Origin of the sequence: Affinirhizobium straminoryzae, assembly GCF_007004135.1 — a bacterium.
In the GTDB taxonomy this organism is placed as follows: Bacteria; Pseudomonadota; Alphaproteobacteria; order Rhizobiales; family Rhizobiaceae; genus Neorhizobium; species Neorhizobium straminoryzae.
Window position 1 is genome coordinate 1 of sequence record NZ_VJMG01000015.1, and the last position, 57,671, is coordinate 57,671.

The 57,671-nt window shown below is 62.8% G+C and carries 53 protein-coding genes (1 of these 53 running past the window's edge); 12 read left to right on the forward strand and 41 right to left on the reverse strand.

Translation table 11 applies throughout. The features are described from left to right. The 30 genes from FNA46_RS06550 to FNA46_RS06690 all read right to left on the reverse strand — a co-directional run. Positions 1–861 (reverse strand): ABC transporter ATP-binding protein (locus FNA46_RS06550; protein ID WP_143124317.1); only part of this gene is annotated, 861 nt, incomplete at its 3' end. A gap of 59 nt (positions 862–920) precedes the next feature. Beyond that, positions 921–2,147 carry an ABC transporter substrate-binding protein gene (locus FNA46_RS06555; protein ID WP_143124318.1) on the reverse strand — a complete coding sequence of 409 codons (1,227 nt, stop codon included), beginning with the start codon at positions 2,145–2,147 and terminating at the stop codon, positions 921–923. 34 nt (positions 2,148–2,181) lie between these two features. Next, complete coding sequence (locus tag FNA46_RS06560) at positions 2,182–3,999, reverse strand: ABC transporter permease (protein WP_246102906.1); 1,818 nt, start codon at positions 3,997–3,999, stop codon at positions 2,182–2,184. A 74-nt stretch (positions 4,000–4,073) separates the two neighbouring features. Beyond that, on the reverse strand, positions 4,074–4,913 hold the full coding sequence (locus FNA46_RS06565) for an inositol monophosphatase family protein (RefSeq protein WP_246102908.1): 840 nt from the start codon (positions 4,911–4,913) through the stop codon (positions 4,074–4,076). Positions 4,914–5,021: 108 nt separating this feature from the next. After that, positions 5,022–6,011: a LacI family DNA-binding transcriptional regulator gene (locus FNA46_RS06570; protein ID WP_143124319.1), complete on the reverse strand. Its 990-nt coding sequence runs from the start codon at positions 6,009–6,011 to the stop codon at positions 5,022–5,024. Positions 6,012–6,196: 185 nt separating this feature from the next. After that, positions 6,197–6,994, reverse strand: coding sequence for a metallophosphoesterase (locus FNA46_RS06575; protein ID WP_143124320.1), 798 nt, complete (start codon positions 6,992–6,994; stop codon positions 6,197–6,199). Between the two features lie 161 nt (positions 6,995–7,155). After that, on the reverse strand, positions 7,156–8,409 hold the full coding sequence (locus FNA46_RS06580) for a glycerate kinase type-2 family protein (protein ID WP_143124321.1): 1,254 nt from the start codon (positions 8,407–8,409) through the stop codon (positions 7,156–7,158). After that, entirely contained in the window at positions 8,406–9,422 is a 1,017-nt protein-coding gene (locus FNA46_RS06585) for a LacI family DNA-binding transcriptional regulator (RefSeq protein ID WP_143124322.1), read from the reverse strand. Before FNA46_RS06585 ends, FNA46_RS06580 begins: the two co-directional genes overlap by 4 nt. Positions 9,423–9,431: 9 nt before the next feature. Continuing rightward, on the reverse strand, positions 9,432–10,595 hold the full coding sequence (locus FNA46_RS06590) for a dihydrodipicolinate synthase family protein (RefSeq protein ID WP_143124323.1): 1,164 nt from the start codon (positions 10,593–10,595) through the stop codon (positions 9,432–9,434). 10 nt (positions 10,596–10,605) lie between these two features. Next, positions 10,606–10,923, reverse strand: a complete 318-nt coding sequence (locus FNA46_RS06595) for a Dabb family protein (protein ID WP_246102910.1) — start codon at positions 10,921–10,923, stop codon at positions 10,606–10,608. Between the two features lie 13 nt (positions 10,924–10,936). After that, the gene (locus FNA46_RS06600) at positions 10,937–12,523 is read right to left on the reverse strand and encodes a GMC family oxidoreductase (RefSeq protein ID WP_143124324.1); all 1,587 of its coding nucleotides are present in this window, start codon (positions 12,521–12,523) and stop codon (positions 10,937–10,939) included. Positions 12,524–12,596: 73 nt separating this feature from the next. Beyond that, positions 12,597–13,355, reverse strand: a complete 759-nt coding sequence (locus tag FNA46_RS06605) for a 3-ketoacyl-ACP reductase (RefSeq protein ID WP_143124325.1) — start codon at positions 13,353–13,355, stop codon at positions 12,597–12,599. Beyond that, positions 13,352–14,851, reverse strand: a complete 1,500-nt coding sequence (locus tag FNA46_RS06610; protein ID WP_143124326.1) for an FAD-dependent oxidoreductase — start codon at positions 14,849–14,851, stop codon at positions 13,352–13,354. The genes FNA46_RS06605 and FNA46_RS06610 overlap by 4 nt, the downstream gene beginning before the upstream one ends. Then, on the reverse strand, positions 14,848–15,960 hold the full coding sequence (locus FNA46_RS06615) for an ABC transporter ATP-binding protein (protein WP_143124327.1): 1,113 nt from the start codon (positions 15,958–15,960) through the stop codon (positions 14,848–14,850). Before FNA46_RS06615 ends, FNA46_RS06610 begins: the two co-directional genes overlap by 4 nt. A gap of 5 nt (positions 15,961–15,965) precedes the next feature. Further along, positions 15,966–16,844: a carbohydrate ABC transporter permease gene (locus FNA46_RS06620; protein ID WP_143124328.1), complete on the reverse strand. Its 879-nt coding sequence runs from the start codon at positions 16,842–16,844 to the stop codon at positions 15,966–15,968. Beyond that, entirely contained in the window at positions 16,844–17,737 is an 894-nt protein-coding gene (locus FNA46_RS06625; protein WP_143124329.1) for a carbohydrate ABC transporter permease, read from the reverse strand. Before FNA46_RS06625 ends, FNA46_RS06620 begins: the two co-directional genes overlap by 1 nt. A gap of 106 nt (positions 17,738–17,843) precedes the next feature. Next, a complete protein-coding gene (locus FNA46_RS06630) occupies positions 17,844–19,097 on the reverse strand; it encodes an ABC transporter substrate-binding protein (protein WP_143124330.1) in 1,254 nt (417 codons plus the stop codon). Positions 19,098–19,151: 54 nt separating this feature from the next. Next, positions 19,152–20,675 (reverse strand): aldehyde dehydrogenase family protein, encoded by a 1,524-nt coding sequence (locus tag FNA46_RS06635; protein WP_143124331.1) that lies wholly within the window; start codon positions 20,673–20,675, stop codon positions 19,152–19,154. A 2-nt stretch (positions 20,676–20,677) separates the two neighbouring features. Further along, positions 20,678–21,445 (reverse strand): enoyl-CoA hydratase/isomerase family protein, encoded by a 768-nt coding sequence (locus FNA46_RS06640; protein WP_143124332.1) that lies wholly within the window; start codon positions 21,443–21,445, stop codon positions 20,678–20,680. Then, entirely contained in the window at positions 21,442–23,013 is a 1,572-nt protein-coding gene (locus FNA46_RS06645) for an acyl CoA:acetate/3-ketoacid CoA transferase (protein WP_143124333.1), read from the reverse strand. Before FNA46_RS06645 ends, FNA46_RS06640 begins: the two co-directional genes overlap by 4 nt. Then, positions 23,010–24,014, reverse strand: coding sequence for a Gfo/Idh/MocA family protein (locus FNA46_RS06650; protein WP_143124334.1), 1,005 nt, complete (start codon positions 24,012–24,014; stop codon positions 23,010–23,012). The genes FNA46_RS06645 and FNA46_RS06650 overlap by 4 nt, the downstream gene beginning before the upstream one ends. 487 nt (positions 24,015–24,501) lie before the next feature. Further along, complete coding sequence (locus tag FNA46_RS26330; RefSeq protein ID WP_246102912.1) at positions 24,502–24,852, reverse strand: hypothetical protein; 351 nt, start codon at positions 24,850–24,852, stop codon at positions 24,502–24,504. Further along, complete coding sequence (locus tag FNA46_RS26335; protein ID WP_342782383.1) at positions 24,849–25,430, reverse strand: transposase; 582 nt, start codon at positions 25,428–25,430, stop codon at positions 24,849–24,851. Before FNA46_RS26335 ends, FNA46_RS26330 begins: the two co-directional genes overlap by 4 nt. 651 nt (positions 25,431–26,081) lie before the next feature. Continuing rightward, positions 26,082–27,593, reverse strand: coding sequence for a malonate--CoA ligase (locus FNA46_RS06660; RefSeq protein WP_143124335.1), 1,512 nt, complete (start codon positions 27,591–27,593; stop codon positions 26,082–26,084). Positions 27,594–27,879: 286 nt separating this feature from the next. Continuing rightward, complete coding sequence (locus tag FNA46_RS06665) at positions 27,880–28,506, reverse strand: GDSL-type esterase/lipase family protein (RefSeq protein WP_143124336.1); 627 nt, start codon at positions 28,504–28,506, stop codon at positions 27,880–27,882. Further along, positions 28,499–29,485: an ABC transporter ATP-binding protein gene (locus FNA46_RS06670; protein WP_143124337.1), complete on the reverse strand. Its 987-nt coding sequence runs from the start codon at positions 29,483–29,485 to the stop codon at positions 28,499–28,501. The genes FNA46_RS06665 and FNA46_RS06670 overlap by 8 nt, the downstream gene beginning before the upstream one ends. Beyond that, positions 29,482–30,501 carry an ABC transporter ATP-binding protein gene (locus tag FNA46_RS06675; protein WP_143124338.1) on the reverse strand — a complete coding sequence of 340 codons (1,020 nt, stop codon included), beginning with the start codon at positions 30,499–30,501 and terminating at the stop codon, positions 29,482–29,484. Before FNA46_RS06675 ends, FNA46_RS06670 begins: the two co-directional genes overlap by 4 nt. Further along, positions 30,498–31,355 (reverse strand): ABC transporter permease, encoded by an 858-nt coding sequence (locus tag FNA46_RS06680; RefSeq protein ID WP_143124339.1) that lies wholly within the window; start codon positions 31,353–31,355, stop codon positions 30,498–30,500. The genes FNA46_RS06675 and FNA46_RS06680 overlap by 4 nt, the downstream gene beginning before the upstream one ends. After that, positions 31,352–32,293, reverse strand: coding sequence for an ABC transporter permease (locus FNA46_RS06685; protein WP_143124340.1), 942 nt, complete (start codon positions 32,291–32,293; stop codon positions 31,352–31,354). The genes FNA46_RS06680 and FNA46_RS06685 overlap by 4 nt, the downstream gene beginning before the upstream one ends. A 56-nt stretch (positions 32,294–32,349) precedes the next feature. Then, positions 32,350–33,924, reverse strand: coding sequence for an ABC transporter substrate-binding protein (locus tag FNA46_RS06690; RefSeq protein ID WP_143124341.1), 1,575 nt, complete (start codon positions 33,922–33,924; stop codon positions 32,350–32,352). Positions 33,925–34,069: 145 nt separating this feature from the next. Between FNA46_RS06690 and FNA46_RS06695 the strand changes: the two genes are divergently transcribed. The 3 genes from FNA46_RS06695 (at position 34,070) to FNA46_RS06705 (ending at position 36,197) form a co-directional block, all read left to right on the forward strand. Then, positions 34,070–34,726 carry a GntR family transcriptional regulator gene (locus FNA46_RS06695; protein ID WP_143124342.1) on the forward strand — a complete coding sequence of 219 codons (657 nt, stop codon included), beginning with the start codon at positions 34,070–34,072 and terminating at the stop codon, positions 34,724–34,726. A 228-nt stretch (positions 34,727–34,954) separates the two neighbouring features. Then, a complete protein-coding gene (gene fdxA / locus FNA46_RS06700) occupies positions 34,955–35,296 on the forward strand; it encodes a ferredoxin (protein WP_143124343.1) in 342 nt (113 codons plus the stop codon). Between the two features lie 13 nt (positions 35,297–35,309). Next, the gene (locus FNA46_RS06705; RefSeq protein WP_143124344.1) at positions 35,310–36,197 is read left to right on the forward strand and encodes a dihydrodipicolinate synthase family protein; all 888 of its coding nucleotides are present in this window, start codon (positions 35,310–35,312) and stop codon (positions 36,195–36,197) included. Positions 36,198–36,322: 125 nt separating this feature from the next. On the opposite strand, the gene FNA46_RS06710 is transcribed toward FNA46_RS06705, so the two are convergent. From FNA46_RS06710 to FNA46_RS06750, 9 genes are all read right to left on the reverse strand, one after another. Beyond that, positions 36,323–37,246 carry a LysR family transcriptional regulator gene (locus FNA46_RS06710; RefSeq protein WP_143124345.1) on the reverse strand — a complete coding sequence of 308 codons (924 nt, stop codon included), beginning with the start codon at positions 37,244–37,246 and terminating at the stop codon, positions 36,323–36,325. A gap of 164 nt (positions 37,247–37,410) precedes the next feature. Further along, the gene (locus FNA46_RS06715; protein WP_143124346.1) at positions 37,411–38,184 is read right to left on the reverse strand and encodes an enoyl-CoA hydratase-related protein; all 774 of its coding nucleotides are present in this window, start codon (positions 38,182–38,184) and stop codon (positions 37,411–37,413) included. Continuing rightward, complete coding sequence (locus FNA46_RS06720) at positions 38,181–39,341, reverse strand: CaiB/BaiF CoA transferase family protein (RefSeq protein WP_143124347.1); 1,161 nt, start codon at positions 39,339–39,341, stop codon at positions 38,181–38,183. Before FNA46_RS06720 ends, FNA46_RS06715 begins: the two co-directional genes overlap by 4 nt. Then, positions 39,338–40,696: an FAD-dependent oxidoreductase gene (locus FNA46_RS06725; RefSeq protein ID WP_143124348.1), complete on the reverse strand. Its 1,359-nt coding sequence runs from the start codon at positions 40,694–40,696 to the stop codon at positions 39,338–39,340. The genes FNA46_RS06720 and FNA46_RS06725 overlap by 4 nt, the downstream gene beginning before the upstream one ends. A gap of 88 nt (positions 40,697–40,784) precedes the next feature. Further along, entirely contained in the window at positions 40,785–41,522 is a 738-nt protein-coding gene (locus FNA46_RS06730; RefSeq protein ID WP_425468682.1) for an ABC transporter permease, read from the reverse strand. A 107-nt stretch (positions 41,523–41,629) separates the two neighbouring features. Continuing rightward, positions 41,630–42,439: an ABC transporter ATP-binding protein gene (locus tag FNA46_RS06735; RefSeq protein WP_143124350.1), complete on the reverse strand. Its 810-nt coding sequence runs from the start codon at positions 42,437–42,439 to the stop codon at positions 41,630–41,632. A 5-nt stretch (positions 42,440–42,444) separates the two neighbouring features. Then, positions 42,445–43,479, reverse strand: coding sequence for an ABC transporter substrate-binding protein (locus tag FNA46_RS06740; RefSeq protein ID WP_143124351.1), 1,035 nt, complete (start codon positions 43,477–43,479; stop codon positions 42,445–42,447). A gap of 203 nt (positions 43,480–43,682) precedes the next feature. Next, positions 43,683–44,663, reverse strand: a complete 981-nt coding sequence (locus FNA46_RS06745; protein WP_143124352.1) for an alpha/beta hydrolase — start codon at positions 44,661–44,663, stop codon at positions 43,683–43,685. A gap of 57 nt (positions 44,664–44,720) precedes the next feature. After that, positions 44,721–45,239, reverse strand: a complete 519-nt coding sequence (locus FNA46_RS06750; protein ID WP_143124353.1) for a Dps family protein — start codon at positions 45,237–45,239, stop codon at positions 44,721–44,723. A gap of 494 nt (positions 45,240–45,733) precedes the next feature. On the opposite strand from FNA46_RS06750, the gene FNA46_RS06755 reads away from it, so the two are divergent. The 7 genes from FNA46_RS06755 (at position 45,734) to FNA46_RS06785 (ending at position 53,311) form a co-directional block, all read left to right on the forward strand. Beyond that, positions 45,734–47,314, forward strand: a complete 1,581-nt coding sequence (locus FNA46_RS06755; RefSeq protein ID WP_143124354.1) for a sensor histidine kinase — start codon at positions 45,734–45,736, stop codon at positions 47,312–47,314. After that, positions 47,307–47,966, forward strand: a complete 660-nt coding sequence (locus FNA46_RS06760; RefSeq protein ID WP_143124355.1) for a response regulator transcription factor — start codon at positions 47,307–47,309, stop codon at positions 47,964–47,966. Before FNA46_RS06755 ends, FNA46_RS06760 begins: the two co-directional genes overlap by 8 nt. Positions 47,967–48,032: 66 nt before the next feature. Then, the gene (locus tag FNA46_RS06765; protein WP_143124356.1) at positions 48,033–48,407 is read left to right on the forward strand and encodes a response regulator transcription factor; all 375 of its coding nucleotides are present in this window, start codon (positions 48,033–48,035) and stop codon (positions 48,405–48,407) included. Between the two features lie 151 nt (positions 48,408–48,558). Further along, entirely contained in the window at positions 48,559–50,283 is a 1,725-nt protein-coding gene (gene poxB / locus FNA46_RS06770; RefSeq protein ID WP_143124357.1) for a ubiquinone-dependent pyruvate dehydrogenase, read from the forward strand. A 14-nt stretch (positions 50,284–50,297) separates the two neighbouring features. Next, entirely contained in the window at positions 50,298–50,789 is a 492-nt protein-coding gene (locus FNA46_RS06775) for an FUSC family protein (protein WP_143124358.1), read from the forward strand. A 322-nt stretch (positions 50,790–51,111) separates the two neighbouring features. Beyond that, on the forward strand, positions 51,112–51,558 hold the full coding sequence (locus FNA46_RS06780; RefSeq protein WP_143124359.1) for a hypothetical protein: 447 nt from the start codon (positions 51,112–51,114) through the stop codon (positions 51,556–51,558). 79 nt (positions 51,559–51,637) lie between these two features. Continuing rightward, positions 51,638–53,311: an FAD-dependent oxidoreductase gene (locus FNA46_RS06785; protein ID WP_143124360.1), complete on the forward strand. Its 1,674-nt coding sequence runs from the start codon at positions 51,638–51,640 to the stop codon at positions 53,309–53,311. A 157-nt stretch (positions 53,312–53,468) separates the two neighbouring features. Here FNA46_RS06785 and FNA46_RS06790 read toward each other — a convergent pair whose 3' ends face one another. Both FNA46_RS06790 and FNA46_RS06795 read right to left on the reverse strand, forming a co-directional pair. Beyond that, the gene (locus FNA46_RS06790) at positions 53,469–54,584 is read right to left on the reverse strand and encodes an FAD binding domain-containing protein (protein WP_143124361.1); all 1,116 of its coding nucleotides are present in this window, start codon (positions 54,582–54,584) and stop codon (positions 53,469–53,471) included. Between the two features lie 335 nt (positions 54,585–54,919). Beyond that, entirely contained in the window at positions 54,920–55,696 is a 777-nt protein-coding gene (locus tag FNA46_RS06795) for a FadR/GntR family transcriptional regulator (RefSeq protein ID WP_143124362.1), read from the reverse strand. Positions 55,697–55,873: 177 nt separating this feature from the next. Between FNA46_RS06795 and FNA46_RS06800 the strand changes: the two genes are divergently transcribed. Both FNA46_RS06800 and FNA46_RS06805 read left to right on the forward strand, forming a co-directional pair. Then, positions 55,874–56,650 (forward strand): SDR family NAD(P)-dependent oxidoreductase, encoded by a 777-nt coding sequence (locus tag FNA46_RS06800; protein WP_143124363.1) that lies wholly within the window; start codon positions 55,874–55,876, stop codon positions 56,648–56,650. A gap of 578 nt (positions 56,651–57,228) precedes the next feature. Beyond that, positions 57,229–57,671, forward strand: the start of a protein-coding gene (locus FNA46_RS06805; RefSeq protein ID WP_185969753.1) for an autotransporter outer membrane beta-barrel domain-containing protein. It continues 1,333 nt past the right edge of the window; 443 of the gene's 1,776 nt are visible here — the first part of the coding sequence; the start codon lies at positions 57,229–57,231; its stop codon lies off the right edge, out of view.

Consider the following 57,671-nt stretch of genomic DNA (forward strand, 5'->3'; position numbering starts at 1 on the left):
GGTCGTGCTCGAACAGGTCATCGCCCGTGACGCCGGGCCTGTGACCTGTTCGAGCACGACCTCAATCCCGTGAAGCTTCAATATGCTTCTGCCGGCTCTTTGCTCGAGAATGCCTTCAAAGACGTTGATCCGGGGATCGCCGATGAATTCGGCCACAAACAGGTTGGCCGGTTCATGGTAGATTTCGTAGGGGCTGCCGATCTGCTGGATGACGCCGTCCTTCATCACCACGATGATATCGGACATGGTCAGCGCCTCGACCTGATCATGCGTCACGTAGACCGTGGTCGCGCCAAGATCCCGCGACAGGCGCTTCAGTTCCGTTCGCATTTCCGTTCTCAATACCGCATCGAGATTGGACAGCGGCTCGTCCATCAGCAGGATGGAGTTGCGGGCGGCAATCAATCTGGCAACGGCAACACGCTGCTGCTGGCCGCCGGAAAGTTCCGACGGGAAGCGGTCTTCATAGTGTTCGAGTTGCACCTTCTTCAGCGCCTCGGAAAGCCGTGCGGCAATCTCCTCTTTCGGCCGCTTTGCCTGCTGCAGCGCAAGCGTGATGTTCTTGTCGACCTTCATGTTCGGCCAGAGCGCATAGCTCTGGAAGATGAAGCCGAGACCCCGCTTTTCCGGCGGCACGAAGCTGCCGTCGCGTCCGGAGTAAACCGTTTTTCCCGCAAGCGTCAGCTCGCCGCCGGAGGGCTGTTCGAGCCCCGCAATGATGCGCAGCGTCGTGGTCTTGCCGCAGCCCGATGGCCCGAGCAGCGTCACGAACTTGCCCTTCGGGATTTCGAGATCGAGCGGCGGTATGGCCAGGTGAGAGCCGTAGTATTTTGTGATGCCTTTCAGGGACACTTCGTTCATCAGGTTTCCTCCCCAGGCTTTCCGGGTTGCATCACGGCAACCCGGCGCTCCGGTTTTCCTCAGTTGCTGGTTTCGACCACCCAGAAATCGTTGACTTGAGCGACATGGTCGCGCTGATATTCAGCCGATCCGAAAATCTTGCGAACTTTCGGCCAGTTCTCTCCACCCTTGGGCAGCGGCACATCCGTGCGCGGCGAGAACGTGCCCACCTTGAAATAGGCGGCCATGCCCTGCAGCTTCTTCAGGCTTTCGCCATCGCGATAGGGCTTTTCAAGTTTGGTGTCGGGGGTCAGGTCCCTTGATCCCATCTGGAAGGCGATGAACAGTTTAGCCGCATTCGGATGCGCCGACTGACCGGCAATCGCCACATAGGTCGAATAGGCAAAGACACCGGCCGGATCGATGTCATAGAGAACGGCATTGGCATAATCGTCGCTGCCGTTCTTGTTGATGTAATGCATGCTGGAGAAGGTGATCGGCGGCTTTGCCTGTCCCTTCAGCCCGGAGGCCGTCGCAAGCTTTGAGCCGGAATCGTAGATGACAAGGTCATTCTTCAGGAGGCGGTGCAGGAATTCATAGCCGGCATTTTCGATGCCGTCGGACAGGACGAGCGGCTTTCCGGCATATTTTTCGTAGGATTTGGCAAAATCGTCGGCGTGCTCGACGATCGAGGTCAAAAGCGCCAGCGATGTCAGAGAGCCAAGCGGGCTCTTCATCGCGAAACGCTTGTTCCAGGCCGGTTCCGTCAACTGCCACACATTGGTGACCGGCGGCGCATCCTTGTAGGTGTCGGCATTGTACATGAGCACCGTGGCTTCGATCACCTGCGTCAGCAGCGGCTCGCGCAGGTCGACCGGGATCTTGTCCTCCAGGTAACGCGGCACATAATTGACGATGCGATGGTTGGGCAGGAGGTCGTAGAACATCTGGGCGGTGCCGGCCGTGTTGACCACATCCACGGCAAAAATGCCCGCCTGCTGTTCGCGCACCACTTTCTCGATCGTCTTTTCCGAGCCGAGATCATAGGCGTTGACCTTGATCTCCGGATAAAGCTTCATGAAGTCCTCGGCCAGCGCATTGACGGTCGAGGAGGAGGAATAGATGGTGACCTCGCCTTCCGCCTTGGCCTTCCTGACGATCTCGTCCCAGTTCTCGTCCTTGGGCTGGTGGACGCCAAGCTCTGCCGTCTTCAGCCAGGTATCGAAGGCCGCATCTTGCGCGCAGGCCGCGGTACCAATAAGGCATGCGAATGTGGCGATCGCCACCCGTTTCCTAAGCATTTTCATGTGAACTCTTCCTCCCTGTTGCACGGTCGCCTCCTCAAGCGAACCCCATCTTCGTATTGCGGAAAACCAGCCTGAACAGGATGTTGCAGCCCACGACCAGAGCAACGAGCAGCAGCGTTGCCGCTCCGATCAGCTGGGGGACATCATCGGTCTGGTAGGTATAGATCACGCTTGCCAGCACTGCCGTCGACGGCGTGACAAGCAGGATGATCAGCGACAGCTCGCGCATCGTGCCGATGAAACTCAACAGCATGCCGGAGACCAGTCCCGAAGCGGCAAGAGGTGCCACGATGTGGCGAACACGGCTGATCCAGCCAATGCCCTGCACGCGTGCGGATTCTTCGAGAGACTTGTCGATCTGCAGCATCGCGGCGATGCCGGTGCGCGAGGTATAGGGCAGGTTTTTCACCGCCGCGATCAAAACCAGCAGCGCAAACGTCCCGTAAAGGGCCGGGATGGGTCCGACCGGTCGCGAGAACATGCCGATATAGATGGCGCCAAATGCCACCGCCGGAAAGATGTAAGGCAGGAAGGCTGCCATCTCCAGCGCCCGCGACGACAGGCTTCCACGTGTCTTCACCACCACGTAACCGATGAGGAAGCCGAGAATGCCGGTGGCAAGAGCCGTGAAGAATGCCAGGCTGAGGCTGTTCCAGGCCGCGTGCAGGATCTGCGGGTTCTGAAAGACGCCCGCATAGATCGCATTGACGCCGCCGCGTGCACCAATCCAGTAATGCAGGGTCAGATTGGACAGGTCATAATTGCCGGCGGTACGCGAAAGCGACTGGAGCACGAGCAATCCAAGCGGCAAGACCACGGTCAAGCACATGAGCCCCACGACAAAGGCGAAGACCAGCCACCGTGCACGGCCGAGATCGATTTCGCGCCGGCGAAACCCCTTGCCGGACATGGTGACGAAGCTCTTGCGCACGCCGATCATGCGCTGGTTGATCCAGATGAACAGAATGGCCATCACCACCAGCACGAGCGCCAGAAGATAGCCGTCTCCGACATTGCGCGACCCGATCGCGGCGTAGATCTGCGTCGGCAGTACGAAATACCGGATGGGCATGCCGAGAACCGCGGGCGTTCCGAAGGATCCGATAACCCGGATGAAGGTCATGACGACGGCCGAGCCGACGGCCGGAAGAACGAGCGGTGCCGTGATGGAGACGAACTGCCGCAGCCGGGACATGCCGGCAATGGCACCCGCCTCTTCGAGCTGGCTGTCCACCGTGGCAAGCGAGCCGGAAATGATCAGGAACCCGTAGACATAATAATGCAGGGACAGGCAGATGATGATGGGAATTCCGCCAAAGGCGATCCAGTCGGGGGGCTGCACGCCGAAGAGATAGGCAAAGACGCCGGACGCTCCGCCCACCCGGTCATTCTTGAAAAAGGTGACCCAGGCGAGCGCCATCACCCAGGACGGCAGCATATAGGGCAGGACGACCGCCGTGTTGACGAACTCGCGATAGGGCACGTTGGTGCGCACGACGATCCACGCAAGGAGGGCTCCCAGCGCCAGGCAGATGATCGTTGCCCCGAACGCCGTGACGAGCGAGTTCATGAACGGCTTGTAGAACAGGGCCCAGGAAAGCCGGCCGCCAAAGACGCGCTCATAATGAAAAAGCGTCAGTTCTCCCGGCTGTCGCCCGGGCAAATAGGCAGAATCATAAGGCTGTACGGTGATCGTCTCCCGCACCAGCTGGAACAGCGGTACGATAACAAGGAGCCCCAGCAGGATGGCAAGGCCGAGCGCGATCAACCGCTCCGGCGCAGAGACAAAATCCGCTGCACGCCGCATCCAGCGTCGGCTATCGCGACTGGCTGTTTCTGAAAATAGGGTCACTCTGTCTCTCCTCCCAGACGGCGCTCCAAGCCGTTTATGTCGCAGATCGCGATTGTGGCGCGATCCCCTCCTCTTCAGGCAGCGTGGTGCCTCTCGCGCCTGCCCAGCGGCTCAGCCAGCACGATGCCGACCGCGTCGCTGACGCCATCGGCGATGGCGGGCGCGCTTGCAAGAACAGCGCCGCCAGTCTGCAAAGACCCGATTTCGAAGAAGGGGCAGACGCGTCCGCCCGCTTCCGCCACCAGCAGCAGGCCCGGCACGCAATCCCACGAATTCATGTGCAGTTCGACATAGGCATCCGAGCGGCCATCCGCGACATAGGCCAGCGCCATGGCACCGGAGCCTGCCCGCCGGACATTCGCCCCCTTGTCCAGAAGCCGCGTCATTGCCTCAAGATACTGTGCGTTGGGGATACGGGTCGACCAGCCCAGCTCGACGGATGCCATGTCGAAGCGAGCCGTCCGGGCTGCCGAGATCGGCTGGCCGTTGCGGGTCGCTCCCTCGCCGGCCCGGCAAAAATACAGCTCGTCCAGCGCCGGATTGTAGATCGCCGCAAGCTTGGCGACATTTTCCTCCACATAGCCGATGGAAATGCAGAAATGCGGAATGCCGCGGGCAAAATTGGCAGTACCGTCAATCGGATCGACCACCCAGACCCGCTCGCGGATATCCCCGCCGCCCTCCTCGCCAAAGAAGCTGTCATCCGGAAAGGCTGAAGCAATGCGCTGCCGGATATGCGCTTCGGAGGCCGCGTCGGTTTCCGTGAGGTAATCCTGCGGTCCCTTCATCGAGAAGTCAGCCGCCCTGCCATTCTCAAAGCCCTCAAGGACCAGGGCTCCGGCAGAGAGAATGACATCACGGCACAACTGCGCGCGACCATCCAGATCGTTCGTATAGGACATTGCTGAAGGCATGCGCATTCCTCTCCCTTGAACACGTGTGCAAATTTGCACACGTGTTCATTCATTGCAAGCGCGTATCTCTTACGGGACGGAAAAAGTTCGGGCTGGACCGAAGGGGCGTCAGCGCCGGACGGTGCTGCGTTCGATAAGGGCCACGGGGACGTTGGTGATGACGGACTGACCAAGCTCATGATCGAGCGCCGCCAGAACGGCCTCCGTCAGGACTTCGAACGACTGCGAGATCGTCGTCAGTTCGTAGCTTCGCCAGGAGGCCTGCGGAATGTCGTCAAAGCCGATGACGGACAGATCTTCGGGCACGCGGCGCCCCATGTCGTTTCGGGCGCCATCGAGAAAGCCGATGGCCATGATGTCCGTCACGCAAAACGCTCCATCAATCTGTCGGTCAGACAGGAGCTCCCGGGCGGCCTTCAGTCCCGTCTCATAGGTTGTCGGGCCATCATGCCAGACGACGATATCCGTGCCGGCGGCGGTCATGACGTCGGAAAATGCCTTGCACCGGCGCAACTGGGTCGGCGTTCCCGATCCACTTGTCACGACGGCGACCTTTCGGCATCCCGCCGCCTTCAGGCGTTCTGCCGCAAGCGTTGCGCCGGCAATGTCGTCGCTGAGGATGATATCGGTGTCGGACCGGGCGAGCTGTCTGTTGATGACGATGAGCTTAACGCCATTGGCAAGACATTCATCCACGATTGACATCGGTGGCTCGCCCGAGAGGACGACAATCGCGCGCGCCCGAAACTCGAAAATCAGTTCGATGAGAGGTGCAATGTCACTGCGTGCATCCGCAGCATTCAGAAGCAGGCATTGCAGGCCGCGCCGCAGCAATCCGATGCTGAGCATATCCAGCTGCTTTGCCATGAAGGGCAAGGAAAGGTTCGCCCCAACCACGCCAACGAGATTGGACGAGGAATTATTGAGGCCTTGGGCAAGTCTGTTGACGCGATAACCCAGTTCCTGAGCGGCCTGAAGCACCTTGCGGCGCACCTCAGGCGAGACGCTGGCGCCCTCCGTGAATGTCCGGGAGACGGCAGAACGCGAAACGCCTGCTCTTTGAGCGACGTCGACGGACGTGACAAAGGCCTTGACCATGGCAATCCAACGGGAAAAGAGGGTGTACGGCGTTCATCGCACTACGATACTTTTCCCATCCTTACAATCTGCGCATGCCAATGGCCTGCCGCCCGTCTCCGCTTTGAAGGGATATGAACTGCCGGCGCGCCTTCGTAATCCAAGTGTCTTCTGATTTATTTCCGATCTTTGGTGCAACGCAATTTTTAGAAAGCCGGGAAAAATCGGTCTGCAGCTGCTTTCAGATCAGGCTGCCACTCACCGACCTCAATCCTACCGGTTTCGGTGAGTTCGGTACAGACGAAGTGGGAAAGCTCATCACGCCGAATGACCGCAGCACTCAGTCTGCCGGTCCGATAGGCGCCGGTATCCAATGCAATGCGATTTTCATAGACTTCGGGTCTGAGCGATTTGGTGATCGTGTGGCCGTGTAAAACGACATGGTCAAATAGGTCCATGTGGTCCAGAAAGCCGGCGCGGATCCATCGCAAATCGTGTTCGCTTTGACTGGCGAGCTGGACGCCGGGGCGGATTCCGGCATGAACGAAGCAGAAGCGTCCCATCTCCTTGAAGGTCAGTGCGTTTTCCAGCAAGTCCGCATGATGGGGGAAACCGCGGCGAATGTCAGCGGCGATGTTTTTGAAATCAGGAACCGGGTGATCAGAATAGGCGCATACGGTTGCGACACCGCCCCAGTCCATCCAGTTGATGGCGTCCTCATCGGTGAGAGTGCCTCTCAGGAGTTCACGCAGGTAGAAGTCGTGGTTGCCGAGAATGAGCCGAGAACCGGGATAACGGTCGAGCGTCGAGTAAACCTGATCAAGGACCTTCGGACTGTGAGGGCCGCGATCGATCAGATCTCCCAGGAAAAGCACGACGGGAGGGGATTGATCATCTTTCGAGACCGCCGCGATGTAACCCAGCATGGCTTCGAGAAGGTCGGCAAGTCCATGAATATCGGCAATGGCATAGATATCGGACGGAAAGCTTTCTGTCGGGGTCATGCTATTCCTGCAGGGCAAAATGGCGGGCAATATTATCCGGGCTGTTACGGCTTCATATCATTTCGAGCTGTGACATTTGACGGCCTCAATGGCTATCGCAATCGGAGCCAATTGCAACCGTCCGCCGTGCCCTGAGGCATCGGACACCGATCGGATACCGATCAGCGACCAATGGATATCGCACGGAAATCGTTGACATTGGTCAGCGTCGGGCCTGTCACGACCTGACTGCCGATCGCGGCGAAGAAGCTGTGGGCATCGTTGGCGGCAAGGGCCGCCTGCGGATCGAAACCGGCAGCGCTGGCCAATCCAAGCGTTTGCGGTCCGATGACCGCACCCGCCACCTCCGCCGCGCCATCGACGCCGTCAGTATCGCAGGCAATTGCGTGAATGCCGTCCTCCCCGTTCAGCGCGAGCGCCAGGGCGAGGCAGAATTCGGCGTTCGGTCCGCCGACACCATTGCCGCGCCGGGTCACGGTCAGTTCGCCGCCGGACAGCAGGAGAACGGGGCGATCCCCTGGGTGAAGCGAAGCGCGGATCTTGAGGGCAAGTTCCGCCTGCGCGCGTCCCACATCACGGGCTTCGCCTTCCAGCGCATCGCCGAGCAGGCGCACATCGTAGCCCGCGCTTTCAGCCAGTGCGGCAGCCGCCGTGAGCGACTGTTTCGGCGCGGCATAGATGACGTTTTCGACGCGGGAAACGCGCGGATCTTGCGGCGTCAGAACCCGTGGAGGCGCGGCAAGGGCGGCCCGGACGCTTGCCGGAACCTCAACCTTCCACTGTTTCAGGATCGCCAGCGCCTCGTCCGGCGCGGACACATCGCCAACGGTTGGGCCGGAGCCGATGAAGGCCGGATCGTCGCCCGGCACGTCGGAAATCAGAAGCGAGAGCATGCGCGCCGGATAGGCAGCGGCGGCCAGCTGTCCACCCTTCACGCGGCTCAGGTGCTTGCGCACGGTGTTCATCTTGTCGATTGGCGCGCCGGAGGCGAGCAGGGCTGCATTGACCGCCTGCTTCTCGGCGAGGCTGACCCCTTCGGCGGGGGCGACCAGCAGCGCAGAAGCACCACCGGAAATGAGCGCGAGGACGAAATCACCCTCCCCTGCCGTCTTCACAAGATCGAGCATGCGGGCCGTCGCCTTGAGCCCGCTCTCGTCCGGCACGGGATGCGCCGCCTCCACAATCTCGATGCCGCGGCAGGGCCGGCCATAGCCATAACGGGTGATGACCAGCCCCTCGCAAGGCCCCCACGCCGCCTCGACTGCCTCGGCCATGCGGGCGCTCGCCTTGCCGGCGCCGACGACGATCAACCGGCCTTGCGGCCGCCTGGGTAGGAAGCGGGCGAGCGAGCGCATGGGATCGGCCACCTCCACCGCCTTGTCGAAGAGTTGCCGGAGAAAAGCTTCCGTTGTCATGCGTTGACCCTACCGCCGCTGGAATCCCGCACGATCAGTTCCACGGGCGTACGATGGTCATTGATCGGAGCCTGGTTGTCTTCGAGCCAGTTGAGCACAGTCGAGGCGACGGCCTCGCCAAATCCGGCAATATCGCACCGCACCGTGGTGAGCGGCGGATAGACCTGTGCGCATTCCTCGATATCGTCGAAGCCGACGATGCGGAAATCCTCGCCCACCTTGCGGCCGATGCGCGCGCAGCCCGAGAGCAGGCCGAGCGCCACGAGGTCGGAGAAACAGATGGCCGCATCGATATCCGGATGATCCCGGGTCAGGATCGCCGCCGCCTCGTGGCCGAAGGCGCGGCTGGCGCGACCCGGCAGCACGAAGGGCTCGATGCCGGCCTCCGCCATCACCTCGAAATAGCCGGACATGCGCTCCTGCGCGACTGCCCGCCCCTCGAGCCCACCGACGAAAGCGACGCGTCGCGCGCCGCCCTTCACCAGATGCTCCGCGGCGAGACGGCTGCCGGAGAGATAGTCGGGCGCAGAGAAGGGGAAAAGCTCGATGCGCGGATCGATCTTGCGCAGCACCTGCATGGTCGGAATATTGGCCCGCGCGATCGCGTCAAAGGTCGCGGCCTCCTCGCCATAGGCCGGCGAGATGATCAGTGCCGAAACGCCATGCTCGATGATGGCGGAAACGACCTGTGCCTGGATGGCGGGGTCTTCATCCGTATTGGCAAGCACGGTCGCATAGCCACGCGCCGACAGCGCCATCTGCAGCGAGGTGGCAAATTCCGTGAAGAAGGGATTTCTGAGATCGTTGATGACGACCCCGATCAGACCGACATTGGCCGAGCGCAGATTGGCGGCCGAGCGATTGTAGACATAGCCGAGCCTGTCCATCGCCTCGCGGACCAGAACGCGCTTCTCCTCCCGCACCAGCGGGCTTTGCTGCAACACGAGGCTGACGGTCGATTTCGACACCCCCGCCTCGCGCGCCACATCGACGATGGTCGGTCTGCGCTCCATCAGCCGACCCTATTCGATTCCGTGGAGCGCAAGCAAGGTTAGCATCCTGTGGACGGCGAGATCGGGCTTTATGAGAAGCCCCGCCTGATCCGCCAGCCGGAAAACCTGCGCATAATGCGTGATGTCGCGGCTCGACTGGAATCCGGCCGGCATGATGAAATGCGTCTGGTATCCGTTGAGCCAGGCGAGAAACGCAATGCCCGCCTTGTAGAACCGTGTTGGCGCACGGAAGATCTCGCGGCTGAGCGGCACGGTCGGCGCGAAGAGCCTGTGATAGGTCTCGCTGTCGCCCTCAGCCAGCGCCTCAAGTGCCTGACTTGCCGCCGGCGCGATGGCAGCAAAAATGCCAAGAAGGGCATGGGAATAGTGCTGCTCGTCGCCTTCGATCAACGCCGCATAGTTGAAGTCATCGCCAGTATAGAGCCGCACACCAGCGGGCAGCCGCGCCCGGAAGGCTTCTTCATACGCCTGGTCCAGCAGCGAGATCTTGATGCCATCGACCTTGGCCGGATTTTCGCCGATCAGATCCAGTACAAAATCACTGGCGTCCGCGACATCATTCGTACCCCAATAGCCGGAAAGCGCCGGATCGAACATGTCGCCCAGCCAGTGCAGGATGACGGGCTCGGCCGCGCCATCGATCAGCCGGCGATAGACTTTGCGGTAGATGTCGCGACCTGCCCCGATGGCCGTGAAAGCACGCGAGGCCATGAGGATGAGCTGACCGCCCGCCGTTTCGATGGCAGAGGCCTGTGTTTCGTAAGCGGCGAGGATCGCGTCGGTGTCCCGGAGATCGGCGAGTGCCACATGATCCGTGCCCGCGCCGCAGGCGACGCGCGGCTGCAGCGCATGCGCCTTGGCGGCGGCCATGGTTCGCTCGATCAGTTCCTTCGCGGTGAGCCAGTCCACGCCCATACCACGCTGGGCGGTATCCATAGCTTCGGCAAGGCCAAGACCCTGGTCCCAGAGCCCCTGCCGGAAGGCGAGCGTCGCGTCCCAGTCGACGGCCGGCCGCGTGTCCCACGGGCTGCGCTCACGCAAGGGATCGGAGACGACATGGGCGGCGGCAAAGGCGGTGCGGGTGAAGGGCACGCGCGGCGCCCGTGGCGTCAGCGGCGTTCCGGTGAGCGCATAGGCTTCGAGCGTGTGATCGGCCTTCGGCAGTTTCAGCATGGGGGCGCTCCTATTCGTTGACCGGAAGATCGAAGACGAGAATGCCGTCGAGCCCGCCTTGCGCATGAGCGACCAGCTTCGCGCCGAGCGCCTTGTGGTCGGGATGGGTCTGATAGGCTTCGAGCGCCGCCCAGCTATCGAAATCGACGACGAAGCCGTGCAAGTAGCCGCGCTCGATCTTTTCCGGGCTCTCGCTGCGACCGGAGGTGATGGCGAGCACGCCGGAAATCTTGGTGCGGATCTCCTCAAGCTCGGCGAAAAGGGCGGCGATCTGGGGTTCGGTCACGTCCGTTCGAAAGCGAATGAGAACGATATGGCGGATCATCATTTCGGCGTTCCTCTCAGAGGCCATGGGCGGCGCGGATCATGTCGGCAGCCTTTTCCGCAATCATGATCGTCGGCGCATTCGTGTTGGAGGAGACCAGCGTCGGCATGATCGAGGCATCGACCACACGCAGGCGCTCGATGCCGTTGAAGCGCAGTTGCGGATCGACGACGGCGGCCGGATCGGGGCCCATGCGGCAGGTGCCGGCGGGATGATGGTCGGTCTTGGCGTGGCGGCAGGCGTAGTTGAAGTAATCTTCGTCCGTCCTTACCTCCGGCCCCGGAAGGCGCTCGGCCTTCACATAGGGCTTCAGCGCATCCTGCCGCATGATCTCCTGAGCGAGCTTGAGACCCCGAATGGACATCTCTCGGTCGTAAGGGTCGGCCCAGTAATTCGGGTCGATCAGCGGGGCGGCGAACGGATCGGAGGAAGCAAGGCGCACTGTGCCGCGCGAGCGGGGGCGCAGATAGGCGGAATTCAGCGTCACGCCGCCATTCTCCATCGCCGCAACGCCGGCCTCGATGCCCGAGCCGAGGCCGAGATGGAACTGGATGTCCGGCGAGCGGGCTTCCCGGTCGGCATACCAGAAGCCGCCCGTCTCGAAGAGGCTGGAGGCGACCGGCCCCTTTTTCTGCAGCAGATATTGCAGGCCGGCGAGCACCGACAGATGCGGCTTGGCATAGCGGTCATAGGTATGCGGACCTGTGCATTCGGCAATGACGAAGAGATCGACATGGTCCTGCAGGTTGGAGCCGACGCCCGGCTGGTCGTAGACGACGGGCAAGCCCAGCGAGCGCAGGTGATCCGCCGGGCCGATGCCGGATAGCATCAGCAGACGCGGGCTGCCGATCGCACCCGAGGACATGAGGACCTCGACATCGGCGCGCACAATCCCCTCGCCAGCCACCTCGACGCCCACGGCCTTGCCGTTCTCGACGAGCACGCGCAGGATCTGCGCGCCGGTCCTGATCGTCAGGTTCGGCCGGTTGCGGGCCGGATTGAGATAGGCAACCGAGGCGGAGGAGCGGCGGACGTTGCGCTGGGTCAGCTGGTAATAGCCGACGCCATCCTGCTTCTCGCCGGTCATGTCTTCGTTTGTCGGAATGCCGAGCTGGCCTGCGGCCCTGAAATAGGCCTCGCAGATCGGCAGCGGTGCCGCCGGCTTGCTGACGCCGAGCGGGCCGCCCTTGCCGTGATAGCGGTTGTCATAGGTGTCGTTGTCTTCCGCCTTGCGGAAATAAGGCAGTACGTCTTCGTAGGACCAGCCCTCGCAGCCTATCTGCCGCCAGTCGTCATAGTCAAGCGCATTGCCGCGCGTGTAGATCTGCGCATTGATGGTCGAGCCGCCGCCCAGCACCTTGGCCTGGGTGTAGCGGATGACCATGTTGTTCATGTGCTTCTGCGGCACGCTGTGCCAGCCCCAGCTGCCGATGCCCTTGGTCATTTTCGCAAAACCCGCCGGCATGTGGTAGAACGGGTGCCAGTCGCGCCCGCCAGCCTCCAGCAGCAGCACGCGCGCCTTGGGATTTTCGGAAAGCCGCGCCGCCAGAACCGACCCGGCCGACCCGCCGCCGCAGATGATGAAATCGTAAGAGGTCTGCATTTTTGTCTTTAACTCCTACAAGCAATTCCAGCGAAAGCGGGAACCGGTTTCACGTTTGGAATTGCGCAAAAATCTAGAGTCTCGGCAGCGAGAGGCCGCCGTCGACCGGGATCACGGCACCGGTTGCGAAACTGAATTGCCCGGTGGCGAGCGGCACGACCGCCGCGCCGATATCGCCCGGCTGTCCCCAGCGCGCCGCCGGCACCAGCCCGCCCTCGATCCGTGCGGTATATTTGTCCTTCACGCCCGCCGTCATGCCGGTCTCGATGATGCCGGGGCGAAGATCGAAGACGCCGATCTGATGCGGGGCCATCCGCACAGCGAAAAGCTGCGCCATCATCGAGGCCGCCGATTTCGACATGCAATATTCGGCGCGCTCGATGGAGATCATGTCGGCGCTAACAGAGGTGACGAAGAGCATGGAGCGATAGTGTTCGCTGACCGTTGTCAGCATGTGCCGCGCCGCCGCTTGCGCTAGGAAGAAAGCGCCGCGGAGGTTGATGTCGAAGACGAAATCGAAATTTTCGGGCAGCATCTCCAGCATGTCGCCGCGCACTTTCGCCGGCACGCCGGCATTGGACACGAACGTATCGATCGGCCCCATGGCGCGGATGACATCAGCGATGCAGGCTTCAGCATGCGCGACGTCGCGCAGATCATGCTGGAAATAGCGTGCCTCGGAACCCAATGCCGCCAATGCCTTGCCGACGACTTCTTCCTCCAGGGAGACTTCCGCCACCAGCGCGACGCGGAAGCCGGCCGCGACCAGCGCCTCAGCGATGCCGAAACCGATGCCCTGCTGGCCACCGGTGATGAGAGCAAGCGGGCTCATGCCGTGGCCTCCGTCTCCAGAATGTGCTTCGCCATGCGCAGCGAGAGTGCGGCAATCGTCAGTGCCGGGTTCACGGCCGCCGAGGTGGGCAGGACAGAGGCATCCGCGATGAAGAGATTGCGGTGGTCATGACTGCGGCCGAAGGAATTGACGACGCTTTTCGCGGGGTCGCTGCCCATCCGCGCCGTGCCGCATTGATGTGACGGGGTGCGGCGGTCGAAGGGACGCGACATCACGACCGGATAGCCAGCCTTGCGCAAGAGCACCTTCAGCGTCTCGACCAGCTGCAGATGCGCCTCCCAATTGGAGCGCTTCCAGTCGAGCATGATCTGGCCGTTGCGCAGCGTCACGCGGCTTTGCGGGTTCGGCAGGTCTTCCGACATGGCGTAGAGATCGACCGCGCGCGCCGCGATCCAGTCGGCGAGCGGTCCGGGCAGCGGCGAATTGGCTTTCAGGATCGTGCCGGTGATCTTGCCGAGAAGCTGGATATTGCCCAGCGGCTCGCCGTTCGGCCCGCCGGTCAGGTAGAAGTCGTTGACCATCAGGGTCTTCTGGTAGACCGAATTGTTCTTCCGGAACGGATGCAGCGCCAGCACGGCCGAGCAATTGTGGTTCATGAAATTGCGGCCGACCTGATCGGAGCTGTTGGCAAGCCCGGTCGGATAGCGCTCGCTGGCCGAGGCGAGCAGGATCGAGGCCGAGCGGACGGCGCCCGCCGCCAGCACGATGACCGGGGCTTTGAGCACCTGTCGCTGGCCTGCTTCCAGAACTTCCACGCCTGTGATTCGCCCATCGGCCCCGGCAATCAGCCGCGTGACCTCGCAGCCGGTCCAAAGGGCCACGTTCGGATGTTTCAGCGCCTCTTCCAACCCCACCGTTTCGGCATCCATCTTGCCGCCGCAGGTGTTGGGATAGGCGTCCCAGGTCGTCTGGCCAGCCTTCAGCCAGCGCTCGATATCGACGCCGAGCGGCAGCGAGGCCGGGTGCAGGCCGACGCGTTTGAGGCGCTGGCGCAGATCGGCAATCGGGGCCTCGTCACGGACTGGTGCATAGGGATAGGCGCCGGAATGGCGCGGCTCGGTCGGGTCATCGCCGAGCTCACCGCGCACTCGATAGAGCGTTTCGGCCTGCTGATAGAAGGGCTCGATCTCGTCATAGGAGAGCGGCCAGCCGGGCGTCGTGCCGCCCATGTGGCGGAGCGGACTGAAATCCTCCTTCCGGTAGCGGATGAGCACCGCGCCGTAGAACTTCGAATTGCCACCGACATTGTAATAGTTGCCGGGGTTGAACGGCTTTCCCTCGCCGTCCAGCCATTCTTCCTTGGGGCGGAAGTGGCCGCGGGCGAAAATCGCGGCCGCATCCCGGTCGGCGGGAGAGGGTTGCAGCCGCTCGCCCTTTTCAAGGATCAGGATGCGGCGCCGGGAGGTGGCAAGGGCTGCGGCGAGCGTCGCGCCCCCCATTCCGGAACCGATGATGATGATATCGGGCGCGCTCACGGCTTGATCCGCTCCTCGGTTGAGGGATCGAAGGCAACCGCCTTGTCCATGTTGACGGCGAAGTCGAAACGCTGGCCGGCGCGGACATCGGTGTCGGCCCGCATGCGCGCGATGACATCCTTGCCGGACAGCGACATGGTGACGAACGTGTCAGAGCCCGCCGGCTCAGTCACGATGACATCGTTGATGAGCGGCACGATATTGTTGGACTTGCGGTCCGCCCCTTCCGGGTCGGTGATCGCCTCGGGGCGGATGCCGAGCAGGATTTCGCGGCCATCCCAGGCGGTGAGGTTCTGCTGGCTGAAGCGCAGGTGCTGCGCCGCGCCCTTGGCATCCTTCACCTCGGCATAGGGCATGCCGTCCGTCACGACGACCTTGGCCGGGATCACGTTCATCGCCGGGCTGCCCATGAAGGTGGCGACGAAGACATTGGCGGGCGTGTCGTAGATTTCCTTCGGCGTGCCGAGCTGCTGGATATAACCCTTGTACATGACGGCGATGCGGGTCGAGAGCGTCATCGCCTCGATCTGGTCATGCGTCACATAGACGATCGTCGTCTTCAGCTTCTCGTGCAGCTTCTTGATCTCGGTGCGCATGTCGACGCGCAGCTTCGCATCGAGGTTCGACAGCGGCTCGTCGAAGAGGAAGACGTCCGGATCGCGCACAAGCGCCCTGCCCATGGCGACGCGCTGGCGCTGGCCGCCGGAGAGCTGGCCGGGCTTGCGGTCGAGCAGATGGTCGATCTGCAGGAGTTTGGCAACATCGCCGAGCGCCTTGTCGCGCTCGGGCTTCGGCACGCCGTGCATTTCAAGGCCGAAGGTGATGTTCTGCGCCACCGTCATGTTGGGATAGAGCGCGTAGCTCTGGAACACCATGGCGATGTTGCGTTTGGACGGATGCACGCCGTTGATGACGCGGCCCTTGATCGAGATATTGCCGGACGAGATCCCCTCAAGCCCCGCGATCATGCCGAGCAGAGTAGACTTGCCGCAGCCGGACGGACCGACGAGAACCAGAAACTCGCCCTCCTCGATGGAGATATCGACGCGATGCAGCACTTCCAGCTTGCCATAGGACTTGGTGACGTTTGCGATGTCGAGAAAGCCCATGGTTCTTATCCTTTGACAGAGCCCGCCATCAGGCCGCGCACGAAATAGCGGCCGGCGACGATGTAGACGAAGAGAGTGGGAAGGGCGGCGATGATCGCGCCCGCGAAATGAACGTTATATTCCTTCACGCCCGTGGAGGACTGGACGAGGTTGTTGAGCGCTGCCGTCATCGGCTGGCTGGTGCCGCCGAAGGAGACACCGAAGAGGAAGTCGTTCCAGATATTGGTGAACTGCCAGATGACGGAGACGACGGTAATCGGCCCGGAGATCGGCAGCAGAATGCGCCAGAAGATGCGGAAGAAGCCGGCCCCATCGATCTGCGCTGCCCGCACCAGCTCGGTCGGGAACGTGGCGTAATAGTTGCGATAATAGAGCGTCGTGAAGCCGATGCCGTAGACGACATGGACAAGCACCAGACCCGGCACGGTGCCGGCAAGCCCCAGCTTGCCGAGAACCATGGCCATGGGGATCAGCACGATCTGGAACGGGATGAAGCAGGAAAACAGCATCAGCCCGAAGACGATCGTGTCATAGCGGAAGCGCCACTTGGTCAGCACATAGCCGTTCAGCGCGCCGATCACGGTCGAGATCGCCACGGCCGGTACGACCATCAGGATCGAGTTGAGGAAATACGGCTCAAGACCCGTCGGCGAGACGCCAATCTGGGCGGTGGACCAGGCGGATTTCCATGCCTCCAGCGTCCATGTCTGCGGCAACGCCATCATGTTGCCGCCAGTGACTTCGGACAGCGGCTTCAGCGAGTTCACCACCATCACGTAAAGCGGCAGCAGGTAGAACAGCGCGAAAAGCAGGAGCAGGAGATAGATGAAGGTGCGGGCGATCCGGCCTGTATTGACGGCGGTATCCTGGCTGACGGCGGACATTATGACTTCTCCTTCAGCTCGGCATAGAGATAGGGAACCATGATGGCGGCGATCGTCATCAGCATGATAACGGCGGACGCCGCGCCGATGCCCATCTGGTTGCGGGTGAACGTGTAGGAATACATGAAGGTCGCCGGCATTTCGGTCGCGCGTCCCGGCCCGCCGCCCGTCAGCGCGATCACGAGGTCATAGGACTTGATGGCGAGGTGGCTGAGGATGACGAAGGACGAGAGGAAGGCCGGACGCAGCATGGGGATGACGATGCGGCGATACAGCTGGAAGCTCGAGGCGCCATCGATCTGCGCCGCCTTCAGGATCTCGTTGTCGATGCCGCGAAGACCCGCGAGAAACATGGCCATCACAAAGCCGCTGGTCTGCCAGACGGCGGCGATCACGATCGTATAGATCGCCATGTTGTTGTCCTTGATCCAGGTGAAGGAAAAGCTCTCCCAGCCCCAGAGTTGCATGACATGTTCGAGCCCGATGCCCGGATCGAGGAACCATTTCCACGCCGTCCCGGTCACGATGAAGGAGAGCGCCATCGGGTAGAGATAGATGGGCCTCAGCACGCCCTCGCCGCGGATCTTCTGGTCGAGAAAGATCGCCAGCATCAGTCCGAGCGCGGTGCAGATGACGATGTAGAGGCTCGCAAAAATGCCGATATTGACGATGGCGATGTGCCAGTTTTCGAGCGCCCAGAGCTTGCGGTAATTCTCCCAGCCGACGATCGTGTAGTTCGGCAGCATCTTGGAGCCGGTGAACGACAGGAAGACGGTGAAGAGAATGAAGCCGTAGACGAAGAGCAGCGTCACGGCGAAGGACGGCGCCAGCACGATCTTGGGCAGCCAGTCCTGTATGCGCGTGCGAAGATCGGCCTCTGCTGAGCTGGCCATGTCGGGTCTCCCATGGAATGTCGTTTGACCGGCGAGGCCGGAGTTCTCCGCGCAAAGGGCGGAGATGGAGGGCGGCAGTGTGCCGCCCTCTCCTTGCGTTCAAGGCCTACTTGGCCGCAGCCACCGCGTCGGCGAGTGCCTTGGCGGCATCCTTGCCGGTCTTGAAGCCACCGTTGAAAGCCTTGGTCACGACATCATAGACAGCGCTCTTCACCGCAGCCGGCGCCGCATGGCCATGGGCCATGGAGCCGAACAGCGTGCCCTTCGAATTGGCTTCGGCGAGATCCTTGATGCCCTTCTTGCCGCAATCGTCAAAGGCGGTATCCGGCACATCGGTGCGGGCCGGAACGGAACCCTTGACCACGTTGAAGGCCGACTGGAACTTCGGGCTCTCGATGGAGGAGGCCATTTCCACCTGTGCCTTGATCTTGTCGTCGCCCTTCACGTTGAACATCGCGAACTGGTCGGAATTGAAGGTGACGGCGCCCTGCGTGCCGGGGAAGCGGATGCAGACGAAGTCCGTGCCCGGCTTCTGGCCGGCCTTCAGGAACTCGCCCTTTGCCCAGTCACCCATGATCTGCATGCCCGCCTTGCCGTTGATGACCATGGCAGAGGCAAGGTTCCAGTCACGGCCGGAGAAGTTGTCGTCCACATAGGTGCGCAGCTTCAGGAGCCGGGTGAAGGCCTCCGCCATCTTGTCGCCGCCGAGCGTCGCCGGGTCGAGATCGACAAAAGCTTTCTTGTAGAAATCCGTGCCTTCGGAGAGCACGACGCCGTCGAAGATCGTGGCTTCCTGCCAGGGCTGGCCGCCATGGGCAAGCGGCGTGATGCCATTGGCCTTCATCTTGTCGAGAACGGCGATCAGCTGATCCCAGTTTTCCGGCGCCTTCAGGCCGGTCTTGTCGAGCGCTGCCTTGCTGATCCAGATCCAGTTGGTCGAATGCACGTTGACCGGCGCTGCAATCCAGTGGCCGTCATACTTGGAGAACTTCTGCAGTGCTGCCGGCACGACCTTGTCCCAGCCCTCCTTGGAGGCCACGGCGTCAAGATTGCCGAGCGCGCCCTGCTGCGCCCAGTCGAGAATGTCGAAACCGAGCATCTGCACGGCCGTCGGCGGATTGCCGGCCGTCACACGGGCGCGCAGCGCCGTCATGGCAGCCTCCCCGCCGCCGCCGGCGACCGGCATATCGACCCAGCCGATCCCCTTGGCCTTGAGGTCGTCCTTCAGCACGTTAAGCGCTGCCGCCTCGCCCCCCGAGGTCCACCAGTGCAGAACCTCGACATCGGTCGCATAAGACAGTGTGGTGGTTGCTGCGAGCACGGCCGCACTGGCCAGTGCCGTCTTGATAAAGCTACGCATGTACTCCTCCTCCTTGGTGATGCGTTGCGTGACTTGATGCGTTCCTTCGGCCAATCAGGCCCTCACCCAGTTCGGCCTCGTCCGGCCGATCCGCATGACGACGGTTTTGACTTCCAGGAATTCGTCGAGGCCGTAGGGGCCGATTTCGCGGCCCTGGCCGCTTTGCTTGAACCCGCCGAAGGTGAGTTCGGGGAAGCCGTCCATCCAGGTATTGGTCCAGACGGTTCCGGCCTGCACGCGGCGTGAAAATTCAAGGCAGGTATGGACATTCTCGCTCCAGACGCCGGCCGAGAGACCATAGGGTGCGTCGTTGACCAGATCGATCGCCTCGTCGAGCGTGCGGAAGGTCAGCACCGAGAGAACCGGGCCGAAGACCTCCTCGCGCGCGATCGGCATGTCGGACGTCACGCCGGTGACGACGGTCGGCTGGTAGAAACGGCCCGGCAGTTCGGCGATCGGCAGCGTCGCGCCGCCGAGCTGAACCTTCGCGCCCGCCGCGACGGCAGCGCGGACATAGCCGTCGATCTTTTCCTGATGCGCGGACGAGATGATCGCGCCAACCTGCGTATCCGGATTGAGCGGATCGCCAAAGGCGACCTTCTTCGACAGCGCCACGACGCGGGAAACGAAAGCCTCGGCGATATCCTCATGCACGATGATACGGCTGCCGGAATTGCAGCATTCGCCGGCATTGAAATAGACGCCGAAGGTGACGGCATCGGCGGCGGAGTCGAGATCGGCATCGGGGAAGATCACTTGCGGGTTCTTGCCGCCCAGTTCCAGCGCCACCTTCTTCAGCGTTCCCGATGCGGCCGCCATGATCGCCTTGCCGACCGCCGTCGAGCCGGTGAAGGTCACCATGTCGACCTGCGCGTGCTCCGCCATCACCTGCCCCACCGGCTGGCCGAAGCCGAGCACGATGTTGACGGTGCCGGCGGGAAGGCCGGCCTCCACGAGGAGATCTGCCAGCATGACCGTCGTGGACGGCGTCATTTCGGACGGCTTGATGACGCAGGTGCAACCGGCGGCGAGCGCGAAGGGGAGCTTCTGGCTGAGGATCCAGAAGGGGAAGTTCCACGGCGTGATGATCGAGACGACGCCGATCGGCTCCTTCAGCACGACGCCAAGCATCTGCTCACCCAGCGAATTATGGCTGTCGCCATGAAGCGTGCGGGCAAGCGACGCGGCATAGCGCCAGAGATCGGCGGCACCCGAAACTTCGCCGCGGGCCTGGGTGATCGGCTTGCCGCTTTCCAGCGTTTCGAGGATCGCCATGCGCTCGACATTGGCCTCGATCAGATCGGCGACCTTGAGCAGCACGGTCGCCCGCTCCTTGCCGGAAATGCGGCTCCAGATGCCGACATCGAAGGCCTTTCGGGCGGCGGCGATGGCGCGTTCCGCATCCTCGCGTCCGCCCTTGGCCGAACGGCTGACGACGACGCCATGCGAGGGCGAGATGCGCTCAAACGTTTCGCCATTGGCGCTGTCGCACCATGTGCCATCGATGAAATGGCGGCCTTCGAACGGGCTTGCCGGAAGCGCGATGCTGGCGGTGGTGATGATGGTCAGGTCATTCATGATCATTGTCCGGAAAATGTGGGTTTGCGCTTTTCCCTGAAGGCGGCAACGCCTTCATTGCGGTCGTCACTGGCGGAAATGGCGGCGCTGCCCAGCGCCTCGATCATCGCGCCGGCATCTTCATCCCGAGCGGCATGGATCATGGATTTGGCAATCTCAACGGCGCGCGGCGAAAGTTCCGTCACGCGCGCGGCAATCGTTTCGGCCAGCGCACGGACATCCTCGCCAACCTCGGCCGCGAAGCCGAATTGCAGCGCACGCTCCGCGCTGATGCGGCGGCCGAAGAGCGCCATTTCCTTCAGCACCGGCTCGGGCAGAAGCCGCGCGAGGCGCTGCGTGCCCGACCAGCCGGGCACGATGCCGACAGCCGCCTCGGGCAGCGCAATCGTCGCCCGTGGTGTCATCACGCGGATGTCGCAGGCGGCGGCCAGTTCCAGGCCGCCGCCGAAGGCGTGGCCGTTCAGCACGGCAATCGTCGGCTTGGAGAGCCGCGCCAGCCGGTCGAAGATGCGGTGGCCGCCGCGCACCCAGTGGCGGGCAAATTCGGCCGGCGTCAGATCGCCCCAGCCGTTGATATCGGCGCCCGAGCAGAAGGCCTTCTCGCCCTCGGCGGTGACGAGGACGCAGGCGATCTGCGCGTCTCGTTCGATCGTGTCGAGATGGGCGGCGAGCCGCGCCAGCATGTCGACCGTGAAGGCATTGAGCTTCAACGGATTATCGAGCCGGATTTCCGCGATGCGGCCGCGAATGTCGAGATGAACGTCGCTCATGGCGTCCACCCCATCGGCTGGGTGGCAAAGAGGCTCGCCGGCATGGTCGTGGCGTTTTCGGCGACGCGCACCCGGCCCTGCGATGCGCCGACGATATCGGCCTCAGCATCGATGCCCGGCATGATTTCGGTCGCGACCAGCCCGCCATCGCCAAGCCGCATGACGCATCGCTCGGTGATATAGAGCACGTCCTGCCCCTGCGCCCGGGCGCGGTTGCCGGAGAAGGTGACGTGTTCGACCCGCTCGACCATCTTGGTGAACTTGCCGGGTTTTGCGACGCGGATGCCGCTGTCGCTCAGTACGATCTCCGCGCCCGCCTCGAACCAGCCGGAGAAGACGATCTTCTTCGCATGCGCCGTGATATCGACAAACCCGCCGCAGCCGGCCGTCAGATAGGGCTTCTTGCCGAGCTTGGAGACATTCACATTGCCTTCGAGATCGACCTCCAGGAAGGAGAGGAAGGAGACATCGAAGCCCGCGCCTTGAAAGTAGATGAACTGCTGCGGCGAGGGCACATAGGCATCCGCATTGGAGGCGCAGCCGAAGGCGAAATCGGTGAGCGGCATGCCGCCCACGGCCCCCTGTTCAATCGCCCAGGTCACGGCGTCCGGATGGCCTTCCTCAAGCAGGATGCGCGGCACCTGCGCGCTGATGCCGAAGCCGAGATTGGCCGTCATGCCGCCCTTGAGTTCCATCGCCGCGCGCCGCGCAATGACCTTTTCGACGCCGTGGTCGGCGAGCTTGAAGCTCGACCAGGGTCGCATGATCTGCCCGGAAATCGCTGGATCATAGGGCGTTTCGCAGGTCTGTTTCTGGTGCGGATCGATGACGACAAAGTCAACCAGATGGCCGGGCACGCGCACGTCATGCGGGCGGAGACTCCCCGCCGCCGTCGTGCGACTGACCTGCGCAATCACGAGGCCGCCATGGTTGCGCACGGTGATCGCCTGTTCCAGACCGCCGAGATAGGCCCCCTCATGCTCATAGGTGAGGTTGCCGCGCTCATCCGCCGTGGTCGCGCGAAGAATGCAGACATTCGGAATGATGTTCGGGAAATGCAGCCAGGTCTCGCCGCCGAATTCGACGCGCGAGACGATGGGCGCGGCCGCGCCCTTCGCATTCATCGCGCAGCCTTCGCGGATCGGATCGACGAAGGTTTCGAGACCGACGCGGGTCAGCACGCCCGGACGGCGGGCGGCGGCTTCGCGATGCATGTCGAACATGACGCCCGACGGCACGTTATAGGCCGCGACGCGATCCTCGACGATCATCTTCCAGATGTCCGGCATCGGCAGGTTCGACGGGCCGGAGGGATAGGAGCCGGCAAGTACGCGGGAAAGAAGTCCGTCCTTGGCGATATGGTCCATGCCCTTGACGCCATACATGTCGCCGGCGGCAATCGGATGCAGCGTGGTGAGATTGCGCGGGTGGCCTTCCGCGTCGAAGCGCTCGCCCAGCGCCTTCAGCACCAGATCGGGACAGCCGAGAGCCGAGGAGGACGAGACGGTGACCACCGCGCCATCGGGAATACGCGCAACGGCTTCCGCCGCGCTGACGACCTTGCTCACTTCATGCCTCCATAATTGATTGTCACGCGGGCGCCCGTTTCGGCGGCCTCGCGCACCGCTGCGGCAACGGCCAGCGACTTGACGCCATCGATGCCAGTTGCAGCAGGCTGGCCCTCGCCCCGCACGGCGGCCTCGAATTCGGCGACGCCGGTGACGTAGAGATCGTGCGCATCGAAGGGGATCGCATGGCGGCCTGCCGCATCGACCAGTTCGATCTCGCCGACCGGCTTCTGGGTCATCACGCTGCGCGCGAAGATCGAGCCCTGCGTGCCGTGGACTTCGAGACCGCTCCCGGCAAATGGATGGGTGAAGCTCTCGTGGCTCATCACCATCGCGCCGGAGGGCATCGCCCAGACGGACATGGCGGAATCCTCGACCCCTTGCCCCATGCCGGAACTCGTCGCCTGCGCCACGACGGAGACCGGGTCCTCGTCCAGCAGGAAGCGGACGACATCGGCATCGTGGACGGTGATATCCGGAATGACCCCGCCTCCTTCCGCCGCCGAGTTGATGCGCCACCCTTGCAGGTTCTCCGGCAGATGCACCGCATGGAAGACGCGGACCGACAGAACCTTGCCGACGCGGCCCTCGCGGATCAGAGCGCGGACAGCTCGGTGGCTGCCGGAGCAGCGCAGGTGATGGTTGGTGGCGAAGGTCACGCCCGCCTCGTCCGCTGCACGCACCATGGCAGCAGCGTCCGGAACCGTCATGGCCAGCGGCTTTTCGCAGAGCACATGCTTGCCCGCAGCAATGGCGGCCAGAGACTGGGGCAAATGCTTCTCGTTTGTCGTTGAAATGTAGACGGCATCGATGGCCGTATCGGCCAGAGCCTCCTTGAGATCGGTGCCATAGCCCGGGATGCCATGCGCGCGGGCATAAGCCTCGGCGCGGTCACGGGAGCCGCTGACGACACGTGCAACCTCGCCGCCCGCTTGAGCGCGGATCGCCCGGATCATGTGTTGCGACGCGATCGTGCTCGCGCCCACCAAGGCCCAGCGCATAGTCTCCTCCCCGAAAGCATGCAGTTTTTTTGGATCGATCCAAACAGCATATGGAACGATCCAAATACGTCAAGTGAAAAAAGATGTTGGGCACGTCAGTGGTTGATAATTAAAGGGAGCACGAACCGTCTCCCCTCCAGATTACACGCGTGGTGGTACCCGGCTGCCCCTCTCGACTTTCGTGCTGTCAGACCGGGAAAGTCGCAATTCGGGTGATCAAATGCCTATCCGGCGTCGATGAAGCGGCCCATAACGCCGGCGATGTTTCCTCGCCCGTCCATCTGGTGTTTTACAAGCTTCGGCTTGCTGATCTGGCTCTGACGCACATTTGCTGACGTGCCCCTCCTACGTTGCGACGGTTAAGCGCGCTTGCAGCAGAGCGAGCTTTGCTCTTCCGTACATCTGGCGTTTAAAGAGCTTTAGACGTGTGATCTGTCCTTCCGTTTGCCCGTTTGCCCGTTCGACCACGGCGAGATGATCGTGTTTCTTACAGCGTCGAGGTCCTTTTCGACGCCGCCGGCGAAGGATCCGACAAGGCTGTTCCTAGCAGCTTCCAGCCATTCGTCGCGTTTGCCGCTGTCTTCGAGCGGATCATGGACTGGAAGTCGCCGATGGCCGTGCGGGCGGCGACAAGCTCCGGGACGTTCACTTCGATCGCCGCTACGAGTATCGCTTCGGACTTTGCAAAGTCAGCGTGCGCTGCGGTCATGAGCGGTGCGATGCCCCGTGCGGACGGCGTTCCGGCGAGCCCGCTCTGATTGGCCGTTTCCGCAGGACGTCGGCGTTGTGCCCATTGCGAGACGACGCCACTCTGCATCGCAAAACCCTTCGTCTTCATCTCACGCCAAAGTGCCAAAACGTTCCGTGCCCCTTCCTCCCAGCGGCTGTTGAGACAAGGCAGCCAGCTATCTTCAACAGCGCCCGGACCGCCTCGTTCGTTTTCTGACGGCGTGGATATCCCTCAGACTGCAGTTTCTCAGCGGATGTCAGAAGCCTGGGATCAACGACATTGCTGCCGACAGGGTGTCTGATCTGCCACATCGACTTGCCGACGGCATCGAGGAAAGCCCGGCTGGAATTCTCCATCAGGTGCCATCGATCGGCGACCTGCGCAGAATCGGGCAAAACCTTCGCCATGGCCTCACCACAGCCACCGCCCCGATCATGGGCGACAATCGATACCGACGGATGTTCGGCAAGCCATGTTCGAGACGCATCCAACGCACGATCCGGCAAAAGGGTGACGGGTCTGCGCCGTTCAAGGTCACATACAATCGTTCCATAGGTTTGCCCTCGCCTGAAGACAAAGTCGTGAATGCCTGTAACGTTGAGGTCTTCGTTCCGATCGCCAATACGGGGCGAACCACCCGCAGTAACATGTCGTTGCTGACCGGCAGCATCAGGCGTTCGGCAAATGTTGCGGCAGGTCTACCGCCAAGCGCCAGGCCAAGATGGCGACTAATCCTCTCCGGCCTTTGGGTGCGTCGACCATAGCGAGCCAGCACGTTGTCACCGAATTGTTCGCAGAAGATAAGCCGGCTGCACAATACGGCATCGCACCAGAACCGGCGCGTCACGACGGTGAGCTCTACCCGCCGGCCACTGAGAGCTAAGTCAGCAGGTCGCCGCTCATATCGGCTTTGAATTCACCGTCTTACTCGCCCGCAGGCTGGACAAGCCGCTGATAGATTGCGCGATCGAAGCCGACCTTGAACACATTCCCCAACGATCGTCACTGTCTCCACAACAAAGCCAAACGGCGCGAGACTGGCATGCGGTAATCGATGGCCCGCTGCTGATCCTCCGGTGAATCAGCGGAAACCTCCTTCACGACAGCAGCCAATGTGAGTCAGAGCCAATTCTCGGTGGCAATCAACAGCGGCCTCACACGACCAGCCGGGGCAAGATCGGGCAACGCCTCCAGCCGGATGCATTCCCCCGGATACCGCACAGCGGACTGGCCTGCCGAGGTGTGGCCCGCTCTTCGAGCATGAGAGGACTCGAAACACGCGGCCACCGACTGGCTCGATCGGCAAGATCGACGTCGTATCGGCAGATGTCCACCTTTCATTGTGTGTATCGGTTCTGGCAGGCCTCGCGCAGAGCTGCCTTCTGGACCTTGCCCATGGTATTGCGCGGCAGTTCCTCGATCACGATGAGCTCGCGGGGCTGCTTGAAGCGCGCGAGATTGTCTGCGGCCGTGCGTGTGATGGCGCTCAGATCCAGCGTCGCACCGGGCCGGGGCACGAGGAAGGCAAGGACGGCCTCGCCGAAATCCGGATGGGGGACGCCCACGACAGCGCTTTCCAGGACGCCCGGCTGCTCGTCGAGAAGCATCTCGATTTCGCGCGGATAAATGTTCAGACCACCTGAAATAATGAGATCCTTGGCGCGACCGACGATCTGCACGTAGCCGCCGGGATCGATGCGTCCGATATCACCGGTGATGAAGAACCCGTTGTCGCGCAGTTCCGCCTTGGTCTTTTCCGGCATTCCCCAGTATCCCTTGAAGACATTGGGGCCGCGGACTTCGATCATGCCGGTTTCGCCGACGGGAAGAACCGTCCCGGTCTCGGGATCGGTGATCAGCAGGTCCACGTCCGGCAGAGGAAAACCGACCGTTCCGGCACGACGCTCGCCCTCGTAGGGGTTCGAGACGGACATGTTGGTTTCCGTCATCCCGTAGCGCTCGAGAATACGATGGCCCGTGCGCGCTTCGAACTCGACATGCGTCTCGGCCAGAAGCGGTGCAGAGCCGGAGACAAAGAGGCGCATATGCGCGACAAGATCCCGGTTGAAGCGATCGTCACCGAGGAGACGGGTGTAGAAGGTCGGAACCCCCATCAGCACGCTTGCGTCCGGCAGAAGCCGCAGCATCGCCGGCAGGTCGAACTTCGGCAGAAAGATCATCGAGGCCTGCGCCATCAGGGTGACGTTGCAGGCCACGAACAGGCCATGCGTATGGAAGATCGGCAAGGCGTGCAGCAGGACATCACGGCTGCCAAACCGCCAGAGCTCGGCCAGAGTGCGCGCATTGGAGAGAAGGTTGAGATGCGTGAGCATCGCCCCCTTGGAGCGGCCCGTCGTTCCCGAAGTGTAGAGAAGCGCCGCAAGGTCACTTTCCTCGCGTTCGGCCACGGCAAAGATGCCGGATTGACCGTCTGCTGCATCCGACAGGGAGCCGCGTCCATCGCCATCCAGCGTCAGCACCATGACGTCGGCGCCGCACCGTTGCTTCAGGTCCACCTCGATGCCCGGGCTGCAGATGACTCCACGTGCGCCACTATCCCCGATGAAGTAGTCGAGTTCCGTCAGCGTATAAGCCGTATTCAGGGGCAAAAGCACGATGCCCGCCATGACGCAGGCGGCATAAAGCGCCAGCGCCTGCGGCGTCTTTTCCACCTGCACGGCAAGCCGGTCGCCCGCTCGAAGGCCGGCCGCGACGAGCACATTGGCCTGTCGGGCGGCAAGCGCGTGAAAGTCGCGATAGCGCAGCACCTCTCCCTTTGCGTCGATCAGAAAGGCACCGTCACTGTCACGGCCGGGGGCAAACAGGGTGTCGTAAAGTGGATTGGGCATGCGTAAAAACCTCGACTGACTGACGGGACGGTGCCGGGCGATGAACTGGATGGATGGGCGCAACCGCCAATCCGCTGCGGGTCTGGTTCGGGCTCCTGCTGCCCTTTCCTGGCGTGCGGATTTTGGAAAGAGGCAGACGCGTCGCAATCCGCAGCCATATGACAGACGGGAGCGGCAGGGCGGATAAGGAAAGACCTGAGCCGATCCGGATCGGCGGGGTGGCACCACGCGCTGGAACCGTGCCTGCTTCGTCTGCCGTTCCGATCCGCCGCACGACCGCACGGATTCAGGCGAGAAGTTCCGGAATGCGTTTCAGCACCTCGGCCCAGAGCGCGTATCCGCCCGCATTCAGGTGAATGAAATCGGGCTGATAATAGCGGCCCATCGGCCGGCCGTTTTCGCCGATCAGACCGCGGGATGCGTCAATGAAATGCGCCTGACCGCTCTCCCCGCACCAGGCTTCGGTCAGCGCGTTGTAGCGATCAACCTCATCGGCATAGATCCAGCGGGTCGGGCTTTGCTTGGTGCCGAGCACGAAGATCCTTGCAGCCGGAAGCTCTGCACGGATATCGGCCAGCAGCGCCTTCATGTGTTCGAAGGTCGTCTGACCTGTCAGGCCATCATTGGCGATGTCGTTTTCACCGAAGTAGAGCACGATGCGTTCCGGCTTCAGCGGGATGAGCAGCTTTTGCAGGTAATGACGACCGGAAAGGTTCGTGCCGCCGCCGAAGCCAAGATTGACGATGTCCAGCGATTGAAGATCCTGCTGCATTGTTCCCCAGAGGCGGAACGAGGAGGAGCCGTAGAAGGCAATCGGCCTTTGCGGCAGAGGACCTCGCTGCAACCTGGCCAGGATCGCGACGACATCGTCCTCGAAGCGATTGGTGGCAAGGGGTGTCGGAAATTCAAACATTGAGCAATTCCTTTTTCGTCATGTCGTCGGCGCGATGGCAGGCGCTGAAGCGGCCCGGTGCGGTTGGCCGCAAGGGCGGAACAACATTTGCGCAGACATCGACAGCCATCGGGCAGCGGGTGCGGAAGGCGCAGCCGGAGGGCAGGTTGATAGGGCTTGGCGGGTCGCCTTCCAGGGGCGCGCGCTGCCTGCGATCTGCCGGGCGCGGACGCGGCACCGATTCAAGCAGGCCCACGGTGTAAGGATGCTGCGGTGCATTGAGCACGGCTGCGGTTTCCCCCGCCTCAACGATACGACCGAGATACATGACAGCAATGCGGTTGCTGATATGCGAGACGACGCCGATGTCATGCGAAATGAACAACAACGACAGTTTCATCTCGTCGCGCAGGTCACAGAGAAGGTTGATCACCTGCGCCCGGATCGACACATCCAGCGCCGACACGGGTTCATCGGCGACGACGAGGCGCGGACGGGTGGCAAGCGCGCGGGCAATGCCCAGACGCTGCCTCTGTCCCCCCGAGAGTTCATGCGGATAGCGCTTTGCCTGATCCGGCCGAAGTCCGACCTTCGACAGCAATTGCAGCACATGGTCACGTCTTTCCGCAGATGTGCCGATCCGGAAATTGTCCAGCGGTTCGCGCACGATGGCTTCCGCCGTCCAGCGCGGATCGAGCGAGGCGGAGGGATCCTGGAAGATCATCTGGACGGAGCGGCGCGCCGTGTGCAGATCCCGATTGCCCATGCGGGCAAGATCGCGTCCAAGGAGGTGGACCGCGCCGCTGTCGGGCCGGTCAAGCCCCATGATCATGCGGCCAAGGGTCGACTTGCCGCAGCCGCTTTCGCCGACCAGCGCCAGCGTTTCACCCGGCGCGATCGACAGGGACACGTCATTGACCGCATGCACGGTCTGTCCCTTGCCGGTCTTGAAATGACGCACGAGCTTGTCGGCAACCAGGACATCGGTGTTGTCACTCATGCGGAGACCTCCACGGTGAGGTTTGCGGTCGGCCCGTAGGCAACCGGCTGGTCGCAACGGGAGGCATGGCCGAAGGTTACGTCACGCCAGTCCGGCGTGCGGCGGTGGCAGCTGTCCACGGCAAACCGGCAGCGTTCAACGAAACTGCACCCCTGCGGCAGCATGGAAAAGCTCGGCACATTGCCCGGGATTTCTTCCAGCCGCCCACGGCTCGGTTCCCCCGGCACGAACTCGGCCGTGGCCCGCAACAGGCCTGCGGTATAGCCATGCGCAGGATTTTCAAAGATGGCATGAACGGGACCGCGCTCCACCAGCGAACCGGCATACATGACCGCAACATCATCAGCGATTTCGGCGACTACGCCGAGATCGTGGGTGATGAAGATGATCGCGGTGCCGAATTCCCGTTGCAGTTCGGAGAGCAGCCACAGGATCTGTGCCTGAACCGTCACGTCAAGGGCGGTGGTCGGCTCGTCGGCAATCAGCAGCCGTGGCCGGCAGATGAGCGCCATCGCAATCATGATACGCTGGCGCATGCCGCCGGAGAGCTGGTGCGGATAGGCACTCATGCGGCGGGCAGCATCGGGAATGCGAACACGCTGCAAAACCTCCATGACACGGGCATTGGCGGCGCGCGTGCTCATCTTCTCGTGCAGAAGCAGCGCCTCGCGCAGCTGAAAGCCGATGGTGAGCGCTGGATTGAGCGACGACATCGGATCCTGGAAGATCATCGCCATCAGCGAGCCACGCAGACGCGACATTTCACGTTCGTCGCACTCCAGCAGGTTGATGCCATCCAGACGCATGGTCGCCGCCTCGACATGGGCGCTGCCCGGCTTGTGCAGCCCCATGATGGAAGTGGCGGTAACGCTCTTACCCGAGCCGGATTCGCCCACGAGACAGAGCGTCTTGCCGGCCTCGAGATCGAATGAGACATCGCGCACGGCCCGGATCGCACCACCCGCCCCGAAACCGACGGTGAGATTGCGAATACTGAGGAAAGGTTCGCCTGTCATGACGCCCTCCTTGCGGCGAGCCGCGGATCGAAACGGTCACGCAGTCTGTCGCCGAGAATGTTGATGGACAGCACCATGATGGACAGCAGCAGGCCCGGAAAGGCGATGATCCATGGTGCCAGACGGAAATACTCCTTGCCGCTGGCAATCACGTTGCCCCAACTCGGAACGTCCGGCGGCGTGCCGACGCCGAGGAAGCTCAAGGCTGCCTCGGAAAGGATTGCAGCCGCGCAAACATAGGTGGCCTGGACGCTCAGCATGCCGATCGCGTTCGGGACGATATGGCGCAGCAGGATCTTCGGCGTGGATGAGCCAACGGAAATCGCGGCGGTGATGAAGGGCAGTTCGCGGATGCTGAGCACCACGCTACGCATCAGGCGGGCAGTGCGCGGGATCTCCGGCACCGAGATGGCGATGATGACGGTCACCAGACCGCCCCCCAGGACGGATACGAGGGCAATGGCCAGCAGGATGCCGGGAATGGCCATCAATCCATCGGCAAGGCGCATGACGATGCGGTCAACCCAGTTGAAATAGCCGGCCACGACACCGAGCGTGCCGCCGATCGCCAGCACGACGATGGCCGTGCACAGGCCTACCGTGACGGAGTTGCGCGCTCCCGATACCGTGCGCACGAAGACATCACGACCGAGATTGTCGGTCCCGAACCAGGCAATGGCGCTTGGCGGTTTCAGACGCATCATCGGATTGAGATCATTGCCGAGACCGAAAACAAGCGGACCGAAGATGGCCATCAGGATCACGACCGCCAGAGCCAGCAGGCTCAGCGACACCGCAACGCCCGGACGCGCCGGTTTCGGCTTCGAGAGGGCGGGAGAAGAGACCGTCGTCATTGGCGCACCCGCGGATCAAAAAGAGCATAGGACAGGTCGACCAGCAGGTTGACCGCGATCAGGACAAAAGAAAACACGATGAGAACACCCTGAACGACCGGATAGTCACGCGTCAGGATCGCGTCGACGGTCAGTCGCCCCATGCCGGGAATGTTGAAGACCGACTCCGTGATCACCACTCCTCCGAGCAGTGCGGCAAAGCTGGTGCCGATAACGGTCACGACGGGAACGCCGATATTCTTGAGCGCATGCACGATCAGGATGCGCCGGTTGTTGGCGCCCTTGGCGCGGGCAGTGCGGATGTAATCCTCCGCCAGCACCTCCAGCATGGTTGCGCGGGTAATGCGCGCAACCAGCGCGGAAAACAGGAAGGACAGCGTGATCGACGGCAGTGTGATGCTGCGCAGACAGTTCCAGAAACCTGAGGACAGGGGCTTGTAGCCCTGAACCGGCAGCCAGCCGGCGCGCAGTGCAAAGAGATCCACCAGCACGTAACCGATCACGAAGACAGGCACCGAGAAACCGACGACGGACGCGACGATGAGGAAGGTGTCGATGGCTGAACCCGCGCGCCATGCGCCCCATACCCCCATCGGCACGGCGATGAGAACGGAGAGTATCAGCGTGGAAACTGCAAGTACGGCCGTCGGCTCGACACGCTGAAGAATGAGCTTCAGCACGGGGAAGCCGGAATAGACCGACTGACCAAGGTCGAGATGCGCGACATTCGACAGATAGAGGAACAGTTGCTCGAGGAGCGGCCTGTCGAGGAACAGACGTTCGCGAATAGCTTCGATCTGGTCGCGCGTGGCATTCTCGCCGGCAATCAGTGCGGCGGGATCGCCAGGACCGATATGCAGCAGAAGAAAAACCGTAATCAGGACGATGAACGCGATGGGGATGACCGACAGAAGCCGCCGGACGACGAAATTGGACATGCATGCCTCCCGAGGACGGCAGGCGCCACCCGTCGGGGTGACGCCGCCGCTTCATGTCACTGCTTTTTCTCGATGTTCCAGTAGAGCTGCAGCGGACTGTCGATGATGCCGGAGACGGACTTGCTCCATCCCGCCACGCCATAATGCTGGCCCATGGGGATAAAGGTGACGATCTCGTTCGACCGCTCCTGCAGTTTGATTGCTGCCGCCTTGCGCGCGGCCTGATCGCCGGCCAGAAGGAAGGCCTTCCAGCGGGCCTGCAGTTCCTCATCGCAGGGCCAGCCGACGAACGCCTTGTCGCAGGCGCCGGTGACGTATGGATTGGTCAGCGGATCCATCATGGCGTCGCCGCCAAAGGCGGTGAGGAACATGTTCCAGCCACCTTCTGCGGGCGTGCCCTTGTTGTTGCGCCGGGAGAACATCGTGGCGAGGTCGATCTGGCGGTCATCCACCGTAAAGCCCGCCTTGCGCAGGGCCTGCACGAGCACTGTCCCCATGTCACGCTGGAACTGCTGATCGGTGGGATGCAGGAAGGTGATCGGCGTCCCGTTGTAGCCTGCCTCCTTGAGAAGCGCCTTGGCCTTCTCGGGATCCGGCTTCATGTAGCGGTCGCTGTTGACATCGGTCTCGTAGGGCGCATCGCACATGAAGATCGCGGCGCAGACCTTGTAGAGATCCTTGCGATCGCCGAGCAGCGTCGTCATGAAGTCCTGCTGGTTCAGGGCCAGCTGAACTGCCTGACGCACCTTGATGTCGTTGAAGGGCGGCTGCGTATGGTTAAGAACCACCTGCAGGCTTCGACCAAGAAGCGGCTTGGGTGCGACGGCAAAATTCTTGTCGGCCTCGACGATCGGAAGCTGATCATAGGGAATTTCGGTGACGAAATCGATCTCGCCGGCGAGAAGCGCATTCACTGCACTCGTATCATCGGGGATGGTGATGCGCTCGATCCGGTCCACCTTGGCGATCTTGCCACCTGCCAGATTGCTCGGAGGCTCGCTGCGGGGCACATAGCCCTTGAACTTCTCGACAACGAACTTCACGCCCGGCTGCCACTCGACCAGCTTGAACGGGCCCGAACCGATCAGCGCAGGAAGCTTCTCACCGATCGGCGTCTTGGCAATGCGCTCCGGCATGATGAAAAGCGGATAGGCCGTCATGCGACCAAGCCCGTTGAGGAGCTGCGCAAAGGGTTCCTTCAGCGTGATCCGGAAAGAGGTCGCGCCCGTCGCCTCGATCTTGTCCAGACGCTTGGCAATTTCCTGACCCAGGCTGTCCTTGCCCATCCAGCGGTTGACGGACGCAATGACGTCTGCGGACGTGACAGGCGCTCCATCGTGGAAGATGAGACCGCTGCGCAGCGTGAAATCATAGACCTTGCCGTCCGCGCTGACAGAATAGGTATCCACCATCTGAGGCTTGACGTCGAAATTGGCGTCCATGGCAAACAGGGTGTCCCAAAGCAGGTAGGACATGTCGCGCATCGGGTAGTTGGTGCTGAGCAGCGGATCCATCTGCTGGATGTCGCCAACAGCGCGAATCCGCAGCACGCTCTCGGCATGCGCTGCCACTCCCACACCGAACGACAGGACGGTAGCGGCAGCTAGAGTCTTGATTAGTTTCGATAACATTCTTGGCTCCTCCCACGAACCCGGAAACGAACGAGGTCTGCTGTGATTGCATACCGTCGCTGAACAATGCTAAAACAGTTCATGACGCACGAGCATGCGGATGTCAATCTCGTGTATACAAAAATTAAAACTGGGTATGCTCAGCATGAATGTGAAATCCAAAAGTGCACCGTCCCTGCGCGATCGTATCGAGGACGCCATTGTCTCAGGCACGTTCAGGCCGGGTGATCGACTGGAAGAACAAAGCCTTGCCGAACAGTATGGCGTGTCCCGCACGCCTGTACGCGAGGCGTTGCGGCAGCTTCAGGAGGCGGGACTTGTGGAGATAAAGCCGCGGCGCGGCGCGACGGTGAGCAAGGTCTCGCCAGCCGACCTCATCCACATGTTCGAGGTGATGGGCGGGCTCGAAGGCATGGCCGGGCGACTGGCGGCAAGGCGGCTGGACGAGACCTCGCGGCAGGAGATCCTCGCCTGCCACGAAGCGTGCCGCACAGCCGTCAACCAGGGCTCGGACGCCTACTACTACGAGAACGAGCGCTTTCACATGGCCATCTATCGCGCCAGCGCCAATCCGTTTCTCGAAGAGCAGGCGCGTGCGCTGCATCGACGCCTCAAGCCGTATCGTCGCATCCAGTTGCGCTCGCTGAACCGCATCGAGCAATCGTTTGCGGAACATGACAGGGTCGTCAAGGCGATCCTGGCCGGCAACGGGGCCGATGCAGAACAGGCACTGTGGGATCACATCACGATCCAGGCCGATCGTTTCCATGACTTCCTGGCAGGTCTGGCACGCGACACCTGACACTCACGCCTCGATGCCTGCTTCCCGTGCGCGGACACGCGAACCGACGCGCTCGGGAAGGTCCGTTGTCTCGTTGCGATCGAACAGACGACATATTCGCCTTCCCTGTCCGTTGCCGAACCGGCAACGACGGCTGCGAAACTCTCAACTTCCCAGCAATGGGCTGCTCTGAAAACATGCCTCGACACGCCCGCCTGCCCGGCCGGCCGACAACGAGGTTCCGGACACATGGCCTATGTGATCACCACGCCCTGCATCGACGTCAAGGATGGCGCCTGCACCGCCGCGTGCCCGGTGGACTGCATCTATGAGGGCGGCCGGATGTTCTACATCCACCCGGACGAATGCATCAACTGCGGATTGTGCCTGTCGATCTGTCCCGTGGATGCAATTGCCTGGGATGAGGAGATCAGCCCGGATCGGCAGGCTTTCATCGGCATCAACCGCGACTTCTTCACGCCAGCGGTGAGCGGGCTCGGATCGCCCGGCGGCTGGGACAGAACGGCCACCACCGCGGATCACCCCCTGGTCGCAGCCTTCGACAGGCCCCTGCACGCGACGGCATCCTGAGGAGGAGAACATCATGCAGCCATCAAACATCACGGGCGTCATTCCGGCAGTGCCGACCCCGTTCTCATTGGACGGAAAACTGGACGCCGCCGCCTTCCTCGAACACGGGCAGTGGTGCCTCGATCACGGCGCATCTGCGCTCAACATCCTCGGCACGACCGGCGAAGCGAATTCCCTGTCCGTATCGCTCCGCCGGGAGATCATGACGGTTGCGGCGGAGAATCTCGATCGCTCCCGGCTGATGGTCGGGACTGCCACGCCTGATCTTGCAACCACGATCGACCTGACACAACGGGCCGAGAGCCTCGGTTATGCGGCAGCGCTTGTCCTGCCGCCCTTCTACTACAAGCCGGTATCCGAGGACGGGCTGTTTGCCTGGTTCGACCGGTTGATCGCGGCAACCGGCACCATCGACCTTTATCTCTACAATTTCCCGCAGTTGACGGGCATTGTGTTCGGCCCGGACTTCGCCACGCGGCTGAAGGCCGCCCATCCTGAGCGTATTCGCGGCGCAAAGGACAGTTCCGGCGACCTCGACTACGCACGCAACCTTGCAGCCATCCGGGATTTCGACGTCTTTCCCAGCAGCGAAACGGCTCTGGCCGAAGCCGCGACCTCAGGTTTCGCCGGCTGCATCTCCGCCTCCGTCAACGTGAATCCGGCACTTGCGGACAGGCTCTGGCGGGACCAGGGAAATGACGCACTCGCACGACAGGTCCGCGCGCTGCGCGCCGGCGTTGCCGCCTTTCCGCTGATCGGCGCCGTCAAACACCTCGTCAGGCGCCGGACGGGGAATGCCATCTGGACGCATGTCATGCCCCCCAACCTTCCCATCACCGACGAGACTGCCCGAGAGACGCTTGCATCCGTCGTCCTGCAGTCGGAACGGATGACGGCCTGACGACCCGGAATGCGCAAACGCGCGGAATGATGCAACTCCAGCGAAACGCGGCAACGGTTTCGCCGCCGGAATTGCGTAGGAATAAATGGAGCGCTTCGGGCGATCCCGGTGTCGCCGGAAACGTTCTAGCGCACGACGATCTCTTCGATCGTCCGGGCAAAGATTGCCAGACGATCCGCCAGAAAGCCCGCCATGACCTCCGAGGCATAAGGCAGCTTGCGGGTGCGCGGAACCATCACCCCCAGCCGCGCCATCTCGTTGCGAAGCCCTGAAATCGGCAGGGCCACCACCTCGCCGGTCTTCAACTCCTCGTAGAAGCCCATGGGCGTGTAGAAGGCAACGCCGTTACCCGAAAGGATCAGCGGTTTCAGCATCATCTGGTTGTTGCTGGAGACAAGGGCGCGCGCATGACGCTCCAACGCGCCGAGTTCGAGCGAAAACATCCAGCTGGTGACGTCATTGTCCAGTTGCAGCAGCAGCTTGAACTGGGCGCATTGTTCGACGGAGGCCGTCTTCATCCGGGCGAGCGGATGGTTGCGTGCAACGATCGCCATGATCGGCATCGGGACCGAGGACAGAAGCCGGACGTCGCCCGGCCGCGCGATGTCGAAGGTAATGCCGATATCCACGTCATCATCCGTCAGCAGGCCGAAGATCCGTGCATAGTTTTCCGTCCGGATCCGGAAATCCACGGCCGGATGGTTGCGGTTAAAGTCCATCAGGCACTGGGGCATGAAGGTAATCGCCAGGCTGTCGAGGCAGGCGATGGGAATGCGGCCGGTGATCTTGCCGGCGAGATCGCCGAGCTCGCCGCGCATCACCTCGTAGTCCTGCAGCGTTTCCCGCGCATGGCGAAGCACGATGCGGCCTGCCCCTGTCAGGCGAAGGCCATCGGGCAACCGCTCGAACAGCGGCATGCCCAACTCGTCTTCCAGCTTCTTGATCTGCCGGCTGAGCGCCGAGGTCGCGACATGCAGCTCTTCCGATGCCTTGCGGATGGAGCCCGAGCGGGCCACGGCCGCAAAATATTTCAGAATGCTGGCATGCATGGCGCCTCCATCGGGCCTTTGCGTTTGTCCGGGCAAACTGGAATCCGGTTTCCCTCAGCGACGCGCGAAAACCAGGAGATCCGCAATGCGTCGGGATCAACGGGAACCCGGCGCATTCCGTGTACAACGCCATATCCTGATAGGGTTTTGGCGTCGGCGCAAGCTCAACGGCCCTTCCAGACGGGCGCTCGCTTTTCGAGAAATGCCGTTACCCCTTCCTGTGCGTCCTCGCTCCGCAAGGCCCTGACCAGCGGCACGGTTCGCAGCGCCTGCGCCTCTGCCGGAGACAGATGTCCCGTTCGGTTCACGGTGTGCTTGATTGCCTTCAGGGAGAGCGGCGCACAGGCCACGATCTCTGTGACCCACCGCTCGACGGCATCATCCAGCGCGTCCGGTTCCACCACTTCGTTGACAAGCCCGAACGCGTGCATCTCTTCTGCGCTGAACTGTCTGCCGGTCATCAGAACGGCCATGGCACGGTTGAACGGAATCTTTCGCTGCAGAAGAACCATGCCGCCATCGAGCGGCATCCGACCCACCCGCGCTTCCGGCAGACCGAAGCGTGCCGTGGACGCAGCAATCACGATGTCGCACCCCAGCACCATCTCGAAACCGCCGCCCAGCGCAAAGCCGTTGACGCGGGCGATGACCGGGACATCCAGGCTGCGGCGAAAGGAAAGACCGCCAAAACCATGCGGACGATCCTCAGCCCAGTAATCGAGACCGGACGTGGTGACGCCCTTCATATCGGCGCCGGCACAGAAAGCCCTGGCACCGGCACCGGTCACCACCACGCAACTGACGTCGTCGCGTCGCTCGATGTCCTGCCAGACGGCTTCGAGCGCCTGTTCGCAGGCCGCATCCACCGCATTCATCCGCTCCGGACGGTCGATGGTGACGCGCGCCACGCGGTCGCTGACGGAAAAACGGATACTCATGCGGCATCCTCACGGCTCTTCTCCCCGAGCAAAGCGAGGATTTCCGCATTGTGCTCGCCAAGGCGCGGCGGCGGAATGCGCACCGTCACCTCGGCCGCCGACATGTCGATCGGCGACCCGATCAGACGGATCGGGCCTGCCGGTGTTTCGCCTGCATCGAGGATCATGCGGTTGATCAGGGTCTGCTCGTCCTGCAGGGCATCGGCAATGGTGCGCACCGGCGCGCAGAGAATGTCGACACCCTCCAGCCGGGCGATCCAGTGCGCGGTGCTGTTTTTGCGGAACTCCTCTCGGAACACCGTCTGCAGCTCCGGACGATGCTGCATCTGCAGGTCGAAATTGGCATAGCGGGGATTGGCCGAGAGGTCTTCGATCTCAAGCGCCGCGCAGATGTCCTGCAGCGGGTTCTGCTTGAAGGCCCCGACCATGACGATCGCCCCATCCGTCGTCTCGAATACGCCGGTCAGCGGGAAGGCACCCCAGTTCAGCTCCCTGTTGCGCATCATGTGCACCGTGCCTTCCTGCATCTGCATGGCCAGCATGGAGGAATAGAGGCTGACGGCCACCTGCTGGCCCTCTCCGGTCTTTTCCCGGTGCAGCAATGCCAGCAGAATGCCCTGGACGAGATGCATGCCGGCGGAAAAATCGGCAAGCGGAGTGGCATAGATGGACAGCGGGTGGCTCTGGTCCGACTTGCGACGCATGACGCCGGAAACGGCCTGCGCCAGCACGTCCTGGCCTCCCTTGTGCTCATAGGGGCCCGTCAGTCCATAACCCGTGCCGACTGCAAAGATAAGGCGCGGATTGCGCGCCCTCAGCGCCTCGTAGCCAAAGCCCATGCGCTCCATCACGCCGGGCCGGAAGTTGTTGACCACAACATCCGCCTGGTCGATCAGCGCCAGCACGGCGGCGCGGGCGTCGTCCCGCTTCAGATCCAGCGCCAGGCTGCGCTTGTTGCGATTGAGCGAGCAGAAGACCGGATTGTTCAGTCCGTCCGGATCGGAGCCCAACGACCAGCGCGAGAGATCGCCGATCTTCTCCTTCTCGATCTTGATCACGTCAGCTCCGTAATCCGCCAGCATCTGCGTGCAGCAGGGGCCAAGCATGACCTGGGTAAAATCCACGACACGGATGCCGGACAAGGGAAGGGTGGTCATTCTGCTGCCTCCAGGTAGCTTGCATTGGCGGACGGCCGGTCGCCGGGATCGGCACCCTGCGCCCGCATCTGTCTTTGGATTGCGGTGATGTCCGCTTGGCGAACGGTGGTCCCGGCATTGAGCGCCACCGTGGCGGCAACGCCGGCGGCCTCGCCCATGGCCATGCAGGGGGGAATTTCGCGGCTCGACTTCTGGGCCTGAGGCGTTGCGGAATAGTGGCGGCCGGCGACCAGAAGCTGGTCGATCTCCTTCGGCAGAAGCGCCCGATACGGGGTGTAATAGTCCCTGCCCCGGCAGACGCTGTCGGCAAAGTGACGCCGGCTCATCACATCCTCCTTGGTCACCACATATTCGCCCTGCAGCATGCGCGTCTGGCGGACGCCGGTCTGGGGCGCGAAATCCACCACATAAGCCCTTTCGAAGCCCGGCAGCGTCTGGCGTGCAAATTCGAGCAGCCGCCCCATGCGCGCCCTGCCCTCCACCTCGGCGGCAGCGAGATCCTCGACCTTGAGACCGGACAGTTTCGGCATGTGCGGGCAGTTGAGCCAGATGACGCCCGGCAGCGGCGTCTTCAGCCACCAGTAGGACCAGCATCCGCCGATCAACCGCTTGGCTTCGTGGTCGAGACGCTTGAACCGCTCCGGTTCCTCGAACTCGAAACGCTCGGCGGCCTCCGTATCCACGCCGCCCCAGCGCGAGACCGTGGTGAGGATGAAGCTGTCCTCGACATGGGAGGCGCCGGCATTGGCCGCGACGTCCAGGTCGCCGGTCGCATCGATCACCACGCCCGCCATGATGGCTTCGAGACCGGACTTGGTCTGGCAGATGACACCCTTGATCGTCGCATCCTCGACGATGGCAGAGGCAAACCAGCTGTGCGTGCGAAGCTTGATACCGCATTCGGCAAAGATGTCATAGGAAACCTGCTTGAATGCATCCGGATCGAAGGCGGCCGCATAACAGATCGGGTGCGGGGCGGTCGGCGTGTGAAAATCGAAGAGCCCCCAGCGTGCCCAGCGACGCCAGCTTTCCGGCAGGTCACGCCGGTCGATCTGGCGGTCATTCTCGTCGGGCACAACGCAGAGGTTTTTCGCGCGCATGCGTTCGATCATCTCGGTGCAGATCCCCTGCACGGTGATATCCAGTCCGTTGACCATATCATCGAGAACGAGAACCATGCCGCCGGCGGCAAGACCGCCGAGATAGGGATAGCGCTCGATGAGCGTTACCGACGCGCCGTTGCGGGCGGCCGAGATGGCGGCCGAAATGCCGGCGGGGCCGCCTCCGACCACGACCACATCCGAGCGGTCGACGATCTTGGCCTGTTTCTGAGGGACAGCGATCATGGCTTGCATGGATTTTCCTCCCGGACATGCCGGCATGACAAAGGGCACGGTCGATGCTTCGAACGCGGGCCAGGTTTTCAAAGGGATTTGGAACGGTTCAGCCGTGGTTGCCGGGTTTCCAGCGCACCACTTTCTTCTCGACGATCGCCACCACAAAGAACAGGATGACGGCGAGTGCGGCCGCAATCACCACCGTCGCGTAAAGTAGCGGCGAACGGAAATTGTAGGTCGCCTCGATGATCAGGGCACCGAGACCGTAGCTGGAGCCGATCCATTCGGCGACGATCGCCCCCATCACGCTGCTGGTGGCCGCAATCTTCAGGGCGGCGAACAGGAAAGGCAAGGAGGCCGGCAGCCGCACCTTCCAGAAGATCTCCGCATTGCTGGCCGACAGGACACGCATCAGGTCCAGCATGGCCGGGCTCGCGGATTTCAGCCCCTGCACCATATTCACCAGCGTCGGGAAGAATGAAATCAGCCCGGCGATGATGATCTTTGGTGCGATGCCATTCCCGACCAGCAGGACCAGGATCGGCGCCAGCGCAATGATCGGGATAGACTTGATGATCACGGCAATCGGATAGAAGGCCCGTTCCGCCAGCGGGCTGTAGACGAACCAGACCGCGAGCAGGATGGCGACGAGATTGCCGGACACGAAGCCCATCGCCGCTTCGAGCAGCGTCGGCAGAAGGTTGTTCCAGAGAATTACGCCGTTTTCCCGGAAAGCGGAGAGAACGGCAATCGGGCTTGGCGCCATGAAGGTGGGCACCGAAAAGGCCCAGACCACCAGCTGCCAGAGCATCACGCAGCCTGCAATGGCGAGGATTGCCGGCATATGATCGGCGACAGGTGCGAGCAGGCGGTTTGCTCGAAGCGCCCGACGAACGGCCGGCTCCATGCCGGCCCGCGCGGTGGGGGCCACGGAATGCAGCGTATCGGTCATCAGCATTCCTCCAGAAGCCGGCGCAGATGCGCGGTGATGCGGATGAATTCCACGGTATCGCGGATGGCAAGCGTTCGCTCGGTCGGCAGATCCACCTTGATGTAGGCCTTGACCCGACCGGGATGGGCGGCAAGCATCAGTACATGTTCGCCGAGAAAGACGGCTTCGGGGATCGAGTGGGTGACGAAGACGATGGTGGTGCCCGTCTCCTTCCAGATCCGCAGCAGTTCCTCGTTGAGCTTGTCGCGGGTAATCTCGTCAAGCGCGCCGAAGGGCTCGTCCATCAGGAGTATCCGCGGCCGGCTGATCAGCGCACGCGCAATCGCCACCCGCTGGCGCTGTCCTCCGGACAGCTCGTGCGGCAGCGCCTTCTCCCGCCCCTGCAACCCCACGAGTGCCAGCAGCCGCTCGGGGTCCGCATAGGCCGCGGTATCGGCGCGCCTGCCCACTTCGAGCGGCAGGCGCACATTATCGAGAACACTGCGCCAGGGCAGCAGCGTCGCCTCCTGAAAGACGAAGGCAAAATCACGCCCCTCGCGCGCCTTCCGCGGCGTCTGGCCCAGCACGGAGATCGTGCCATCGCTGACGGGCACGAGGTCCGCGATGCAGCGCAACAGCGTGGATTTTCCGCATCCCGAAGGACCGATCATGGTCACCAGCGCCCCTTTGGGGATGGTGACGGACACGTCCTTCAGGGCGGTAAATTCCGACTGACCACCACCGAAACGCACGTGCAGATGCTCGACGGACACCGCAGGAGGCGCAAGCTCGGGGGCCTGCAGATCGATCTTGTGCTGAGCCATTGCCATGCGCGTCATCCCACCTGTTTGCGGATATCGGTCGTGGCATCCAGAACCGAAAGCGTCATGACATCGTCCACCGTCGGCACCTTGTCCTTGAACTGGCCGAGATCGGCATAGGACTTGATCTGGGCGGCCCAGTTGTCCTTGGTCATCGCCCCCCAGCCGGCGCTCTTCGTGGTCTCGTTGAAGGCGAACTTCATCAGCGGGCCGATCGCTTCCATTTCGCTGGCCTTGTCGAGATTGGGGAAAGTGTCCACGAGAATGCCGACGGCTTCAGCCTGGTGGTCCCGGGCATAGCCCCAGCCCTTGGCGGTTGCCGCCATCCAGCCGGAGAGTTCCTTCGGGTGCTTCGCCAGTTCGGCATCGGTCGTATAGTAGACGTTGGCATAGAGCTGGATGCCGGCATCCCACAGCATCAGGTCGACGCGGTCATCCCCCAGCACCTTCAGCGCGTTGGTATTGGTGATCCAGCCCACGACGGCATCGGCCTGTCCGGTGACGAGCTGGTTCATGTCCGCCCCCATGTTGACGATCTTGACCTTGTCTTCGGGGACATTGTTCTTGGCAAGCAGCGCGCGCAGCAGGATGGCGCCGGTCGGCTGGATCGCGACCGTCTTGCCGATCATGTCCTGTGCAGACCGGATCGGTTTTCCCTTGCGGGAGAAATAGGCATAAGGGTGCTTCTGGTAACCGGCAGCAATTGCCTTGATCGGCACGCCGGCGCCCCGCGCAAGCATGATGGAGGGGCTGGAGGAAATCTGGCCGAGGGTCGACTGGCCGGAGGCAACACCCGCGACGCCATCGACATTGGGTCCGCCCGGAACGATTTCGAGTTCAAGGCCCTGCTCGGCGTAGAACCCCTTCTTCATGGCCACGACCTCGCCCAGCAGGCCGTTGGAAGCGAGCCAGCCGAGTTGCATGCGCACCTTCGCCGGCGAGGCCGCGCCTGCTGGCTGAATGGAAACAAGTGTCTGGCCTGCGGCAACGGCACTGATCGCCGCCGCCGTCCTCATGAAGTCTCGCCTGCTGACTGTGAACTGCGACATTTCGGACCCCTCTCTTTTTGAGATTATGAGGGGATCATTGCCGAACCAGGCGTTCGCATAAAGAACAATTTTGAGTGCGTTTCGTTGCCGATCCGGCAATGCAACACTCAGTATGCCGCCCGACACTGGCGGGCGGCATCGTCCGGAACGGATCGGGATCTCCCGCCGCCTGCATGGGCCCATTCAGGCGGCGGCGAGAAGGGTCAGCCCTTCACGAAGGCGAGCAGATCGGGGTTGATCACGTCCGCATGGGTCGTCAGCATGCCGTGCGGGTAGCCCTTGTAGACCTTCAGCGTTCCGTTCTTCAGAAGCTTGACCGAGAGTTCGGCGGAATCGGCGATCGGCACCACCTGGTCGTCGTCGCCGTGCAGCACGAGCGTCGGCACGGTGATGGTCTTCAGGTCTTCGGTCTGGTCGGTTTCGGAGAAGGCCTTGACGCCATCGTAATGCGCCTTGGCGCTGCCCATCATGCCCTGACGCCACCAATTCTGGATGACGCCGGGATAGACTGCCGCCCCCGGACGATTGAAGCCGTAGAAGGGGCCGGTCGGCACGTCGAGGAAGAACTGGGCGCGGTTGTCGGCGACCCCCTTGCGGAAACCGTCGAAGACCTCCATTGGCAGGCCGCCCGGATTGGATGGCGTCTTCAGCATCAGCGGCGGAACGGCTGCAACCAGCACAGCCTTGGCAACACGACCATGCGGCTGGCCGAACTTCGCGACATAACGCGCCACCTCGCCGCCACCGGTGGAATGACCGATATGGACGGCATTCTTCAGATCGAGATGTTCGACGACGGCGAAGGCATCGGCGGCGTAATGATCCATGTCATGCCCCTCGCTCACCTGCTCGGAACGGCCGTGGCCGCGCCGGTCATGCGCCACCACGCGGTAGCCGTGCTGGACGAAGAACAGCATCTGGGCATCCCAGTCGTCGGACGACAGCGGCCAGCCATGATGGAACACGATCGGCTGGGCGTTCTTCGGACCCCAGTCCTTGACGTAGATCTGGACGTTATCCTTGGTCTTCACAAACAGTTCGGTCATGGGAGGCATTCCTTCCTTCGAGGGTGACGCGGTTTTGGAGAGGGCGAGCGAGGGCATGGCCATCGCGGTGGACAGGACGGCGCTGCCCAGCAGCACATGCCGTCTGGAGACCGCCAGTTCGGTCGGGGTGTCGATCATTGCAGTGTTCTCCTGCCTAGAGGGGGAATGCACGACGGGCCGAAGGGATGCGTCCGGTCAGAGCGCACGGCGGGTTGTTTCGAACAGGAACCAGGTGCGGCGTTCCGTCTCGTCGATCCAGTTTTCGATCAGGCTGGTCGTTGCATGGTCGTTATGGTCCGAGGTCAGCGCGTGCGCCTGGCGCAACAGAACCGTGAGCTGCTTGTTGTCCTCGCGCAGCTCGGCCAGCATGTCGTCGGGTGTCACGAAATCCGCGTCATTGTCGAGAAGGCGCTGGAGGCGGGCGATGTGGCCGATCGAACGCAGCGTGGTGCCGCCGATCTTGCGGATACGCTCGGCGATATCGTCGGTCATGGCGAAGATCTGGCCCCCCTGCTCATCGAGAAGGGTGTGGTAGTCGCGGAAATGCGGCCCCGACACGTGCCAGTGAAAATTCTTGGTCTTGATGTAGAGGGCGAAGACATCCGCCAGCAATGCCGTCAGCGCCGCCGAAATGTCGCGGGTGGCATCGGCGCCAAGGTCGGTCGGCGTGGCAAGCGGGAGCTTGCGGTGTTGGGCTGCAGTGATCGTGTTCATGATCGTTCTCCTTCGTGCGGTTGACCGCGAAAGCCGCCTGGCGATCCCGTCGCGGCTGTCTGATCGGCACCGAGGATAGGAAGAACGTGGAGGGTGGCGAAATCGGCTACAGGTACACTCGATCCCATACCTAAGTTCAGTTTCGCGGGCGCAGACCGCAGGCTAGCCTTTGTTCATCGCCCCTCCCGATGGCGACTGGCGGAAAGCCAGATGCTCCGGTGTCCTCCCCTCCTCCGGAGCCGCGGATCCCCTTGCGAGATCCGCCAAGGCCGTCTCCTGCCGCCCGGAGACGGCCTTCTTTTTTGGGGGGCTGCGGGCACCACGCGGCATCTTTCACGACACAGGCGATTTCGTCCAAGGAACCCGCGTATCGTTCAAGATCGCCGCACCCGTTCCCGCTAGAAGTCATGACACCAGGCGGCAGATCGCACCCACCTTCGGGTCAGACTGCACGAAAACGCCGGATTGTCGCGAACATCGCACCGGGGGGAACAATGTCGATTGCATCGGCGATATTTCGCTCTCGCGAACCGGAAGGCGGCGCTTACCATATCGCCTTCGGCGCCACGGCTCTGGCCTTGGCGGCCACGGTCTTCTATGTCGATACCTATACCGACATCGAGGGTGCGATCGCCGTTCTCTACGCCATCACCGTGCTGCTTGCAGCGCAGGCCATCACGCGCGTCGGGCTGATCACACTGTCCTGCCTCTGCGGTTTTCTGAGCCTCGTCTCCTACGCGCTGACCCATGCGGGCGAGACCGATCTGCAAGCGATGCTGCGGCTCGTCGTGGCGCTTGCGGCCCTCGTCATCACTACCATGCTGCTGGTCAAGACGGAAACCGCACGGCTGGCGCTGCTGTCCATCAACGCCGCACTCAGGGAAAGCGAGGGGCGCTACCGTTCGATCTTCGACCGCACGCGCGTTGCCCTGTGGGAACGTGACTATTCGAAACTGCATGCCGTGCTGATGGGGCTGAAGCAGCAGGGCATTGTCGACGTGCGGGCCCATGCGCGCGCCCATCCCGGCTTCACCGAGCGCTGCATCGACCTGATCACCGTGGTTGCCTCCAACGAGGCCGGCAAGGAACTGCTCGGCTGCGATGCCTCCGCAACGGGGACACTCAAGCAGTCGATCACGACCGCCTCCGACAAGTTCCTCGATATGCTACAGGCCATCATGGACAACCGCCGTGTCTTCGAGGACAAGGTGCTGATCCGCACGCACGGCGGTGATGACAAGCTGGTGCTGCTCTCCATCAGCTTTCCGGAAGAACCGCTCGCCTTCCACCGGGTGATCGTCAGCATGGTGGACATCACCCAGCGGGAGCTCGCGCTGAAGGCACTCGGCGAAGCGCAGGCGGAACTGACGAAGGCCTCGAAGGCGGCCGCGGTGGGTGTCATGTCCGCGTCGCTTGCCCATGAGCTGAACCAGCCGCTCGGCGCGATCGTCGTCAACGCACAGACATTGCTGCGCTGGCTGGATCGCGACCCGCCCGATCTCGCGGCTGCGCGCCGCTGCGCCGAGCGGATGGTCCGCGACAGCCAGCGCGCCAGCGACATTATCCATAACACCCGCAGCCTGCTTGCCCGGCGTGACGGCAGCACCGAGACTTTCGATCTAGACGCGTTCATCGAGGACACGCTGGCGCTTCTGGAACACGAGCTGGACCGCAGCGGGACAAAGGTCCGTATCGAACGCGAACACACACCGCCGGTGAGGGCCGTCAAGATCGAACTGCAGCAGGTGCTGATCAACCTGCTGACCAATGCGATCCAGGCAATGGATGAGGCCGGCATCGAGAACCGCGCCATCATCGTGCGGACGGAAAGCCAGGACGCCGGCACCATCCGCCTCACCATCCGCGACACGGGCCCCGGCATTGCCGAAGCGATCAGGGACAAGCTGTTCTCGCCCTTCTTCACGACCAAGGCCACCGGCATGGGCATCGGGCTGTCCATCTGCCGGGCAACGCTGGAGGCGCGCGGCGGCAGTCTGACCGGCGACAACCATCCGCAGGGCGGCGCCGTCTTCTCGATCTTGATGCCCGTCCATCCGGAGGTCGAGCGTGCCTGATCCCCGCAGACAGGCGAAGGAAGAGCCGACGAGGCCCGTGGTGTTCATCGTTGATGACGACATGGCCATGCGCGAAGCCCTGACCGACCTCTTTCGCTCGATGAAGTTTGACGCAGAAGCATTTGAAAGCACGGTCGACTTTCTTGAGAGAGCCGATCTCGGACGGCATGGCTGCCTGCTTCTGGACGTGCGGCTTCCCGGCATCAGCGGGCTGGATTTCCAGGCGCAACTGGAGCGCCTGGGCAACAGGATGCCGATCATTTTCATGACCGGGTTCGGCGACATACCGATGACCGTCAGGGCGATGAAGGCCGGGGCCGTGGACTTCCTGACCAAGCCGTTCAAGGAGCAGGATATTCTGGATGCCGTCGCCGCGGCCATGGAACGCGACAGGTCCCGGCGACGCGAAAGTGCGCAGAATGCCGCCATCACCTCCCTTGCCGAGCAACTGACGCCCCGCGAACGGGAAGTGATGATGGCCGTCGTGCGCGGGCTGATGAACAAGCAGATCGCCTACGAACTCGGCATCAGCGAGGTCACCGTCAAGCTGCATCGCGGCAATGTCATGCGCAAGATGGAGGCGCACTCGGTCGCCGATCTCGTCAGAAAGGTCGAACTGCTCGGCGACCGACATCGGCCACCTGTCTCTTAGTATGGTATCTTTCAAGGGATCATCGGCGCATAGAGGAGGAAAGACACCGACAAAAAGGCCTCTTCCTTGCCCGCCGTCCCCACCATTGCCGTCATCGATGATGACCAGGCCATCCGTGAAGCCATGGACGACCTGATCATGTCCTTCGGCTACCAGTGCCGCCTGTTTGCTTCGGCCGAGGCGTTTCTCACCTCGGGCCGGGAAACGCCGGTCGACTGCATCCTCGTGGATGTGAAAATGCCGGGTCTCTCCGGCATCGAACTTCAGAATGAACTCAACCGTCGGGGACCGCATCCGCCGATGATCTTTGTTACCTCCTATGAAGACGAGCGGACACGCCAGGCTGCCCTCAGCGGAGGCGCGCTCGCCTTTCTTCGCAAGCCCGTCACCATCGACAGGCTGATGACATCCCTGGAGACAGCCCTCGGCCAGCAGCCGTGACCGATCGGGAATGCGACCGGTCACCCCTGGCGACAGAAGCGGGGAAACGGCAGCGAAATTTGCAAGGCTGCTTCTCGCTGGCTCGCACTTGAACCCAAGCTGTCGCGCGACAGCTTGCCTTCGTCCGCCCTCGCAAGAAGGAGAAACGCTCATGAGCATGACCATCGCCGATCTGACCGCGCAGACACTCGCCAATGCCGGCGTCAAACGGATCTGGGGCGTCACCGGCGACAGCCTGAACGGGCTGAATGACAGCCTGCGGCGGCTGGATCGCATCACATGGATGCATGTGCGGCATGAGGAAACCGCAGCCTTTGCGGCCGGTGCGGAGGCCGCCGTGACGGGTGAACTTGCGGTCTGCGCGGGCAGCTGTGGCCCCGGCAACCTTCACCTGATCAACGGCCTGTTCGACTGCCATCGCAATCACGTGCCGGTGTTGGCCATTGCGGCGCATATTCCCTCGTCGGAAATCGGTCTCGGCTATTTCCAGGAAACCCACCCGCAGGACCTGTTTCGTGAATGCAGCCACTTCGTGGAGCTGGTGACGAACCCGGCGCAGATGCCGCAGGTGCTGCACCGGGCCATGCGCGCAGCCATCGGCCAGCGCGGCGTGGCGGTGATCGTACTGCCGGGCGATGTCGCCCTGCAGACGGCCCCCGAAGGGGCTGACACCAACTGGGCTCCTCTTGCACCCCCGCGCCTGCTGCCTTCCGAAGCAGAGCTGGGACGACTCGCCGAACTGCTCAACGGATCGGAAGCGGTCACGATCCTGGCCGGCAGCGGCTGCGCCGGCGCCCATGATGCGGTGGTAGAACTCGCCCGCCAGCTGGGGGCCCCCGTCGTGCACGCCCTGCGTGGCAAGGAACATGTCGAATGGGACAATCCCTTCGATGTGGGCATGACCGGGCTCATCGGTTTTTCCTCCGGCTATCATGCGATGCTCAACTGCGACACGCTTCTGATGCTGGGCACCGACTTTCCCTACCGCAACTTCTATCCGGACAAGGCCAGGATCGTGCAGGTGGACCGCGATCCCTCCGCCCTCGGCAAGCGGGCGCATCTGTCGCTCGGGATCGTCGGCGACGTCACGGAAACGATCGAGGCGTTGCTGCCGCGCATCCGGCCGGATCGGGATACCGGTTTCCTCGAGGCCGCCCGCGCCCATTATGCCAAGGCGCGCAAGGGACTGGACGATCTTGCGCAACCCTCCCGGGACGGGCAGCCGATCCATCCGCAGTACCTCACCCGCCTCGTCAGCGAACTTGCCACGGAGGATGCCATCTTCACCGCCGACGTGGGCACCCCGACCGTCTGGGCGGCGCGCTACCTGAAAATGAACGGCAAGCGCCGCCTGATCGGCTCCTTCAACCATGGCTCCATGGCCAATGCCATGCTTCAGGCGATTGGCGCGCAGGCGGCCGCCCCCGACCGTCAGGTCATCTCGCTGTCGGGTGATGGCGGCTTCACGATGATGATGGGGGATTTCCTGTCGCTGTCCCAGCTTGATCTGCCGGTCAAGATCGTGGTTTCCAACAATGGCTCGCTCGGCTTTGTCGCCATGGAGATGAAGGCGGGCGGCTATCTCGACACCGGCACAGACCTCAAGAACCCGAATTTCGCGGCAATGGCCGAGGCGATCGGCGTGAGGGGTTTTCGCGTTGAAAAGGCCGGCGAGCTGGAAGGCGCGCTGCGCGAGGCCTTCGCCCATCCGGGACCGGCGCTGGTCGATGTGGTCACCGCGCAGCAGGAACTGGTGATGCCGCCCAGGATCAAGCTCGAGCAGGCCAAGGGCTTCAGCCTCTACATGCTGAAGGCGATCATGAACGGCCGGGGCGACGAGATCATCGAGCTGGCCCGCACCAATCTGCGGCTCTGACGGGGAGGCTTCCGATGACGCCCCGCGACATCGCCTTCGTGCTGCGCTGCTCCGGCGCGGCAACCCTCGCCTATGCGCTGGCTGCAGCGCTCGGTCTTCAACATCCGGTATGGGCCTCCATCACCGGCGTGATCGTCTCGCAGGACAACCTCGACCAGACGAGGAGCGCGGTCATCTGGCGGTTCGCAGGCACCGTTGTCGGCATCGCGGTTGCCGTGATCGCCGGCAGCCTGATCGCCGTGGCCGGCTGGGGCACGGCGGCCCAGACCGGAATCAGCGTCGCGCTTTGCGCGGCGCTTGTCCGGCGCTGGCCGGACCTGAAGGTGGCTATGTGGACCGCGCCGATCCTGTTCTTCGCACGGGATCCGAACGTCACGCTCCTCTCGGCCGGCTACTGGCGCGGCAGCGAGGTGGTGCTTGGCGGCCTGACGGGCGTTGCCCTTCACCTGATGGCCGAACAGGCCATGACCTGGCTTGAACAGAAACTTGCGGCGCGAGATCGATAGGCAGGAAGGCCAGCACCGAAACGGCCTCGACGACACCTCATCCCATTCATCCCACACGCCACCCCGTGACGGCGTCCCCTTGCCTGCTCTGGCGACTGCGTGCCCACGATCAGGGCGCTGCCGGGGCACAATGATGCGCATGGTGCGCGCGACCAGGGGCAGCCTGTCCTGTTCGATGCCCGCCTAAACCTTTCGCAGAGCCGAACTACACTTCTGTATAGATGCCCGGATTGGCTGCTCTTCGTAATCTGTGTTCCAGACGAGCGGCTCCTTTAAGGCAGCGATCCGCCGACGACACCTCCCTCTTTTCAAGGAGCACGGCATGACCTCCCTCCGCATGATGATAGAGAGACGCAAGCCGCGCCGGCTTGCCGTCACGGTGGCGCTTGCATGTGTTGCCATCGCCCTTCTCTCCGGCAATGCCGTTCTGCTGCGGACAGCCGAACCGGGGCTGGCACGAGCCGAGGAGGTCGCCTCGGCCGGTGCCTTCCGCATTCTCGCGCCGCAGCGCATGGCATGGCTCGCGGGCCTGTCCACCCAGGCCACGGCAACCTCTTTTCCCGAAACCGGAAAGCCGGATGACCTTTCCTGCCTTGCCGCCCGCGCCGCCACGAAGACCGGCCGCCATGTGGCGCTCGACCCCGCCTCCTTCTGCCGCCTGCAATACCGGCTTCTGAATGCCGAGCTGATCGGCCGCAGGCGTTCGCTGGAGCTGGCGTTCCGGACCCGGCCCGCCGCATCCCGGACTGCCGCCAACCACGGTTTCTGAGGCGCTCTCCCGGAGAGATGCCAAGCGCTTGCAGGTCCCGCAAGGGAATATCCGATTTGAACAACCGCAGGGGAAATCGATGGAAGATCTCAGCACGCGACGGCACCAGATATTTCCAGTGCTTTCCCCGGACCAGATCGAGATGGCGAGACGCTTTGCGAGCGGCGAGCCAGTCCGGTTTTCACCCGGCGAGGCCATCTATTCGGTCGGAGATCGTCAGGCGCCCGCCTGGCTGGTGATCGAGGGCAGCATGGAGGTCTATCGTCACGAGGGGCTTTCCGGCGAAGCGCCGATCACCTGCCATGGTGTCGGCCAGCTGTCCGGCGAGGTCAACCAGCTCTCCGGCCGGCCGACGCTTGCCGGTGCACGCGCCGGGCAGACGGGCTGCACGGCCATGCCCTTCGACGCCGCCCATCTGCGCGCACTGGTCATCGGCTCCGCAGAGGTCGGCGAAGTCATCATGCGCGCGCTCATCCTGCGTCGCGTCAACCTCATCGATACCGGGGCGGGCTCGGTGCTGATCGGCATCGCCGGCAATGCGGCCCTCGCCCGCCTGCAGGGCTTTCTGACACGCGGCGCCTTTCCCTACACCGTCCTGGATGCCGCGATCGAGGGAGAAGGCAAGGCGCTGATCGATCGCCTCGGTATCCAGGCCGCCGAACTGCCGCTGATGGTCTGTCCGAACGGAACGATCCTTCGCAACCCGAGCGATGCCGAAGCAGCGACCTGTCTTGGCATGACCCCGGACCTGCCCCTGGGCAAGATCTATGATGTAGCGATCGTCGGCGCCGGTCCCGCAGGGCTTGCAACCGCCGTCTATGCCGCATCCGAAGGGCTTTCCGTGATCGTCCTCGACGAACGCGCCGTGGGCGGTCAGGCTGGCGCCTCCTCACGCATCGAAAACTATCTCGGTTTCCCCACCGGCATTTCAGGACAGGCGCTCGCCGGCCGGGCCTACAACCAGGCGCTCAAGTTCGGCGCGGAAGTGGTGCTGCCCGTCGCTGTCGAGGACCTGGTTCCGGCGCAACGCACCGGCAGCTTCCTGTCGCTTGCCCTTGCAGGCGGCAGACGGGTGGAGGCCCGCACGATCGTCGTCGCCTCCGGCGCGCGCTACCGGCGCCCGGAGATCGACGGCATCGCGGCTTTCGAGGGCAACGGCATTTCCTACTGGGCCTCGCCCATCGAGGCAAAGCTCTGCGCCGGACAGGATGTGGTTCTCGTCGGCGGCGGCAACTCGGCCGGTCAGGCCATCGCGTTCCTTGCGCCGCAGGTCAGCAAGCTCCATCTCGTGGTGCGCCGCGCGCTGGAAGAAACCATGTCCCGGTATCTGATCGATCGCATCAAAGCGCTGCCAAACGTTGTCTTCCACCTGAATTGCGAGGTGGATGCCATCGAAGGCAATGCGGCGCAGAGGTTATGCTCCGCAACCGTGCGCAACCGTCGCGACGGCAGCATGGCGCAATTGCCGCTGCATCATCTGTTCCTGTTCATCGGTGCCGATCCCAATTCCGGCTGGGTCCGTGACCATATCCGCACCGACCCCAAGGGGTTCATCATCACCGGCCAGGGCTTCGATGCGGCGGGCGAACAGACGCGGAGGCCGCTGCCGCTGGAAACGAGCCTGCCGAACGTGTTTGCGATCGGCGATGTCCGCGCCGGCTCGACCAAACGGGTCGCCGCAGCGGTGGGCGAAGGCGCGGCCGTCGTCGCACAGATCCACTTGGCCCTCCACCATATCGGCGCCCGCCGCTGAGGCAATTCCGTAAAGGCAGAAACCGGATGGCGTGCGCCATTGCGCGAACCGAATGAGACGCCGAATGAGACAGGGCGTTTCGGGCGGGTTCCGTTCCACGGACGCGATCGAAGGGCTGACGCCGCCCTTTCCAAGCGAGGTCAGCCGGCGCATGCTCCTACAGCGCGGAGGCTCCCAGCTGTCGACCATAGGCGACGATATCCCGGCCGACACCGATGCGGTCTGCCTCATAGCGACGCAAGGCGGCCGGGAGCTCCTCTGTCGCGGCAAGGCAATGGCTGAGCGCCATCACGTCGCCGGCCGCCTTGGACACCCCCATGGCCGTATGTGGACGTGCCACGAAGGCGGCATCCCCGATAAGGGCGATCGAGCGGCCGATCATGCGCGGCGCTTCGTAATCGAAGATGCCCTGGATGGAGGGCAGCGGCTCTGCCGCCACCGCAAGCGCGAACTGCGGCGGCAGCACGCGCGTGGCATCCGCACGCAAGGCCACAAGACGATCCTCGGACAGCCCGCCGCGCGGCAGCGAAAAGACGTGGCTTTGCCGGTCCTTGTCTGTAAAGGTTGCAGCCAGATCCTGCTGCGGCACCGGCCGAAACCAGACCCAGTTGTAACGACGGCGGCCAACGTCCGTTTCGCCCTTCGGCCCCGGAACGAGATAGCCAAGCACGTGCACGCCCGGCGCGATGTAGAAGGCGAAGCGATCGAGAAGCATGGCGGCCGCTCGTGGCAGGGCTGCTTCCGGAACAAGGCCGCGCCAAGCGACATAACCGGCATAGCGATTTCCGCTGTCATCCGGGTTGACCGCGGCGCGCACCATCGAGCCAAGGCCATCGGCTCCGATGACGAGATCGGCCCTCTCCGTCTCGCCGCCGCCAAAGACGATCTCCGCGCCGTCATCCCCGTCGCGCACAGCGATGGCGGCGCGACCAAGCGCATAGGTCTCGGGTGCGATGCGGGACGCGACCGTTTCGAACAGGACGTCCCAGGAGATCTGGGTCTGCGGCATGTCAAGCCTGTGCGCCACGCTGCCATTACGCGCCAGATAGACGCGTTCGCGGGCGACGACACCGACATGCGCCACATGTTCGCATCCGATCAATCGCAAGATGTGCAGCAGATCGCGCTGGCCGACCAGGCCGGCACCTCGCCCCGCAAGACCATGTCCAGAGCGTTCGAAGATACGCACATCATGGCCGGCCTGCTGCAGCAGGATGCCGGCAAAGAGACCCGCAAGGGAACCGCCCACAATCCTGACAGTCAGTTTTCGCATCGTCGCCTCCTCAGCGTCAGGCCCTTGCTGCCGATGGCAATACGGGCCAGACATGACCACCATCTAAGGCCGGCCGTATGTCCGGAGCACGTGGATGACACCCGGAATGACCGGGACATTCATGGGCTTCGGGCCGAAGGCGACCGACCGGCTTGTGCCCGTCAGAATATGATCGGTGCGCCGGTCTCTGGAATCATCGGGTGGTATGGCGCGACCTGCACGGAGGTATGGGTTGCGCAACGCAGGAAAGCGCCCCTCACGGAAACGGTTTGCGCAGGCGCGATGCATGCGTCGCGGCCGGTTGCGCCGCCGTGATGCCGATCATGGTGACCGTGTCAGGCGCGAAAACCCACAATGCCGCCATTGCGCGCGATCACTCGGCGCACATCGCTTTCGGCGCCGTCGAGGAGGGTGAGCGTCGCGGCGCGGGCGCGAGGTTCGTCGCGGGTGGAAATTGCGTCCAGCAATGCGCGGTGCAAGGGAATGGCGTGGCGCTGGTCGCCGGTGATTTCGTCCGACAGCCGGAAACTGATCAGCAGCGCCACCTCGATCATGCCCGACAGGCTGCCGATCAGATCGTTGCCGGTGAAGCGCAGGATCGCCAGATGGAATTGCAGATCCGGCAGGGCGAACGCGGCATTGTCGCTGGCCGCCTCCTCCATGCGCTGCATGATCTCCCGCAGCGTTGCAATCTGCTCGGCGGTGGCGCGGCGGGCGCAAAGCGCTGCGGCCTCCGGTTCGATGGCACGGCGCAGTTCGAACAGCGCCACGACATCATCGATCTTTGGAGAGGCAAAGCGCCACAGCAGAAGATCGGGGTCCAGATGGTTCCAGTCGGCACGCGGGCGCACGCGGGTGCCCGTCTTCTGCCGTGCCTCGATCATGCCCTTGCCGGACAGAACCTTCAGACCCTCGCGCAGAACGCTGCGGGTCACGTCAAAACGCTGACACAACTCATCGGCGGGCGGCAACACCTCGCCTGCGCCAAAGACGCCCGAGACGATCATGTGACCCAGCCGCCGCACCAGGATCTCGTGCAGATTGCCACCGCGACCGCCATCGCCGCCAAGGGCCACCGAGAAATGCACAGGGTCTAAGCTCGTCTTGATCATCTGAAACCTTCGGGATGAAGCCTCGAAGCGCCGGTGACGCCGCGCGCATAGAAACGCTCGCGCTTCGATGCATACTGCATCCCCGGTCAAAGATGGTATGGAAAAATTCCGAATAATCGAAATATACAACATTATCCCTCAGGCATCCCGCCACCCCTCTTCCGGAGTCGGACCACGATGACGTTCCAGCACCCTTTCGCCACCTATCCCAGCCTGCAGGACCGAAGCATCTTCATCACCGGCGGCGGCAGCGGCATCGGCGCAAGTCTGGTGCGGCACTTTTCAGCACAGGGCAGCCGCGTCACCTTCGTCGACATCGCAGAACAACCCTCGAAGGTTCTGGTGGAGGAGATCGCGGGAAAGGGTCACACAGCACCGCTCTTCCTGCCCTGCGACCTGCGGGACACCGATGCGCTGCGCCAGGCCATTCACGTGGCGGCAAAGACGCATGGTCCGGTGACGGCTCTCCTCAACAACGCCGGCAATGACGACAGGCATCGTACCGAAGACGTGACGCCCGCCTACTGGGACGACCGGATGAGCGTCAACCTGAAGCACCAGTTCTTTGCTGCCCAGGCCGTGCGGCCGATGATGCGTGACGCCGGCGGCGGCTCCATCATCAATTTCAGCTCCATCACCTGGATGGTCGGGGATGCCGATTGCCCCGCCTATGTCACTGCCAAGGCGGCCGTCTGGGGCATGACCCGCGCACTCGCCCGCGAATTCGGCCCGGAACGCATCCGGGTGAATGCCCTCGTGCCGGGCTGGGTGATGACGGAACGTCAGATGAAGCTGTGGCTGGACGCAGCCGGCGAGCGCCAGATCCGCGACCGTCAGTGCCTGGAGGACAAGGTGCAGCCGGACGACATCGCCCGCATGGCACTGTTCCTGGCGGCAGACGACAGCCGCATGTGCACCAGCCAGCAATTCGTCGTGGACGGCGGCTGGATCTGATTGCCGCGTGCGGTGCCATGCGACCGACGCAGCGATCGCATGGCCGACGTCTCCCCATCGACAGATCCTTGCATGGAATGCGCCGGCGGCATCACGACATCTGGCGGGATGTCAGCGCTCACGTTCCCGCACGCCAGGAACGCAGCTGCGCAAAGGGCACACGCGCCTCCGGTTTATTTTTATGAATATTCATAATTTTCATTTCGCTGTCATGAGAGAGGATTAGTCCGGGGTACCGAAGGACAAGGACACCGGCGCAACGGTTCGGGTGCCATCGAAGGCGATGGTTCCGTGAGCCGTCTGACGACCATGCGCATGGTGCCCCGGCCCCTTCACGGATGGTGTGTGTCCGCGCCCGGGCACGGATCCATCGCGCCCTGTTTTTGATCCCGTCAGCAGAAGGTCCTCCAGTCATGTTGTCTCCTGTTTCCGGCTTCCGCCGACGCGCAGCGTCCGGCCGCGGCCTTGCCTCCTTGCGCGCACTTTGTCTGCGCAGCTGTGCGATTTTCCCGGCGGCGGCGGCCGCTGCAATGCTGATGTCCGCCCCCCGTCCGGCAAGCGCGCAGGAGCCGTGGGTCATGGTCGAACGCACTTTCTTTGCAGGCAGCGATGCCGATGCAGCCCGCGGCCAGGGCGTGACCACCGACGGAACGAACTGGTTCTTTTCCGGCACGCATTCGCTGGAAATTGCCAATCCCGGCTACACCACCGTGCGCATAGACCGCGATGCGATCGCCGCGAACCTGAAGGTGCCCTCGCAATATTCCGACATCGGCCTCAACCATATCGGCGATATCGATTACGCGAACGGGCTCCTCTACATCTCGCTGGATTCCAGCAACCGCGATCCCGTCACGGGCAACAAGTATTCAAACCCGGTGATTGCCGTCTACAATGCATCCGACCTCAGCTACACCGGCAATGCCTATGTTCTCGATCCGCCGCATGGCATTCATGACATCGCAAGCTGGGTTGCCGTCGATGCCAAGGCCGGACTCGCCTATGGCATGGCCTATGACAA

Excerpts from the sequence above, each read along its gene's own strand:
- FNA46_RS06555 (WP_143124318.1), bottom strand. The coding sequence starts at position 2,147 with ATGAAAATGCTTAGGAAACGGGTGGCGATCGCCACATTCGCATGCCTT.
- FNA46_RS06565 (WP_246102908.1), bottom strand. The coding sequence starts at position 4,913 with ATGCCTTCAGCAATGTCCTATACGAACGATCTGGATGGTCGCGCGCAG.
- FNA46_RS06570 (WP_143124319.1), bottom strand. The coding sequence starts at position 6,011 with ATGGTCAAGGCCTTTGTCACGTCCGTCGACGTCGCTCAAAGAGCAGGC.
- FNA46_RS06575 (WP_143124320.1), bottom strand. The coding sequence starts at position 6,994 with ATGACCCCGACAGAAAGCTTTCCGTCCGATATCTATGCCATTGCCGAT.
- FNA46_RS06580 (WP_143124321.1), bottom strand. The coding sequence starts at position 8,409 with ATGACAACGGAAGCTTTTCTCCGGCAACTCTTCGACAAGGCGGTGGAG.
- FNA46_RS06585 (WP_143124322.1), bottom strand. The coding sequence starts at position 9,422 with ATGGAGCGCAGACCGACCATCGTCGATGTGGCGCGCGAGGCGGGGGTG.
- FNA46_RS06590 (WP_143124323.1), bottom strand. The coding sequence starts at position 10,595 with ATGCTGAAACTGCCGAAGGCCGATCACACGCTCGAAGCCTATGCGCTC.
- FNA46_RS06595 (WP_246102910.1), bottom strand. The coding sequence starts at position 10,923 with ATGATGATCCGCCATATCGTTCTCATTCGCTTTCGAACGGACGTGACC.
- FNA46_RS06600 (WP_143124324.1), bottom strand. The coding sequence starts at position 12,523 with ATGCAGACCTCTTACGATTTCATCATCTGCGGCGGCGGGTCGGCCGGG.
- FNA46_RS06605 (WP_143124325.1), bottom strand. The coding sequence starts at position 13,355 with ATGAGCCCGCTTGCTCTCATCACCGGTGGCCAGCAGGGCATCGGTTTC.
- FNA46_RS06615 (WP_143124327.1), bottom strand. The coding sequence starts at position 15,960 with ATGGGCTTTCTCGACATCGCAAACGTCACCAAGTCCTATGGCAAGCTG.
- FNA46_RS06620 (WP_143124328.1), bottom strand. The coding sequence starts at position 16,844 with ATGTCCGCCGTCAGCCAGGATACCGCCGTCAATACAGGCCGGATCGCC.
- FNA46_RS06625 (WP_143124329.1), bottom strand. The coding sequence starts at position 17,737 with ATGGCCAGCTCAGCAGAGGCCGATCTTCGCACGCGCATACAGGACTGG.
- FNA46_RS06630 (WP_143124330.1), bottom strand. The coding sequence starts at position 19,097 with ATGCGTAGCTTTATCAAGACGGCACTGGCCAGTGCGGCCGTGCTCGCA.
- FNA46_RS06635 (WP_143124331.1), bottom strand. The coding sequence starts at position 20,675 with ATGAATGACCTGACCATCATCACCACCGCCAGCATCGCGCTTCCGGCA.
- FNA46_RS06640 (WP_143124332.1), bottom strand. The coding sequence starts at position 21,445 with ATGAGCGACGTTCATCTCGACATTCGCGGCCGCATCGCGGAAATCCGG.
- FNA46_RS06650 (WP_143124334.1), bottom strand. The coding sequence starts at position 24,014 with ATGCGCTGGGCCTTGGTGGGCGCGAGCACGATCGCGTCGCAACACATG.
- FNA46_RS26330 (WP_246102912.1), bottom strand. The coding sequence starts at position 24,852 with ATGAAGACGAAGGGTTTTGCGATGCAGAGTGGCGTCGTCTCGCAATGG.
- FNA46_RS06660 (WP_143124335.1), bottom strand. The coding sequence starts at position 27,593 with ATGCCCAATCCACTTTACGACACCCTGTTTGCCCCCGGCCGTGACAGT.
- FNA46_RS06665 (WP_143124336.1), bottom strand. The coding sequence starts at position 28,506 with ATGTTTGAATTTCCGACACCCCTTGCCACCAATCGCTTCGAGGACGAT.
- FNA46_RS06670 (WP_143124337.1), bottom strand. The coding sequence starts at position 29,485 with ATGAGTGACAACACCGATGTCCTGGTTGCCGACAAGCTCGTGCGTCAT.
- FNA46_RS06675 (WP_143124338.1), bottom strand. The coding sequence starts at position 30,501 with ATGACAGGCGAACCTTTCCTCAGTATTCGCAATCTCACCGTCGGTTTC.
- FNA46_RS06680 (WP_143124339.1), bottom strand. The coding sequence starts at position 31,355 with ATGACGACGGTCTCTTCTCCCGCCCTCTCGAAGCCGAAACCGGCGCGT.
- FNA46_RS06685 (WP_143124340.1), bottom strand. The coding sequence starts at position 32,293 with ATGTCCAATTTCGTCGTCCGGCGGCTTCTGTCGGTCATCCCCATCGCG.
- FNA46_RS06690 (WP_143124341.1), bottom strand. The coding sequence starts at position 33,924 with ATGTTATCGAAACTAATCAAGACTCTAGCTGCCGCTACCGTCCTGTCG.
- FNA46_RS06695 (WP_143124342.1), top strand. The coding sequence starts at position 34,070 with ATGAATGTGAAATCCAAAAGTGCACCGTCCCTGCGCGATCGTATCGAG.
- fdxA (WP_143124343.1), top strand. The coding sequence starts at position 34,955 with ATGGCCTATGTGATCACCACGCCCTGCATCGACGTCAAGGATGGCGCC.
- FNA46_RS06705 (WP_143124344.1), top strand. The coding sequence starts at position 35,310 with ATGCAGCCATCAAACATCACGGGCGTCATTCCGGCAGTGCCGACCCCG.
- FNA46_RS06710 (WP_143124345.1), bottom strand. The coding sequence starts at position 37,246 with ATGCATGCCAGCATTCTGAAATATTTTGCGGCCGTGGCCCGCTCGGGC.
- FNA46_RS06715 (WP_143124346.1), bottom strand. The coding sequence starts at position 38,184 with ATGAGTATCCGTTTTTCCGTCAGCGACCGCGTGGCGCGCGTCACCATC.
- FNA46_RS06720 (WP_143124347.1), bottom strand. The coding sequence starts at position 39,341 with ATGACCACCCTTCCCTTGTCCGGCATCCGTGTCGTGGATTTTACCCAG.
- FNA46_RS06725 (WP_143124348.1), bottom strand. The coding sequence starts at position 40,696 with ATGCAAGCCATGATCGCTGTCCCTCAGAAACAGGCCAAGATCGTCGAC.
- FNA46_RS06730 (WP_425468682.1), bottom strand. The coding sequence starts at position 41,522 with ATGCCGGCAATCCTCGCCATTGCAGGCTGCGTGATGCTCTGGCAGCTG.
- FNA46_RS06735 (WP_143124350.1), bottom strand. The coding sequence starts at position 42,439 with ATGGCAATGGCTCAGCACAAGATCGATCTGCAGGCCCCCGAGCTTGCG.
- FNA46_RS06740 (WP_143124351.1), bottom strand. The coding sequence starts at position 43,479 with ATGTCGCAGTTCACAGTCAGCAGGCGAGACTTCATGAGGACGGCGGCG.
- FNA46_RS06745 (WP_143124352.1), bottom strand. The coding sequence starts at position 44,663 with ATGATCGACACCCCGACCGAACTGGCGGTCTCCAGACGGCATGTGCTG.
- FNA46_RS06750 (WP_143124353.1), bottom strand. The coding sequence starts at position 45,239 with ATGAACACGATCACTGCAGCCCAACACCGCAAGCTCCCGCTTGCCACG.
- FNA46_RS06755 (WP_143124354.1), top strand. The coding sequence starts at position 45,734 with ATGTCGATTGCATCGGCGATATTTCGCTCTCGCGAACCGGAAGGCGGC.
- poxB (WP_143124357.1), top strand. The coding sequence starts at position 48,559 with ATGAGCATGACCATCGCCGATCTGACCGCGCAGACACTCGCCAATGCC.
- FNA46_RS06775 (WP_143124358.1), top strand. The coding sequence starts at position 50,298 with ATGACGCCCCGCGACATCGCCTTCGTGCTGCGCTGCTCCGGCGCGGCA.
- FNA46_RS06780 (WP_143124359.1), top strand. The coding sequence starts at position 51,112 with ATGACCTCCCTCCGCATGATGATAGAGAGACGCAAGCCGCGCCGGCTT.
- FNA46_RS06785 (WP_143124360.1), top strand. The coding sequence starts at position 51,638 with ATGGAAGATCTCAGCACGCGACGGCACCAGATATTTCCAGTGCTTTCC.
- FNA46_RS06790 (WP_143124361.1), bottom strand. The coding sequence starts at position 54,584 with ATGCGAAAACTGACTGTCAGGATTGTGGGCGGTTCCCTTGCGGGTCTC.
- FNA46_RS06795 (WP_143124362.1), bottom strand. The coding sequence starts at position 55,696 with ATGATCAAGACGAGCTTAGACCCTGTGCATTTCTCGGTGGCCCTTGGC.
- FNA46_RS06800 (WP_143124363.1), top strand. The coding sequence starts at position 55,874 with ATGACGTTCCAGCACCCTTTCGCCACCTATCCCAGCCTGCAGGACCGA.